Consider the following 57,671-nt stretch of genomic DNA (forward strand, 5'->3'; position numbering starts at 1 on the left):
TTGCTGGAGCGACCTTTTCTCATGTCGGAGATGGGGGGCCCTGTCAACGCATCCGCAAGGGGTTCGGAGGGGCCTTCTGGCTTTGGGCTATCGTCGCCCGCCGCAGGGATTTCCAGGAAGCGCTCCGGGAGTTGGAAGTGGATGCCGACCCCGGCGGGGACGCCGTCCGGCGGGCCTATCTTCGCAAGCTCAAGACGCGCAAACCGGAGACGGACCCGGAGGGCTTCGCCCGCCTGCGCGAGGCCTACGAGACGGTCCTGGCGGCCCGCGAGGGACGCGAGGGTCCGCGCACCCAGGCGGCAACGCGCGAGGAGCCCGCGGAGCGCGCCCCCGAGCCCGGGCCGGCCCCCGCGTCCGCGCCGCCTCAGGAGGTGCTGGAGCGCTTCCGGGCGGAGTTCCGCGCGCTGCCTCCGGACGCGCCCCTGGACGCGCCGGTGGAGGTGGCGCGGCGTGCCGTGGAGGCCCTTCAGGACGCGGTGGAGCCTCGGCAGTGGCTGGTGAAGGCGCTGCTCGCCGCCAACCGGAGCCAGGAGGCCCTGGCCGCGTACCGCGACGCCTACCGGCAGGGCCATGTCGGCTTCCTGGCGGAGCTCTCGCAGTGGTTTCCGCGGGCGCTGGACGACACGGAGATCGAACTGCTGGGGAAGGCGGCGCCACATCGGTTCCTCTGGATGCTGGCGGATGATCTGCTCGAACTGGAGGAGGTGGAGCGCGCCTCGAAGGTGGCTCGGGTCGCCTTCGACAAGATGGGGACGGGCCCGGAGGAGCCGCCTCCGCCTCCCCGCTGGTTCGTGCAGTTCGTGTTGCTGTTGCACCTGAATGGCCACCCCGGCACGGGCCGGGAGCTGGCGCGGCGCTACGGGGCCTGGATGCAGGGCGAGGGCTTGCTCGGCGCCTTCGAGAGCGACGAAGAGTTGGCGCGCTTCTGGCCGCTGGTGCTGGAGCTGGGGGCGCTGCCGGACTCCTTCAGCGGCACGCTGCGAGGGATCCTCGCGCGGGTCGTGCTCGAGGGGCAGGTGCACGGCGCGCGGTCCGCGTTCCAGGCGCTGGCGAAGGCCCAGCCTCAGGAGGCCGCGGAGGCGGTCCACCTGCTGCGCGAGCACGCTCCGCTCCTGTACCGGGTGCTGGACAGACCCGCTCCGCCCGGGCCGAGGCAGGAGCCGCGCGGGCCCCGCGGCGCGACGGAGCCGGGCCCCGCGCCCCGGCCCCCCGCCGCGCAGGGCCCTGCTCCCGCGCCCGAACCCGAAGGGGGCCGTCCCGTGCTGGATGCCGCACCTGTGCCCACGCTGGACGGGGGGGCTCTGGGACCCGCTCGCGCGCCGGATGCGGGGGTGCCCTCGCGAGCGGGCGCGACGATGCCCCTGGCTGGGCGTCCGGGCTTCTCCCGTGTCTTGACGCTGGCGCTGGGCGGGCTGTTGGCGCTGCTGGTGGTGGCCCTGGCTGTCCACGTCGTTGTCTCCTGGCGACAATGGGGGACCCGCGTGCCGAGGCCGGAGCAGGTGGAGAACGCCCGGCGTCACGCGGAGGGGCTCTGCAGGAGCTTCACGGGGGTGGATGGCCAGAAGGGCTGCAACCACCTCCACGCGCTGGTGGCGCTGGGCGATGAGGGAGACTGCGGGAGGCTGCTCGCGGAGCGCATCGCCTTGAGGACCCGGCTGAGCGATCAGCTCGCCGTCGTCGGGGCGAAGGGCGATTCCTCGCGGCAGGCCCGGCAGGAGGAGATGGATGAGGCCTTCAGGGCCTTCGAGGACGCTTTGGGGCACATCTGCCAGAGGTGAGACAATGAGCGGTGGTCCGGGCCACAAGCCCATCCTGGGCATCGACCTGGGGACGACGTACTCGCTGGTGGCGGTGCTGCGCGACGGTCGCCCGACGGTGCTGCCCAACGCGCTGGGGGAGGTGCTGACGCCCAGCGCGGTGAGCTTCACGGGGGCGGGGGAGGTGCTGGTGGGCGCGGCGGCGAAGGCCCAGGCGGTGTTGGATCCCACGTCGGGCGCGGTGGCCTTCAAGCGCGACATGGGAACGGACCGCCAGCGCATCCTGAGCGGCCGGGGCTTCACGCCGCAGGAGCTGTCCGCGCTGGTGCTCGGCTCGCTGAAGCGGGACGCGGAAGCCGCCCTGGGCATGCCCATCGAGGAGGCGGTGGTCACGGTGCCCGCGTACTTCGGGGACCTCCAGCGGCAGGCCACCCGGGACGCGGGCGCCATCGCCGGGCTGAAGGTGGAGCGCATCATCAACGAGCCCACCGCGGCGGCGCTGGCCTACGGGCTGCACGAGCGCGGCCGGGAGCTGCGCGTGGCGGTGCTGGACCTGGGCGGTGGCACCTTCGACGTGACGGTGCTGGAGATCATCGAGGGCGTCATCGAGATCCAGTCCTCCGCCGGAGACGCGCGGCTGGGCGGCGAGGACTTCGACACCGCGCTGGCGCGGCACGTGGCGCGGGCGTTCCGGGAGAAGCAGGGCGTGAACCTGGAGGAGCACGCCGCCGCGTGGTCCCGGCTGCGCGAGGCCTGCGAGGGCGTCAAGCGCCGGCTGTCCGCGTCCGAGCGCACGCGGCTGGTGCTCCCCGAGCTCCCGCTGGAGACGGGGCGCCGGCTGACGCTGGACCTGGAGCTGAGCCGCGACGAGGCGGAGCAGGCCTGGTCCTCCGTGCTGGAGCGCGTGCGCGGGCCCATCCGTCAGGCGCTGAAGGACGCGTCGCTCCAGTCCAAGGACATCGACGAGGTGCTGCTCGTGGGTGGGTCCACGCGCATGCCGTGCGTCGCCGCGATGAGCGCGGAGCTGTTCGGGCGCCTGCCCCTGCGCAAGCTGCCGCCGGACGAGGCCGTGGCGCTGGGGGCCGCCGTGCAGGGCGCGATGAAGGGCGGGGACCGGGCCGTGGAGGACCTCATCGTCACCGACGTGGCCCCCTTCACGCTGGGCGTGGCCACCATGGCGCAGGCGGGCCGGCAGCACGTCACCGGCGTCTTCAGCCCCATCCTGGAGCGAGGCACGGTCATCCCCACCAGCCGGGTGGAGCGCTACGCCACCAGCAGCGACTTCCAGCGGGAGATCCGCCTGGAGGTCTACCAGGGCGAACACGCCCGCTGCGAGGACAACGTCAAGCTGGGCGAGTACCGCTTCCAGGGGCTGCCGCCCGCGCCCGCGAGCGAGCAGGCCGTGGACGTGCGCTTCACCTACGACCTCAACGGCATCCTGGAGGTGGAGGTGACGGTGGTGGCCACCGGCCGCAAGGAGGCCTTCGTCATCGAGCAGCGGCCCGGCCGCCTCACGCCGGCGCAGATTGAAGACGCGCGCCAGCGGATGGCCGCGCTCAAGCTGCACCCGCGCGACGCCCTGCCCAACACCACCGCGCTGGCGCGCGCGGACGCGCTGTTCGTCGAGCTCACCGGGGCGCCGCGAGAAGAACTCGCGGCGGCCATCGCGGGCTTCCGCCTGGCGCTGGAGGCCCAGGAGCCCGGGCGCATCGCGGAGGTCCGCGAGCGCCTCAACGCGCTGGTGCGCGCCTTCCGCGACCGCTGACGCGACGGCTACACGCGCTCCAGGATGGTGGCGATGCCCTGGCCGCCACCGATGCACATGGTGATGAGCGCCGTCTGCTTACCCGTGCGCTCCAGCTCGTCCAGGGCGGTGCCCAGGAGCATCGCCCCGGTGGCGCCCAGCGGGTGGCCCAGCGCGATGGAGCCGCCGTTGACGTTGACCCGGTCCGGGTCGATGCCCAGCGCGCGCGTGGTCTGGATGACCACGGCCGCGAAGGCCTCGTTGATCTCCCACAGGTCGATGTCGCCGGCCTTCATGCCCGCCATGCGCAGGGCCTTCTCGCTGACCGGCGCGGGAGCGGTGAGCATGATGAGCGGCTCGGTGCCCAGCGTCGCCATGGCGCGGATGCGGGCGCGGGGCTTGAGGCCCTGCTGCTTCACGTAGCGCTCCGACGCCAGCGCCACCACCGCGGCCCCGTCCACGATGCCGCTGGAGTTGCCGGCGGTGTGCACGTGCTGGATGCGCTGGGCCTGGGGGTAGGCGCTGAGCGCGATGCCGTCCAGCGTCTCGCCGTTCGGGCCCACGGCCATCTCGCCCATCGCCACGAACGCGGGCTTGAGCGCGGCCAGGCCCTCCGCGGTGGTGTCCGGGCGGGGATATTCGTCGCGCTCCAGCAGCACGGCGCCGGTGGCCGGGTCCTTCACCGCGAAGAGGGATGGGGCGAAGCGGTTCTCCTCGATGGCGCGGGCCGCGCTCTTCTGCGAGCGCAGCGCCAGCGCGTCCACGTCCGCGCGACGGATACCCTCCAGCGTGGCGATGAGGTCCGCGCTGATGCCCTGGGGCACCTGATACACGCGCTCGCGCAGTCGCACGTTGCCGCCGTCCTGGCCGCCGCCGTCCGCGCCCAGCGACAGGTGCGACATGCTCTCCACGCCGCCCGCCACCACGAAGTCCATGGCGCCGGAGGCCACGCCCATCGCGCCGAAGTTCACCGCCTGGAGCCCGGAGCCGCAGAAGCGGTTGAGCGACACGGCGGACACGTCCTGCGGCCACCCCGCCGCCAGCACCGCGTTGCGCGCGATGTTCGCCCCCTGCTCGTTCACCTGGGACACGCACCCCGCGATGACGTCGCCCACCTGCCGCGCGTCCCAGCCCCCGCGCCGCTGGAGCGCGTTGAGCGTCTGCGCGAGCAGCTCCTGCGGGTGCAGTCCCGTGAGGGCACCCTTGCCCATCTTCCCGCGCCCACGCGGGGTCCGGATGGCGTCGATGATGTAGCTGGCGGTCATGTGCGGCTCCTTTGATTTCGACCGTAATATTATCTGCGTAATTTGTATGTCAAGGCGGCCTGGGGTGGGGGCGGATGACAGGCTTGGCGCCTGTCGTGGCTTTGGGGGCCGGCGTGGGGGGAGGTCGCGTTGGCGCGCGGCCCTGGGGCCGCGCGCCAGGTCCTCCCGCGATGGGGTGGACCGGTCCGGTGTCCAGCGCCTGTGCGATGACGGCGGCCTCCTGCATCGCGGGTGGAGGCAGGGGGCTCGCCGGATCATCGCGTTCGCATCAGCCGTGGGGTTCCAGGTCCAGGTCCAGGTCGCGCAGCAGCGCGGTGAGGTGGTCGCGGAGCGTGCGCACCTGGGGCGGTTGCAGGAGGCTCCGGTGGTCTCCGGGGAGCGGCTGGACCGTGACGCCACCGGTCACCCAGCGGCCCCAGCCCGCGTCCGGGCCCGCAGCCGGGTCTTCCGGGCGCGACGCCGCGGGGAAGAACGCGGCCCGGCCGGGGTACGTGCTCGCCGGGATGTAGCAGCGCATCGCCTGGGCCAGCCGTTCGTGGATGGCGAAGAGGCGCTGGAGGACGGCGGACTCCAGTCCCTCGCCGCCGCGCAGCCGCGCCAGCGTCTCCACCACCTGCTCCAGCCACCCGGGGCCTTCGGACGAGGACAGCAGCCGCTCCAGCTCCGGCCCCGGAATGTCCTGGGGCGTGAGGCCGACCATCTGGGCGAGGCGGGCCAGCCGCGTGAGCGCGGGTGGCTCCGCCTCCGCTTGTCCGGTGGGCGCGTACGCGTCGATGAGGGCGAGCAGCTCCACCGGTTCGCCCTGGTCCTGGAGCTGCCGCGCCATCTCGTAGGCGACCACGCCGCCCAGCGACCACCCCGCGAGCCGGTAGGGCCCGCGCGGTTGCTGACCGCGCACCTCCTCCACGTAGCGCCGCGCCAGGGCTTCGAGCGAGTCGGGCGGCAGCGCGCCGCCGTCCATGCCGGGCGCGGAGAGTCCGTAGAGCGGGTGCGCGTCGCCCAGGTGTCGCACCAGCTCCGCGTAGCTCAGCACCTCGCCGCCTCCGCCGTGGACGAAGTACAGCGGGCGCCGTTGGGATCGTCCGGTGTCCAGCCTCGTGAGCAGCGAGCGGGCGTCGTCGGGCCGCAGCCTCGCCGCGAGCCTGCGCACCGTGGGCCCCTGGAAGAGCGCGGAGAGCGGCACTGTCATTCCCGTCCTCGCGCGGAGGTCCGCCATCAGGCGCACCGCCAGCAGCGAGTGGCCACCCCGCTCGAAGAAGTCATCGTCGATGCCCACGCTCGGGAGCCCCAGCACGCGCGCGAAGGCCTGGGCGAGCTGTTCCTCCAGCGGCGTGGTGGGCTCGGCGAACGCGGGCCCGGTGTCGGACTCCCACCGGGGAACGGGCAGGGCCCGGCGGTCCACCTTGCCGTTGGGCGTGAGGGGCAGGGCCTCCAGGAGCACGACGGCGGCGGGCACCATGTGGCCGGGTACCTGGTCCTTGAGTGCCTCGCGCAGGGCCTGGGCGGTGATGGTGGCACCCGGGGAGGTGACGACGTACGCCACGAGGCGCGGGTCGCCGGGGAGCTCCTCGCGGGCGACCACGATGGCTTCATGCACGGAGGGCAGGGCGCGCAGGGCGGTGGCGACCTCGCCGGGCTCCACGCGGAAGCCGCGCACCTTCACCTGGAAGTCGGCGCGCCCCAGGAACTCGATGCGGCCGTCGTCCCTCCAGCGGGCCCGGTCGCCAGTGCGATACATGCGCGCGCCGGGCGTGGGGCTGAAGGCGTCCGGCAGGAAGCGCTCCGCCGTGAGGTCGGGCCTGCCCAGGTAGCCGCGCGCCACCTGCGCGCCGCCGATATACAGCTCGCCTGGCACGCCCACGGGAGCGAGTCCCCCCGCCCCATCCAGCACATACACGTGCGAGTGTTCCAGTGGGCGTCCCAGCGGCACGGAGGCGTTGCGTGCGCCGTCCCCCTCCACCCGGCCCGCGAGGACACCCACGGTGGTCTCCGTGGGGCCGTAGTGGTTGTGCACCTCGCAGCCGGGCATGAGCGCGTGCACAGCGTCCACCAGGGCCCACGGTGTGGACTCACCGCCCAGCACCAGCCGCTTGCGCGGCAGGACATCGCGGGGCTCGGCCGCCGCCATCAACGCGGCGAGGTGCGAGGGGACGATCTTCATGCAGTCGATGGGGTGACGTTTGAAGAAGTCGCCCAGCGCGTCCGGCTGGGTGACGCGCTCCTGCGACAGGACGTGCAGCAGGCCGCCGGTGCACAGGGCGGGGAAGAGCACGGTGTTGCCCAGGTCCGCGGCGAACGTGGAGACGAGCGCGAAGCTGTCGCATTCCTCCAGGCCCAGGCGCGCGGTGACGGAGCGGACGTACACGGAGAGCTGCGCGTGCGTGACGCCCACTCCCTTGGGGCGCCCGGTGGATCCAGAGGTGAAGAGGACATAGGCCAGCGCGCCCGCGTCCACTCCGCCCGGTGGCGCATGGAGGGGCTGGTGCTCCAGCAGGTCCGCGTCCGTGTCCAGCCGCACCGCGGTGCAGGCCGTTTCCTCGAAGGCCGCCTCGTGATGCGACGTCGTCACCAGCACGGGCGCGGCGACCTCCGCCACCAACGCCTGGAGGCGGGCGGACGGCTGACCGGGATCCAACGGGACGTACGCGCCGCCCGCCTTCCACACGGCCAGCAGGGCCACCACCGTGTCCACGGAGCGCTCCAGGCACAGCGCGACGCACGTCTCCGGGCCCACGCCCTTCGACTTCAGGTGCCACGCGAGCTGGTTCGCGCGGGCGTCCAGCTGTCCGTACGTGAGCACCACTTCCTCGAACGCGACGGCGGGACGGTCCGGGTGGAGCCTCGCGCGGGCCTCGATGTCCTGGTGCACGGGGCGGGGCGCGGGGGGGACTGGCGCGCGCGGATGAAACGTCTCCAGCAGACGGAGGCGCTCCTCGGTGGGCAGCAGGGACAGGGCCTCCAGCCGCGTGTCCGGCGCTCCGAGCGCCGCGGTGAGCAGCGTCCGCAGGTGCTCCACCATCCGGGACATCGTCGCGGGTTCGAACAGGTCCGCGCGGTAGACGAGCGTGCCCCCCAGGGAGCGCGGCGTCTGGACGAGCGACAGGGTGAGGTCGGCCTTGGTGGCCTCCGTGTCGCGCTCCACCGGAGCGACGGTGAGCCCCGGGAGCGACAGCGGACCCGCGGGCGTGTTCTGGAGCACCAGCACGGCCTGGAACAACGGCGAGTGGCTCAGGCTGCGCTGGGGCTGGAGCTCCTCCACCAGCTTCTCGAAGGGGACGTCCTGGTGCGCGTAGGCCCCCAGCGCGGTCTCCTTCACCCGCGCCAGGAGCTGGCGGAACGACTGTCCTCCATCCACCCGTGAGCGCAGCACCAGGGTGTTGATGAAGAAGCCGATGAGCCCTTCGGTCTCCTGCCGCTGGCGACCCGCGATGGGCGTGCCCACGCTGACGTCGTCCTGTCCGGAGTAGCGCGACAGCAACACCTGCCACGCGGCCAGGAGCACCATGAACGGCGTGACGCCCGCCTCCTGGCAGAACGCGGCCAGGGACTCCGCGAGCGACGCCGGGAACTGGAGGGAGAGCAGCCCGCCCCGCGACGTCTGGAGGGCGGGCCGGGGCCGGTCGGTGGGCAGCGTCAGGAGGGCCGGCGCGCCGGTGAGCTGGTGGCGCCAGTAATCGAGTTGCACGTCCAGGACCTCCCCTTGGAGCCACTGGCGTTGCCAGACGGCGTGGTCCGCGGCCTGGAGGGGCAGGGGCGCGAAGCCGGGGGACCGGGACTCGCGGAAGGCCGCGTAGGCCGTGACCAGCTCTCGCACGAGCACGCCCATGGACCAGCCGTCGGAGACGCCGTGGTGCATGTTCAGCACCAGCACGTGGTCGTCTTGCGAGAGCTTCAGCAGGAGCACGCGCAGCAGCGGGCCCGCGGCGAGGTCGAAGGGCCGCGCGGCTTCTTCCGCCACGAGGCGGCGGGCCTCGTCGAAGGCGGACAGGCCCCGGTCGCCCAGGTCCACCTGGGGCAGCGCGGGTTCGAAGGGCGGGGCGATGTCCTGGACGGGCTGGCCGTCCTGCTCACGGAAGGTGGTGCGCAGGGTTTCGTGGCGGTGCACCAGCGCGGTGAGGGCCTGGTGCAGCGCTCGGGGGTCCAGCGCTCCGCTCAGCCGCACCGCGGAGGTGAGGTTGTAGGAGGGGCTGCCGGGGTCGAGTTGATCGATGAACCACAGGCGCTGCTGCGCGAACGACAGGGGCAGGGGCCGGGTTCGCGGGACCGCGACGAGCGGTGGTGGAGGCGGGAGCGCCACGTCTCCTCGCGCGAGCAGCGTCCGGCGGATGACTCCGGCGCGGCGGTGGGCCTCCGCCCAGGTGAGGGGTTCGCCTTCCCACCGCGCGGCCACCGCGTCGGGGGGGAGGCGCGCCGCCGCGGCGAGGACCCGCTGGACTCCCGCGTCCGCGGGCGTGAGCGTGGACGGTTCACGCCACCCCTGAAGTAGCAGGTGCCGTTCCGCCGCCGTGAGCAGGGGCAGCGTGGAGAGGGGCTGATCCGGTGCTTCGAGCGCGCCCTCCAGCAGCACGCGCAGGTGCTCCACGAGCCGCGCCGCGGTCGACGCGTCGAACAGGTCGGCGTTGTATTCCAGCTGGCCGCGCAGCACGCCCTGGCGGTCCGTCACGGACAGCGCCAGGTCGAACTTCGCGGTGCGCTGGCCCAGGGGCAGGGCGGCCAGGGTGAGGCCGGGACCCATGACGTCGGGCATGGGCGCGTTCTGGTACGCGAGCATCACCTGGAAGAAGGGAGTCCGGCCCGGGAGCCGCTCCGGCCGCAGCGCTTCCACCAGCTTCTCGAAGGGGACGTCCTGGTGCGCGTAGGCGGCCAGCGTTCCCTCCCGCACCCGGCCGAGCAGGGTCCGGAAGCTCGGGTCGCCCCACAGCTTCGTGCGCAGCACCAGCGTGTTGACGAAGAAGCCGATGAGGCCTTCCAGCTCCGTGTGCGTCCTGCCGGCGACGGGGGCGCCGACGCTGACGTCCTCTTGTCCGGACCAGCGCGACAACAGGGCCTGGACGGCGGAGAGCACGACCATGGAGGGGGTGGCGTTCTCCTGGCGGCAGAGCGCGTCCAGCCCGTCCCACAGCGCGCGGGGGAACTCGAAGGGCACCGCTCCACCCCGGAACGTCTGGGTCGCGGGGCGCGGGCGGTCCGTGGGCAGCTCCAGCGAGGGAGGGGCCCCGGCGAGCTGCTGGCGCCACCAGTCCAACTGCGAGTCCAGCACCTCGTCGCGCAGCCAGGAGCGCTGCCAGACGGCGTGGTCGGCGGCCTGCACCGGGAGCGGCGCGAGGCGCGCGGGCTGGCCTTCGACGCACGCGGTGTACAGCGCCGTCAGCTCCTCCAGCAGCACGCCCATGGACCAGCCGTCGGAGATGGCGTGGTGCAAGGTGAGCAGCAGCACGTGCTGACGCGCGTCCATGCGCACGAGCACCGCGCGCCACAGCGGACCCTGCTCCAGGTCGAAGGGCCTCCAGGGCTCATGTCCGATGAGGCGCTGGAGGGTGGCGTCGCGCTCGGCTTCCGGCAGCGCGTGCAGGTCCAGCCAGCGGGCCGGCAGGGGCGGAGCCTCGTGGATGCGCTGCACGGGCTGGTGCGCGTGCTCCTCGAACGTCGTGCGAAGGGACTCGTGACGCTGGTGCAGGGCCCCCAGCGCGCGGGTGAAGGCGGGCACGTCCAGCGGGCCCTCCAAGCGCACCGCCACCGGCAGGTTGTACGTGGCGCCCTCGGGGTCCAGCCGGGTGAGGAACCACAGCCGCTGCTGGGCGAAGGACAGGGGCGGTGGCTCCTGGGGGCTTCGTCGCGGAATGCTCGCGGGCGCGGAGGGCGCCAGGGCCTCGATGACGGGGGGCGCGTCCCACGCACCGGAGGGCTCCGCGGCTTCCCGTGCCGCCGCCTCCCTCAGCGGGAGGAACGGCAGCGCCAGCGTCGCGGAGGCGTCCGGCTTCGGTGCGGCCGTGGGGTCGGAGGCGAGGCGCTCGTCGATGAGGCGCGCCACCTGCTCCAGCGTCGTCGCCTCGAAGAGGCGGCGCAGGGGCAGCTCCACGTCGAAGGCCTGCCGGACGCGACTGGCGGCCTGGGTGGCCAGCAGCGAGTGGCCTCCCAGGTCGAAGAAGTCATCGCTCGCGCCGACGCGCGGCACGCCGAGCAACCGCGACCACAGCTCCGCGAGCCGTGTCTCCGTCGGCGTCCGGGGCGCGACGAAGGGGCGGGCGTCGTTCGTGAAGTCCGGCGCGGGCAGCGCCTTGCGGTCCACCTTGCCGTTGGGCGTGAGTGGCAATGCCTGGAGCACCACCAGCGCGGACGGGACCATGTAGTCGGGCAGGTCCTGCTTCAGCGCCTCGCGCGCCTTCGCGCCATCCACCGAGCGGCCCGGCCTCGCGACGACGTAGCCGACGAGCTGCTTCCCCGCGGGGCCCGCGTCGCGCGCGACCACCACCGCGTCCCTCACGTCCGGCAGCCGCGCGAGCGCCGCTTCCACCTCACCCGGTTCGATGCGGAAGCCCCGCACCTTCACCTGGGCATCGGTGCGCCCGAGGAACTCCAGCGCCCCGGTGTCGCGCCACCGCACGGCATCGCCGGTGCGGTACAGCCGGGCTCCCGGTTCGGAGGAGAAGGGATCCGGCACGAAGCGCTCGGCGGTGAGGGCCGGGCGCCCCTCGTATCCCCGGGCCACGCCCGCGCCTCCCAGGTACAGCTCCCCGCGCACGCCCACGGGCACGGGGCCTCCCCGTGCGTCGAGCACGTAGGCCCGCACGTTCGCCAGGGGGCGTCCGATGGAGGGCGTGCCTTCCTCCGCGACGACGTCGGTGAGCGTCGCGACCACCGTCGCCTCGGTGGGGCCATAGGAGTTGATGAACCGGCGGCCCGGCGCCCAGCGCGCCACGACGTCCGCGGGCAGGGCATCCCCTCCGGAGATGACGGTGCGCAGGTCCGGCAGGTCTTCGGCGGAGGTCGCCGCCAGGGCCGCGGGGGTGAGGCTGATGACGGTGAGGCGCTCCTCGCGCAGGAACGCCCGCAGCGGCTCACCCGGCATCAACCGCTCCAGCGGCGCGAGCACCAGCGTCGCGCCATTGCACAGCGTGGTGAAGATCTCCTCCACCGACAGGTCGAAGCTGGGGCTGGCGAACTGCAACACCCGGCTGCCCGGGCCGATGCCGTACGCCACCGCCTCGTGCGTCACCAGGTTGGCCACGCCGCGATGCACCACGGCGGTGCCCTTGGGCCGTCCGGTGCTGCCCGACGTGTAGAGCAGGTACGCCAGGTTCGCTGGCGTCACTCCCGCGTCTGGTGGCTCGGGCTCCTCGACCGACAGCGACGCGCCGACGGTGTCCAGGCACAGCGCCCGCCGGACCCAGTCAGGGGTGAAGCGCTCCAGGAGGGGCGACTGGGTGACGAGCCGCCGCGCGCCGCTGTCCTCCAACATGAAGGCCACGCGCTCGCGGGGGAGCAGCGGATCCACGGGCACCCAGGCGCCACCGGCCTTGAGGATGCCCAGCATCCCGATCACGAGGTCCGGGGAGCGCTCCACGCTCAGCGCCACCCGCGTCTCCGGCCCCACGCCTCCGCGCCGCAGCATGTGCGCGAGCTGGTTCGCCCGCGTGTCGAGCTGCGCGTAGGTGAGGGACGTGCCCTCGAAGACGACGGCGGTCGCCTCCGGCGTGCGCAGGGCCTGGGCCTGGAAGAGCGCGTGGAGGCAGGCGTCCGGGAAGGGCGCCTGCGTGGCGTTCCAGTCCACCAGCACCCGCTGGCGCTCCTCCGGGCCCAGCAGGTCCACCGCGGACAGGGGCAGCTCCGGGGTGGAGACCATCGCGGTCACCAGCCTTCGCAGATGGCCGAGCATCCGCTTCATGGTGGAGGCGTCGAAGAGGGCGGCGGCGTACTCCAGCTCCTGCGCGAAGCCCTCCGCGGTGCGGGTCACCGACAGGGTCAGGTCGAACTTGGCGGCGTGGCCCTGGCGCTCCTCGAACTGGAACGTCAGCCCCGGCACGGACAGGCGCGAGGGAGGCGTGTTCTGGAGGATGAACATCGCCTGGAACAGGGGGGCCTGATGCAGGTCTCGCATCGGCTGGAGCTGCTCATAGGGGACGTGTTGGTGCTCGAAGACGTCCAGCACGGTGGTGCGCACGCGGCGCAGCAGCGACCGCACCGTGGACTCAAGGTCGAAGCGCGTGCGCAACACCACGGTGTTGGTGAAGAAGCCGACCAGCCCCTCCAGCTCCGGCCGGTCGCGCCCCGCCACCGGAGAGCCGACGCTGATGTCGGACTGCCCCGTGTAGCGCATCAGCAGCCACTGGAAGGCCGCCAGGAGGACCATGAAGGGCGTCAGTCCCTCCGCGAGGCTGAAGGACTCCACCGCCTCGGAGAGCTCCAGCGGAAGCGTGGTGAACAGGTAGCCCGCTTCGGAGCGCAGCGGGTGCTTTCGGGGCCGGTCCGTGGGCAGCTCCAGCGACGACGGGGCTCCCTCCAGGTGTCGCCGCCACCACGCCAGCTGCTTCGCCAGATGGCCGCCATCCAGCCACCGGCGCTGCCAGGCGGCGTGGTCCACGGCCTGGATGGACAGCGGCGCGAGCGGTGACGGCCGGCCCGCGACGAACGCTGGATACAGCTCCGTCACCTCGCGGACCAGCACGCCCATGGACCAGCCGTCGGACACGATGTGGTGCACGTTGAGCAGGAGCAGGTGTTCGTCCACGTCCATCACCAGCAACGTGGTGCGCAGCATGGGGCCGTCCTCCAGCGAGAACGGCCGGCGGGCATCCGCCTCGGCGCGGCGCCGGGCCTCGGCCTCGCGCTCCCGGGGCGGTAGCGCCCGCAGGTCGACCACCTCCAGCGGTCGCTCGGTGGGGGGCGCGATGTGCTGCACGGGGCCGTCCGGATCGTCCCGGAACGTCGTGCGCAGGGGCTCGTGCCAGTGGACCAGCGCCTCCAGCGCCCGGCGCAGCGCCTCCACGTCCAGCGCGCCCGTCAGCCGCAGCGTCGCGGGGAGGTTGTAGGCGGGGCTTCCGGGCGCGAGTTTGTCCAACAGCCACAGCCGCTGCTGCGCGTACGACGTGGGCAACCGGCCGGTGCGCGGGATGCGCTCCAGGGGCTGCGCCTCCACGCGCTGGCCGGACTGGAGCGCGGCGTCGATGCGCCGGGCGAAGGCCGCGACGGTGGGCGCCTCGAACAGCGTCTGGACGGGCAGCTCCACCTGGAGGTTCGCGCGCACGCGGGAGATGAGCCGCGTGGCCAGGAGCGAGTGGCCGCCCAGCTCGAAGAAGTGGTCGGTGGCGCCCACGCGAGGCGCGCCCAGGAGTCCCGCGTACAGCTCCGCGACCTGCTGCTCGCGCGGAGTGGACGGGGCCACGTAGGCCCGCTCCCGCGCCCCCGCTTCCGGCGGCGGCAGGGCCTTGCGGTCCACCTTGCCGTTCGGCGTGAGGGGGAAGGTCTCCAACGCGAGGACGAAGGTGGGGACCATGTGCTCGGGCAGGTGCTTGCGCGCGAAGTCCCGCAGGGCTCCGTCGTCCACCTCGCGCCCGGCCACCGGCACCACCCACGCCACCAGCGTGCTGTCTCCGCCCGCGTCCAGGTGCGCGCCCGCCACGGCCTGGCGCACGTCCGGGTGGCGCGAGAGGACGGCCTCCACCTCTCCCAGTTCGATGCGGAAGCCGCGCACCTTCACCTGGAAGTCCGCGCGGCCGAGGAAGTCCAACGTCCCGTCCTGGCGCCAGCGGGTGAGATCTCCGGTGCGGTACATGCGCGCGCCGGTCCGGGAGGAGAACGGATCCGGAACGAAGCGCTCGGCGGTGAGGTCCGGGCGGTGGTGGTAGCCGCGCACCACGCCGTCGCCCGCGATGAACAGCTCGCCGGAGACGCCCACGGGCACCGGCCGGTGCTGGCCATCCAGCACGTACATCCGCGTGTTGGCGATGGGCGCGCCAATGGAGACGGTGGCGGGCGGCGCGTCCGTGTCCACCGTGTGGGTCGATGACCAGACGGTGGTCTCCGTCGGGCCGTACATGTTGGTGAGGCGGGTGGCGGGCAGGGCTTCGCGAAGCTGGCGGGCCAGCACTCCCGGCAGCGCCTCTCCGCCCACGAGCAGGTGGCGCAGGGCTCCCAGGGCCGCGACGGACTCAGGGGCCAGCACCAGCGTGCGCGCGAACGAGGGCGTGCACTGGAGGTGGGTGATGGCGTGGCGGGCCAGCACCTCCGTCAGCGGCAGGGCCGCGCCCCGGGCCGCGGCCTGCTCGTCGTGCAGCACGACCTGGAAGCCCCGCGACAGCGTCCAGAGGATTTCGAGGACGTGGATGTCGAAGGACACGCTCGTCACCGCGAGCCACGTTCCAGGCACCGCGGCGTCCAGCAGCGGATCCATGGCCGCCAGGAAGTTGGCGACGGTGCCGTGCGGGACGAGCACGCCCTTGGGACGGCCGGTGCTGCCGGACGTGTAGATGATGTACGCGAGGCTGTCCGCCGAAGCGGCCCCGGGCGACGCCGTGGCGGGGGCTCCGTCGTCGGGTGTGTCGAGCCGCAACACGTCCACGCCCCGGGCCGGGACGGCGCCGTCGAGGGCCGTCTCGGTGACGAGGACGCGGGCGCCGGAGTCCTGGAGCATCCACTCCAGGCGGTCCGCGGGGTAGTTCGGATCCAACGGCAGGTAGGCGCCGCCCGCATGGAGGATGGCGAGCATCGCGGCGACGAGGTCGGGCGAGCGCTGCGCGCGCAGGGCCACCGGCGTGTCCCGGGTCACGCCCAGGGCCTGGAGCCGTGAAGAGAGACGCAGCACGCGCTGATGCAGCTCGCGGTAGGTGAGGCGGGTGTCCCCGAAGCTCAGCGCGGGCGCATCCGGCGTGCGGCGGGCCTGGGCCTCGAACTGGAGGTGGACCTCCGTGGCGTCGAAGGCGCGCGCCGTCGCGTTCCAGTCCATCAGCACCTGCTGGCGCTCCTCGGGAGGCAGCAGCGGCAGGTCCCCCAGGCGGGTGTCCGGCGCGCGCGCGGCGCCCTCCAGCAGCACGCGCAGCTGTGCGATGAGCCGGCGGATGGAGTCCTCGCGGAACAGCGCGGTGGCGTAGTTGATGGAGCCCGTGAGCCCCCGGGCGGAGTGGGTGAATGAGAAGGTGAGGTCGAACTTCGCCGCCTCCAGCTCCGCGTCGTACGGCCGCAGGGTGAGCGGCCCCGGCAGCGGCGCGTCCTGCACGGCCGGAGCGTTCTGGAGGATGAGCATCACCTGGAACAGCGGCGAGCGGCTCAGGTCTCGCCGGGGCTGAAGCTCCTCCACCAGCTTCTCGAACGGGACGTCCTGATTCGCGAAGGCCCCCAGCGTGGCTTCGCGTACGCGGTCAAGCAGCTGAAGGAAGGTGGGGTTGTCCTCCAGCCGCGAGCGCAGCGCGAGCGTGTTGACGAAGAAGCCGATGAGGCCCTCCAGCTCCGCGAAGCGCCGCCCGGCGATGGGGGACCCGACGGTGATGTCGTCCTGGCCCGACGTGCGCGACAGCAGCGCCTGGAGCCCGGCCAGCAGCACCATGAAGAGCGTGCTGCCGTGGCGGCGGGTGAGGGCCTGGAGCGAAGCGGAGAGGGCCTCGGGCAGCTCGAACGCGACGGTCCCTCCGTGGAAGGACTGGAGCGCGGGACGTGGGAAGTCGGTGGGCAGCTCCAGCGCCTGCGAGGCGCCGGCCAGGTGCTGTCGCCACCAGTCGCGCTGGCGGTCCAGGCCAGGGCCCTGGATCCACGTGCGCTGCCAGACGGCGAAGTCGGAGTAGCGCAGCGTCGGCTCTGCCAGGGGCGACGGCGCGCCCGTGGCGAACGCCTGATAGAGCGCGCGCATCTCGCGCACCAGCACGCCCATGGACCAGCCGTCGGAGACGATGTGGTGCATCGTCAGCACCAGCACGTGCGCTTCGGCGCCCTGACGCAGGAGGAGCGCGCGCAGCAGGGGGCCGGTGGTGAGCTGGAACGGGCGCAGGGCCTCCTCGCTCGCGAGCCGATGGGCCTCCGCTTCCGAGCTCACGTCGGTGACGGGGAGCTGGAAGGCCTGGGGCGCGACCTCTCGCTGGAGGGGCTCTCCCGCGTCGCCATGGAAGACGGTGCGCAGCGAGGCGTGTCGCTCCACCAGCGCCGTGAAGGCTCGCTCCAGCACGGCGAGGTCGAGCGGGCCTTCCAGCCGCAGCGCATGCGGCATGTTGTACGTGGCCGTGCCCGGCTGGAGCTGATCCAGGAACCAGAGGCGTTGCTGCGCGAAGGACAGCGGGGCCTCGGCGCCAGGGGGACGGCGTCCCGGCGCGGGCAGCGCGCTGCCTCCCCGCGTCTGAAGCTCCGCGTCCACTCGCGCCGCGAGCTTCCCGAGCGTGGGGGTCTCGAAGAGCGCGCGCAGGGGCAGCTCCACGCCGAACGCCGCGCGCACGCGGGCGACGAGCTGCGTGGCCAGCAGCGAGTGGCCGCCCAGCGCGAAGAAGTCATCCTCCACGCCCACGGCTTCGCGGTGCAGCAGGTCCGCCCAGAGCGACGCGAGCAACTGCTCGGTGGGCGTGCGGGGCGTGAGGGCCTCCGTCGTGGCGGAGCGCTCCTCGGGCGCGGGCAGGGCGGCGCGGTCCACCTTCCCGTTGGGGGTGAGCGGCAGCGCCTCCAGCACGACGAAGGCGGACGGCACCATGTAGCCCGGCAGCACGCGCAGGAGCGCGTCGCGCAGCCCCGTGGACGCAGGCGCCGTTTCACCGGGGACCGGGATCACGTAGGCGATGAGCCGCTTGTCGCCGGGGACATCCTCGCGGGCGACCACGATGGCCTCCCGCACGGAGGGCAGGGCGCGCAGGGCGGTGGCGACCTCGCCGGGCTCCACGCGGAAGCCACGCACCTTCACCTGGAAGTCCACGCGCCCCAGGAACTCGATGCGGCCGTCCGCGAGCCACCGCACCCGGTCGCCGGTGCGGTACATGCGCGCGCCGGGCGTGGGGCTGAAGGCATCTGGCAGGAAGCGCTCCGCCGTGAGGTCGGGCCTGCCCAGGTAGCCGCGCGCCACCTGCGCGCCGCCGACGTACAGCTCGCCGGGTACGCCCAGGGGGGCCGGCCGCGCCGCCGCGTCCAGGACGTACAGCCGGGAGCCCGACAGCGGGCGTCCCAGCGGCACGGAGGCGGAGCGTGCGCCGTCCCCCTCCACCCGGCCCGCGAGGACACCCACGGTGGTCTCCGTGGGGCCGTAGTGGTTGTGCACCTCGCAGCCAGGGACGAGCGCGCGCGCCGCGTCCACCAGGGCCCACGAGGAGGATTCGCCACCCAGCACCAGGCGCTTGCGCGGGAGCACGTCGCGGGGCTCGGCCGCCGTCATCAGCGCGGCGAGGTGCGAGGGGACGATCTTCATGCAGTCCACCGGGTCCTGGCGGAACAGGTCGGCGACGGCGGCGGGCGTGCTGGCCGTCTCCTGGGAGAGGACTCGCAGGAGGCCACCGGTGCACAGCGCGGGGAAGAGCACGGTGTTGCCCAGGTCCGCGACGAAGGTGGAGACGAGCGCGAAGCTGTCGCAGGCCTCCAGTCCCAGCCGGTGCGTGGCGGCGTGGACGTACGCGGCCAGCTGCGCGTGCTCCACGCAGACCCCCTTGGGACGGCCCGTGGAGCCGGAGGTGAAGAGGACATAGGCGAGCCGTCCAGCGTCCCGTGAGCCGGGAGGCGCATCCCCGCGCGAGGCCGCGAGCACCCCGGCCTCCGTGTCCAGGCAGACCGTCTGGACCTTCGCGAACGCGGCGGCGTGGGCGGAAGCCGTCACCACCACCGAGGCGCCCACCTCCGACGCCAGCGCCTCCCGCCGGGCCTCGGGCCACTCCGGATCCAGCGGCACGTAGGCGCCGCCGGCCTTCCAGACGCCGAGCAGCGCCAACACCCCGTCCACGGAGCGCTCCAGGCACAGCGCCACGCGGGACTCCAGCCCGACTCCCAGCGAGCGCAGGTGCCACGCGAGCTGGTTGGCGCGCGCGTCCAGCGCTCCATACGTGAGGGACCGCCTGTCCGCTTCGACCGCGACGCGCTCCGGATGGCGGGCGGCTTGCTCTTCGAACCGCGCGAGGACGTCCAGCGTGGCGGCGGACGGCAGCGGCTCCGGCGCGTTGAACGACGAGAGCACCCGGGCGCGCTCCGCGTCACCCAGGAGGGGCAGCGCGTCCAGGCGCGCATCCGGCGCGGCGAGCGCGGCTTCCAGCAGGATGCCCAGGTGTTCTCCCAGGCGCTCCACGGTGGACGCGTCGAACAGGTCGGTCCGCCACGCGAGCGTGCCGGTGAGGCCGCGCACCGTCGCGGTGAGGGACAGCGTGAGGTCCGCCTTGGCCGCGTCGAAGTCCCGCTCCAGGGGCTCGAAGGCGAGGCCCGGCAGCTCCAGGGGCGCTTCGGGCGTGTTCTGGAGCACCAGCATCGCCTGGAAGAGGGGCGAATGGCTCAGGGTGCGTTGGGGCTGGAGCTCCTCCACCAGCTTCTCGAAGGGCACGTCCTGGTGCGCGTAGGCCGCGAGCGTCGTCTCCTTCACCTGCTGGAGCAGCGCGCGGAATGAAGCCGCGCCGTCCAGCCGGGCGCGGAGCACCAGCGTGTTCACGAAGAAGCCGATGAGCCCTTCGGTCCGCGCGTGCGTGCGCCCGGCGATGGGCGTGCCCACGCTGACGTCGTCCTGTCCGGAGTAGCGCGACAGCAGCCACTGGAAGGCGGCCAGCAGCACCATGAAGGGCGTCAGCCCCTCGCGCTGGCTGAAGGAGGCGAGCGCCTCCGAGACGGCGGGAGACAACGCGAAGGGCCGCACCGCCCCGCGCCCGGTCTGCACTGCGGGGCGAGGCCGGTCGGTGGGCAGCTCCAGCAGCGTGGGGGCTCCGGAGAGCTGACGCCGCCAGTAGGCCCGCTGTGCCTCCAGCACCGGGCCCTGGAGCCAGGCGCGCTGCCAGAGGGCGAAGTCCGCGGACTGCACGGCCAGCGGTGCGAGGTGGAGCTCCCGTCCCGAGGCGAAGGCCGCGTAGAACGCGAGCAGCTCGCGCACCAGCACGCCCATGGACCAGCCGTCGGAGACGATGTGGTGCATCGTCACCAGCAGCGCGTGCTCCTCCGCTCCAGACTGGAGGAGCGTGGCCCGCAGCAACGGCCCCTGGGTGAGGTCGAACGGGCGCACCGCCTCCGCGCTCGCCAGCCTCCGGGCCGCGTCGTGCCATGCCTCCGTGCCGGGCCGCGGCGGGACGACGGACAGGTGGAAGTCCGCATGCGCGGCGATGTGCTGGACGGGCTCGGTGCCTTCGAGGCGGAAGGTCGTGCGCAGCGCTTCGTGGCGGGTGATGAGCGCTTGGAACGCCCGCTCCAACGCCGCCACGTCGAGCGCGCCCCGGAGCTTCAGCGCGGAGGCGATGTTGTAGGCGGGGTTGCCGGGGTCCAGTCGATCCAGGACCCACAGCCGCTGCTGCGCGAAGGACAGCGGCGGCGCGGGCGTGCGGGGGCCGGGGACGAGGGGCGGCGCGGCGGGCGTCTCCCAGCGGGGGCTCGCGTCGATGCGGCGCGCGAGCTGCGCCACTGTCGGCGCCTCGAAGAAGGCGCGCAGGGGCAGCGCCACGTCGAACGTGGCGCGCACGCGGGAGGCGAGCTGCGTGGCCAGCAGGGAGTGCCCACCCAGCTCGAAGAAGTTGTCGGTGGTGCCCACCGGGTCGCGCCGCAGCACCTGAGACCAGAGCGCGGCGAGCCGCTCCTCGGTGGGCGTTGCTGGCGCGACGTGCACGGCGCCCGGCGCGGCGTCGTCCGGCGCGGGCAGCGCCTTTCGGTCCACCTTGCCATTGGGCGTGAGGGGCAGGGCCTCCACCAGGATGAACACGGATGGCACCATGTACGCGGGCACCGAGCGCAGCAGGGCTTCGCGCAGCGCGGCGCGGGCGCTGGCATCCCGAGCGCCGTCCCTCGCGACATAGGCGACGAGGCGCCTCTCCGCGGCGCTTCCCCCTTCCTCCACCACCACGAGCGCTTCGCGGACGCCGGGCTGCTGGCGCAGCACGGCCTCCACCTCTCCCGGTTCGATGCGGAAGCCGCGCAGCTTCACCTGGAAGTCGGTGCGGCCCAGGAACTCCAGCGTGCCGTCCGCCCGCCACCGGGCCTTGTCTCCAGTCCGGTAGAGGCGCGCTCCGGGGGTCGTGGAGAAGGGGTGGGGGATGAACCGTTCGGCGGTCAGCTCGGGCCGGTGGAGGTAGCCCCACGCCAGCCCGTCGCCACCGACGTACAGCTCCCCGGGCACGCCGACGGGCGCGGGGTGAAGCGATGCCTCCAGCACGTAGGTGGTGGACGCCGGGATGGGCCGGCCGATGGACACCGTGTGTCCCACGACGGCGTCCGCGCGCATCGGGTGGTGCGTGGAGAAGGTGGTGTTCTCGGTGGGGCCGTAGACGTTGCTCAGCCGGCCATCCGGGCCCCGGCGCGCCAGGAACTCGCGCGCGCGTTGGGGCGGCATCGCCTCTCCACCCACGAGCACATGCGGCACCCGGTCCCAGGGCGCTTCCGGGTGCAGCACCCCCTGCTCGAAGAGGGCGGTGGTGAGGAAGACGACGGTGGGCGCCACCTCGCGCAGGAGCGCGGTCAGCTCCTCCAGCGAGAGCGGATGCGGCGGCGCCAGCACCAGCCGTCCGCCATGCAGCAGCGCACCCCACAGCTCCCACGTGGACGCGTCGAAGGCGAGCGCGGAGGTCTGGAGCAAGACGCTGTCCGGCCCCAGGTCGTAGACCTCCGGCGCGTGCACGAGGCGCACGACGCCCCGATGGGCCACCATCACGCCCTTGGGCCGTCCGGTGGAGCCCGACGTGAACATCACGTACGCCAGACTGTCCGCCGTCGTCCCGGAGGCGGGAGCGTGCGAAGGCTGCCCGTCGAGGGTGTCCGCCTCGGTGTCCACGCAGAGCGTCGGGCCGTCGAACGTGGGCAGCGCGGCCCGGGTCCCGGCGCGGGTGAGCAACACCCGTGGCGCTGTCTCCTCCAACAGCAGGGCGAGCCGCTCCCGGGGATGCGCCAGCTCCAGGGGCACGTACGCGCCCCCCGCCTTGAGGACGGCGAGGACCGCGACGACGAACGCGGGCGAGCGCTCCAACCCCAGCGCCACGAGGCTGCCGGGGGTGACGCCCTTCGCGCGAAGCGCGTGCGCGAGCTGGTTGGCGCGGGTGTCGAGCTGCCGGTAGCTGAGCGTGACGTTGCTTTGGACGAGCGCGATGGCGTCGGGTGAGCGGCGCACCTGGGCTTCGAACAGCTCCGGCAGGGACGCATCGCGGGGATGGGTGGACCGGGTGTCATTCCAGTCGTGCAGCACCTGCCGCCGCTCGTCGTGGGTGAGGAGTGGAAGCGCGGACAGCCGCTGCTCCGGGGCCTGGAGGGCTCCGTCCAGCAGCGCGTGCAGGTGCGTGAGCAGCCGCGCCACGGTGGCCTCGTCGAACAGCTCCGTGCGGTACTCGGCGGTGAGGTCCAGGCCGTGGGCCGTCTCGGTGGCGATGAGGGTGAGGTCGAACTTCGCGACCGGCGCGCCCGCCGGTTCGGCGTCGATGAAGAGGCCGGGCAGCCGCGCCGGGGGGAGGGGCGCGTTCTGGAGCGCGAACATCACCTGGAACAGCGGGGCGAGGTTCAGGCGGCGCACGGGCTGGAGGACCTCCACCAGCTTCTCGAAGGGCACGTCCTGGTGGGCGAAGCCCCCCAGCGCGACCTCATGCACGCGGGTGACGAGCTGGCGGAAGGACGGGTCGCCGGACAGGCCGACACGCAGGGGCAGCGTGTTGACGAAGAGCCCGATGAGCGCTTCGAGCTCCGGGCGCGAGCGGCCCGCGACCGGAGTGCCGACGGTCAGGTCGTCCTGGCCGGAGTAGCGGTGCAGCAGCGCGTCGAACGCGGCCAGCAGCACGGAGAACACCGTGCGGCCCTCGCTCACGGCCCACCGCTTGAGCTCCCCGGTGAGGGCAGGGGAGAGCCGGAGCGAGCGGCGGGCACCCACGGAGGACAGGACCGGAGGCCGGGGCCGGTCGAGCGGCAGCTCCAGCACGGCGTGCGGATCCACCTGCCCGCGCCAGTACGCCAGCTGTCCCTCCAGCACGTCTCCCTGGAGCCACCGCCGCTGCCAGACCGCGTGGTCGGCGGGTTGGAGCGGCAGCGCGGGCAGGGATGGTGTGACCCCCGAGGCCCGGGCGCGGTACAGCTCCGTCAGCTCGCGCACGAGCAGGCCCAGCGACCACCCGTCGAACACGATGTGATGCACGGTGAGCAGCAGCACGAACGCGGCGTCATCGAGCCGCAGCACCGTGGCGCGCAGCAGCGGACCGGTGTCCAGCGCGAAGGGCCTCATCGCCTCGGCGCTGGCGCGCTGACGGGCCTCCGCCTGCCGCGCGGCGATGGGCAACGAGCGCAGGTCGATGACGTCCAACGGGAACGGGCCCGGCGCGGCGATGATCTGCCAGGGGCCCGGCGCGCCGGCGCGGAAGGTGGTGCGCAGCGCTTCGTGCCGGTGCACCAGCGCCTCCAGCGCGCGGCGAAGGGACTCCAGGTCCAGGGCGCCGGTGAGCCGCAGGACGAGGGGCATGTTGAAGGCCGCGCTCCCAGGCTCCATCGCGTCGATGAACCACATCCGCTCCTGGGCGAAGGACAGGGGCAGCGGCTCCTCCCGCGCGACGGGGAGCAGCGGCGGCGTCGCTGGCGCCGACGCGTGCGTCCCGCCATCGATGCGCCGCGCGAGCGCCTCCAGCGTGGGGGACTCGAAGAGGCCGCGCAGGGGCAGCTCCACGCCGAAGGACGCGCGGACGCGGGAGAGCAGCTGCGTGGCCAGGAGCGAGTGGCCCCCCGCCTCGAAGAAGTGCTCGGTCGCGCCCACGCGCGGCACGCGCAGGACCTCTTGCCACAGCTCCGCCAGCCGGGCCTCCGTGGGCGTGCGGGGCGCGACGTACTCCCCGGCGGTGACGGTGGTGTCGGGAGCGGGGAGCCGCTTGCGGTCCACCTTGCCGCTGGGCGTGAGCGGCAGCGCGTCCAGGACGACGAAGGCCGCTGGCACCATGTACCCGGGCAGCCGCTCCTGGAGGCGCGAGCGCAGGCCGCCCACGTCCCTGTCTTCGCCCCGGACCATGACGTACGCGACGAGGCGCGGATCCCCGCCTCCATCCCGCCGGGCCAGCACCACGGCCTGCCGTACGGTGGGCAGTTGCTCCAGCGCCGCCTCGATTTCACCCAGCTCGATGCGCAGGCCGCGCACCTTCACCTGGAAGTCGGCGCGCCCCAGGTACTCGATGGAGCCATCCGGGAGCCACCGCGCCACGTCGCCCGTGCGGTACAGCCGTGCGCCGGGCCGCGCGCTGAACGCGTCCGGCACGAAGCGCTCCGCGGTGAGCGCGGGCTGGTGCAGGTAGCCCCGGCCCACCTGCACCCCGCCGATGTGCAGCTCGCCTCGCACGCCCACGGGGACCGGGCCGCCCTGCGCGTCCAGCAGCAGGATGCGTGTGTTCGCGATGGGCCGGCCAATGGGGACCGAGCGCCCGCGCTCACCCGCGACACACGCGTGCCAGGTGACGTCGACGGCGGCCTCGGTGGGGCCGTAGAGGTTGTGCAGGCCCGCGGACGGCAGCCGGCGCAGGCACCGTTCGGCCAGCTCCAGCGGCAGGGCCTCGCCGCTGCACACCACGCGCTGGAGGGTGGCGCAGGCCGTCGCCTCGGGCTCCTCCAGGAACACCTGGAGCATGGACGGCACGAAGTGGATCGTGGTGACGCCCGCTCGCGCGACGAGCCTCGCCAGGTACACCGGCTCCTGGTGTCCGCCCGGCCGCGCCACCACCAGCCGCGCGCCCGTCATCAACGGCCAGAAGAACTCCCACACGGACACGTCGAAGCTGAACGGCGTCTTCTGGAGCACGACGTCGTCCGGGCGCAGGTCGAACGCGTCCTGCATCCACCGCAGACGGTTGACCACCGCGCGGTGCGTGTTCATGGCCCCCTTGGGCCGCCCGGTGGAGCCGGAGGTGAAGATGACGTAGGCCAGCGCGTCAGGCACGGCCACGGGAGGCGGCGCGTACCGGGGCTGTGCCGCGACGGCCTCCCACTGCGTGTCCAGGCAGAGCACGGCCGCATGCGTCCCGTCCGGGGGAAGGCGCGCGAGCAGGTGCCGCTGGGCCAGCAGCACCTGGGGCCGCGCGTCCTCCAGCATCCACGCGAGCCGCCGCGGCGGATGGTCCGGATCCAGGGGCACATAGGCGCCCCCGGCCTTGAGCGTGGCGAGCAGGGCCACGACCAGCTCCACGGAGCGCTCCAGGAGCAGGCCGACGCGCGTCTCCGCCCCCACGCCCAGGGAGCGCAGGTGCCACGCGAGCTGGTTGGCGCGCGCGTCCAGCTCGCGGTAGGTCAGCGCCGCGTCCTCGAACACCAGCGCCACCGCGTCGGGAGTCCGCTCCACCTGGGCCTCGATGAGCGAGTGGAGGCACGCCTCGGGCATGTCCACCCGCGGTCCGCTCCAGTCCTCCAGCAGGCGCAGGCGCTCGCGCGCGTCCAGCAACGGCAGCCTGGACAGGGGCTGCTCTGGATCGCGCACGGCGCCTTCGAGCAGCGTGCGCAGGTGCGCGAGCATCCGCTCCACGGTGGCCACGTCGAAGAGCGCGGTGCGGTACTCGGCGGTGAGTCGCAGGCCGTGGGCCATCTCCGCGGCGATGAGGGTGAGGTCGAACTTGGCCGAGCCGCTGTCCACCGGCTGCGTCTCCATGCGCAGGCCGGACACGTCCACGGTGGGCAGGGGCGCGTTCTGCAGCACGAACATCACCTGGAAGAAGGGCGTGAGGTTCAGCCGGCGCGCGGGCTGGAGGACCTCCACCAGCTTCTCGAAGGGCACGTCCTGGTGGGCGAAGGCCCCCAGCGCCACGTCATGGACGCGGCCGGTGAGCTGGCGGAAGGACGGATCTCCAGACAGGTCCACGCGAAGGGGCAGCGTATTGACGAAGAGGCCGATGAGCCCTTCGAGCTCCGCGCGGGAGCGGCCGGCCACGGGCGTGCCGACGGTGAGGTCGTCCTGTCCGGAGTAGCGGTGCAGCAGCGCGTTGAACGCGGCCAGCAGCACGGAGAACAGCGTCCGGCCTTCTTGGATGGACAGCTCCCGCAGGGCCTGCGTGAGCGCCGCGGGCAGGGTGATGCCAAGGCGTGCCCCCTCTTCGCCGAGGACGGCCGGACGCGGACGGTCCCCGGGCAGGTCCAGGACGGCATGCGGATCCAACCGCTCGCGCCAGTACGCCAGGGGCTCTTCGAGCACGGCGCCCTGGAGCCATTGCCGCTGCCACGCGGCGAACTCCGTGTACTGCATGGCGAGCGGCGGCAGCGCGGGGACGCCACCGGAGGCGAACACGGGGTAGAGCGCGGACACCTCGCCCACGAGCACGCCCATGGACCAGCCGTCGGTGATGAGGTGGTGCAGCTTGAGCAGCAGCAGGTGCGCGTCGTCCGCGAGCCGGTAGAGCACCGCGTGCAGCAAGGGACCGGCCTCCAGATGGAACGGTCGCCGCGCCTCCTCATGCAGCCGCCGCCACGCCTCGGGGGCGCGTTGGGGCGCGGGGAGCTCCCGCAGGTCCACCGCCTCCAGCGGGAAGGGCAGGTCCGGCGCGATCCGCTGCACCGGCCGTCCATCCTGCTCCATGAAGGTCGTGCGCAGCGTGTCGTGGCGGCGCAGCACCGCGTGGAGGCTCTCGCGCAAGGCACTCACGTCGAGCACCCCGTCCAGCTTCACCGCCACGGGCATGTGGAGCGCGGCGCTCGTGGGCGAAAGCCGCTGCTGGAGCCACATCCGCTCCTGAGCGAAGGACGCGGGCGCCCGCCGGGGCTGCCGCTGCTGCTCCTTCAACAATGCCGCCAGCCGGGCGCGCTTCTGTTCCGGGGAGAGAGCCATGGTGGAGTGCCCCATTCGCACCGCTCGGCGTTCTGAGGCGCCATGACCGGCCGCCCGGGTGCGACCTTGTTTGTATTGAGCAACTACACCCGTAGGCCCTATCTGTCCTGTTCACGTGTGTTTCATGTTTTTTCGATAAATTATTGATTTCATGAAAAATGAAGTCAGCAGGGCCTCTGTCACTCCTCGGTAGAAGTGGCGTGCAGGAAAAAGCGCGCGCCGTGCCCAGGCCCCCATGCAACCACCCTGGGCTCCGGCGAGGTGGAGGGCCGCTCAGGGCTGCTTCTTCTCTCGCGCCTGACGTGACGTGTAGAGGCGATGGAGGAAGTCGTAGAGGACCAGCTCCTGCGCCCGGGCCGCGGTGCGCAGGGCTCGGTTGGTGTGCATGTGGACGAGGCTCGCGGCCACGCGCTCCAGGGGCTGGGTGAGCAGTCCCTGGTCCGCGCACGCGCGCAGCCGGGCCAGCACCGGTGCCTGCCGTTCGGAGCGGCGGCGCAGCGCCGCGAGTCCCGTCGCCAAGGGGCCTTCGGCGGGCCACGGCCGCCACAGCAGGGCCTCCAGCTCCTGGCGGTGCGCGCGGAACCGTTCGCCCAACCGCCGCTCGAAGGCGCCGTCCACGCTGAACTCCTGGCCGTAACCCTGGCGAAGGGAGGCGAGCAGCTGGCGGCGGCCCTCCAGGTCGAGGCCCAGGTCGGTCAGCACCGTGTCGATGCCACACAGCGTGAGCCGCCAGCGCGCGTCCGCGCCGTCGTCGCCCACGACGGTGTCGAGCAGCTCCAGCACCGCGTCGCTGTCCGCGTGGAACCACTGCTCCACCAGGGGCATGCCCGCGTCGCCGCCGTAGCGTTCGACCTCGCGCTCGTAGGTGTCCACCTGGACGCGGTGCACGAGCCCGTCCCGCCGCAGCGGGTGCAGCAAGGCGTGGAGCCGCTCCAGCACCTCCGTGCGCAGCCGCCGGGGGTCGCCCTGGAGGCGCACGCGCAGGTGCCAGTCCGGGTCGCCGTAGCGCAGGAAGAACCACTGGTTCGCGGCGCCGGAGGCCAGGGCCTCGCGGACGAGGGGCGCCACGGCCTCCGCCAGCACGCGGTCCGCGAGCGCAGTGCCGGTGTAGAGCTTGACGTAGAGCCACTCGGAGCCTGGCGGGAAGGAGCGCTCCACCCGCGGCGGCTTCGGCAGGGCCACGGCCGGCGCGGCCGGCGCGTCGCGCACGAAGGGCACGACCACCTCGTGGACGAAGCGCCCTTCGGGGCCCTGGACGCACAGGCCCTCGTCCATGAGCAGCTCCACCAGCACCACCTCCGGCCGCTGGCGCACCAGGTGGACGAACGTGTCGAGGCTCAGCACGTTGTCCAGGTCCACCGGCAGCACGTTGTCGTGGTCCTCCAGTCCGACGTAGCGAGGCAGCCCCAGCCGCGCGCGCAGCCGCTGCGCCTCGTGGAAGCGCCGCGCTCCTTCATGTTCTCCGAGCCCCCGGAGCGTGGGGGCCTGGAGCCGCCAGCGCGCGCGGTGGAGGATGAGCCTGCCCGCCGTCACGCGCGGCAGGAACGCGCTGCTCGCCAGCGGACCCCACTGCCAGCGCAGGCCGGGCGTGGCGCCCTGCTGCTGGAGCGTGCCCAGGAAGGTGTAGGGGCGCAGGTGCGCGTGACCGAAGTTGTGGACGTGGGTGACGCGGGGGAGGACCTCGCGCCCCAGGCGCTGGGAGCGCAGGACGATGCGCGTGCCCTGGACGGAGAGGAAGAGGTCGGTGAGCGGGAGCTGCTGCTCCGGCGGTGCTCCCGAACGCCCCAGGTACACCAGCTCATGCGCGCGCAGCACCGGGCGGCAGAGGATGTTGCCCACGCGCCCCTCCGGCAGGTGCACCACCTCCGCGAAGGCGGCCTCCGGACGCAGCGCCTCCTCCGCGCGCAGGTGCGCGGTCACCTGGCGCAGCAGCTCCGGGTCTCCGTGGCAGAAGCGGCCCAGCAGCGCCGCGCCGGAGGGGCCCATCATCGACTCGAAGACGAACCGGAACCGCCCCGCGTCCACGTCCTCCCGCGACGCCGCCAGCACGGAGCCCATCACGGAGAAGGCATCCGGCAGGGGGCCCGGCCGCGGGTTCGCGAGCGCCTCCAGGTCCGCGGCGTCCAGCTCCAGCGGGCCGCCCGTGCGCAGCACCTCCGACAGCCGGAAGTGCAGGTGGGCCTGCGCCTTCCCCCACGCGACGCGCTCCTCGCTCCGGGACGCGGCGAAGGGCAGGTCGCGCAGCAGGGGCGAGTCCTCCGCGGACTCCGGGCTCGCACGCTCGAAGCCGACGCCCACGTCCTCATCCAGGGCCTCCAGCAGGGGCACCTCGCGCGCCTCGTAGCGCTGGACGAAGGCCTCGCGGAAGCGCCGCAGGGTCGCGGGCTCGCTGGACGCGCTCAGGCGATGGAGCAGGGTCACGCCCTGGCGCATCGCCTCCACCACGGCGGGGCCCAGCGTCAGCGCGTCCGCGGGTTTGCGCAGGTCCACCTGGAAGAGGCGGCCTGGATCGACCGGCGAAGGGAGGGCCTCCAGCCCGTGCGCGAGCGAGCGGTAGCGTGAAGGCTCCGCGCCCGGGGGCGTGCCATCCAGCTCCGCGAGCGCGCCCTGCACGTGCTGGAGGACGCGGTGGGGGCCGGCCATCGCCGGCACGGACTCCAGGTGCGCGAGCAGCTCGCGCACCGGCTCCGGGCCCGTGACGAGCGGCGCCAGCTCCGGCACGAGGAGCTGGCTCGCCACGAGCATGTCCACGTACTCCACGGCCTCGTCGCGGGACACGTCGGGGTCGGCGTCCACCAGCGCCTGCGCGAGCGCGGCGAGCGAGGCTCCCCCTCGCGCCCGCTCCAGGGTCGCCTCCAGGTACGGGGTGGGCTCCACGCCGACGAGCTGGTGGCTCCGCGTGCCGCCGTCGCGCCGCGACTCGGCGTAGCGCAGCCGTCCCGCGACCCGGTACAGGCTGGAGTTGGGGCGGTAGTCCAGGGCCTCGCGCAGCGCGGGCAGCCGGCCGAGCGCGTCCGTCAGCGCATCCACGTAGTCCATGTCCAGCCGCGTGTGGCGGCGGTAGCTCTCACGGGCCGGCAGGCCCAGGTGGGTCGCCGGTGCGAGCATGCCCAGGCTGTTGCCGGCGAAGAGGCCGAAGGGCGTGGCCCGCGACGTCATGCGCTGCCAGTAGCGCACCAGCGTGCGCTCCAGCTTCTCTCCGTGCGGACCTCCCGGCGCGGCCGTCCACGCGGGCAGCTGCTCCTCGAGCGAGGGCGACGCGAGGAACAGCGCCTCCCGCACCTCCGGCCGCGCCACCACCGCCGAAAGCCTCTCGCGCAACAGGTCCCGGTCGCGGGCGAGCGCCGCTTCCAGCTCCGCGCCGGAAGCCTCCAGCGCGGTGGGCGCGAGCAGGCCCTGGCTCCAGGCACGCAGCTCGTCGAAGGGCAACAGCGGGGTGCGGAGGACGAAGAACCCGGAAGGGGAGAAGCCCGTCGGCGTCATGGAGAATCCAGAGGAGAGGGGCGCAGGGACATGAGCAGCAGGCGATCCCAGGTGGGCTCCACGGAGGAGGTCGCCGCCAGGAGCGCCAGCGCGATGCCGGTGGCCCCCGAGAGCAGGCCTGGGTTGTCGGTCCAGCCCTCGCCGCCGCCGTCGAAGCGCTCCAGCACGCGGAAGCCCGCCACGCCCAGCCCCGGCTGTCGGTGGACGGAGAGCAGGTGCCGGAACCAATGGCGGGCGGCGGCCTCGAAGGCGGGCTCGCCCGTCGTCTGGAACAGGCGGTTGTAGAGGTGCCCGAGCCCGGCGGATCCATGACAGAGCCCGCCGTCATGCACGAAGGCGGCGTCCCGCCAGCGCCCGGCGGCTTCGAGGCAGAGCGTGAGCGCCCGCGCCTCCCACTCCGGGTTCCCCACGGCCCGCGCCACCGTGTGCAGCCCGAACGCCACGCCGGGATCGCCGTAGCACCATGCCGGACGGCGAGGCCACGTCAGGGGCTCATCCCGAGCCCCCACGCGCGTGGGAAAGAGCGCTGGCGCGGAGTCCGCTGCGCGTCTGGCCATGAACCACGTCCAGCCGCCCTGGAGCCATTCGCGAGCGCTCTCCGCCGCGACGCCCGCCGCCACCGCGCCGCCGAGCACGAGGAGCACCCCCGCCACCCCGTGCGCGACGCCCAGGTTGAATTCTCCGTCGAGGTGTTCACCCTGGAGCCGTGCCGCGACGTGCGCGGCTTGCGTCTTCCACCGAAAGCCCTCCGGTGTCCGCTCGGCCAGCTCTCCCAGCCGGGCCACCACCGCCTCCAGGCAGCGCCGGGCGCCCTCGCGAGGAAGGCGCTCCAGGGCATGGACACCCATGCCCACCAGTCCACTCACCAGGTCGTAGCGATGCGGCCAGGGCCGCGTCTGGAGGAAGTCCTCGAGCGCGGCGTCGATCTCCGTGAGCGGATCCTCGTCGGGTGACTCGGAGGGGCGGCGCACGTGCTGCACCGCCCATGCGACGCCCGTGAAGCCATCATAGAGGTCCGGCCCCAGCGTCTCCTCCGCGAGCGCATCCGAGGCGCGCTCCAGCAGCGCCTCCGACGTCGCGCGCCACCGCGCGTCATCGTGGACCCGCGCGAGCGAGTCGAACAACACCGCACGCCCTGGATCTCCGCGAGCCAGCGAGGTCCGCGAGGACGCATGGGCGGGAAGGTGCGAGAGCGCATCGGCGAGCATCGCGAGCACTTCCACGGCCATGTCGTGCTCGACGCCATGCAGCAAGGGCTTCCACGGCGGTGTGCGTCGCATGTCGTTGACCTTGGCAGTCATGAGAGGAAATGAAAATTATCGTCTCACGGTTCTGGCGTGGAGTGCTTGTTTGGTTGGGATGCAGGTGTTTGACTTGCAGTTGCAGTTAACGCCGTCAAGGAACGCAACGAAAGGGCGATGTCATGGACAAGCAGGACACCCAGAAGCCCAAGAAGCTGAACCTGAAGCGCGAGACTGTCCGCCTGCTTTCGGGCGGAGCCGAGCCGCAGCAGCGCAAGGACCTCACCACGCCGTTCTGCACGGAGTCCGGTCCGAAGTGTGACCTCTGAAGCGTTTCACGGACGCTCGCGTCCGTGAATCCAGATTCACCGCCGACATCCACAAGCGCTGCACTGCGAGGACGATGCCATGGACAAGCAGGACACCCAGAAGCCCAAGAAGCTGAGCCTGAAGCGCGAGACGGTCCGCCTTCTGTCCGGAGCGGGAGGAGAGTTGAGGGAGCGCAAGGAGCTCACGACTCCGCTTTGTACGGATCGCGGCTCGAAGTGCGAGCTCTGACGGGCTCATCGGGGCTGTAGCTCCGTGAGGAGCCTCGGGAGGGGAGCGAGCGGCTCCCCTCCCCATTCGCGAGGTCCGTCGTCTGCCCAACGTCCTGGAGAGCGCCGGGGTGCGTGCGAGGGCTTCCTCCGGGAGAGTCCCGGTACCTTGACCCCTCCACAGCGGCTCGTCCTGGGAATCGCGGTGCTTGCGTCGCTCGTCACGTTCCTGGACGGGGCGATCATCAACGTCGCGTTGCCCGCGATGGTGCGGGACCTGGGGGGAGGTCTCACCCTGCAACAGTGGGTGGTGGATGCCTACCTCATCACCCTGGGCTCGCTGATGCTGGTCGCGGGCTCGCTGTCCGATGCGTTTGGACGCAAGTGCATCCTACGGCTGGGATTGTGGGGGTTCGGCGCGACGTCCCTGCTGTGCGCGCTGGCCCCCACCGGAGCCGTGCTCATCCTCGCGCGAGGGCTCCAGGGCGCCACGGGCGCGCTGCTCGTGCCGGGCTCGCTGGCGCTCATCCTGGCCACCTTCTCCGGTCCCGAGCAGGCGAAAGCGATTGGTTCGTGGACGGGGTGGACGGGGGGCGCGTTCATCGCGGGCCCGCTGGTGGGCGGGTTGCTGGTGGACACCGTGGGGTGGCGGTGGATCTTCGCCATCAACGTCCTGCCCATCGCGCTGACGCTCGCGCTGCTCGCGCGGATGGAGGAGCCTCCGCGTCCGGCGGGTGCTCGCATCGACATCCTGGGCGCGGTCCTGGCGTGTCTGGGATTGGGCGGGCCGGTCTATGCGCTCATCGAGCAGGCCAAGGTGGGCTGGACGCACCCGACGGTGCTGCTGGCGCTGGGCCTTGGCGTGCCGGCGTTCATCGCGTTCCTGTTGCAGGAGCGGCGCTCCCCGCACCCGATGATGCCGCTGGGGCTCTTCCGGGAGCGCAACTTCTGGGTGGGCAACCTCGCCACCACGTCCATCTATGGCGCGCTGTCGCTGGGGATGTTCGTCATCACGCTCTTTCTTCAGGAGGTGGGCGGCTTCCGCGCGACGGCCGCGGGGCTGGCGTTGATGCCCACCACGCTCATCATGCTGCTGCTGTCCTCCGTGTTCGGCGGGCTGGCGGGCCGCTACGGGTCGCGCCTGTTCATGGCGGTGGGGCCGTGCCTGGCGAGCGTGGGGTTCCTGCTGATGCTCCGCGTGGGCACGCCGTTGCACTTCTGGACCCAGATGCTGCCGGGGGTGCTGGTGTTCGGGCTGGGGCTGACGGTGACGGTGGCGCCGCTGACGGCCGCGGTGCTCGGGTCCGTCCATCCCGAGCAGGCGGGCATCGGCTCTGCCATCAACAACGCCATCTCCCGGGTCGCGGGGCTCATCTCCATCGCGTTCACGGGGCTCATCGTGGGGCCGCGACTGGACGTCGCGGGCTTTCACCGGGCGATGATGGCCACCGCCGTCCTGCTCGTTTTGGGCGGGGTCATCTCCGCGGTGGGCATCCGCAACCCACCGCGGAAGGCCTGAGCGCGTCAGTCCTCGGGCGGCCCCATGGCGAAGTACACGGCTTCGGTGCCCAGGTTGAAGGTGTCCCCGTCCGCGATCTTCTGGCGCTTGATGCGCTGGTGGTTGATCCAGGTCCCGTTGGATGAGCCCAGGTCCTCGATGAAGTAGTCGTTGCCGTCGCGCACGATGACCGCGTGCTCGCGGGAGACCCTTCCGGACTTCACGACGAGGCTGCACTGCGGGCCCCGTCCCAAGGTGAAGCGCTCCACGTCCACCATGACCGAGGGCCCATCCGGGCTCAGCCGCACGAACAGCTCTCGCCGCGCGGAGGCCCTGGCCGCCGGGGTGGGCTTCGCGCTCTTGCCGGAGTCCACGGTGGGCGCGGGCGTCTCTTCGTCGCGCGGGCCGGGCCGGATGCGCGAGGACTTCCGGGCGCTGGCGGGCTTCGCGGGGCGGGGGACTTCGAAGGGGACGTCTTGTCCCTCGGACTCGTGGGAGGGGGCGGGGGGGACGTCCGCTTCGGAGGCCGCTGCCTGTTCTTCGGCGTCGTCGGAGCCCATGGCTTCCTCGCCGGTCTTGGCCTCTTCGGGTCCGGAGTCGACGGCCGCGCTCGACGCGAATTCGGAGCCGATCGCCGCTTCGATATCGGCGGCGGAACCGTCGTCCTCTTCCTCGGGGACCTTCGCGGCTACTCCGTCCGCTTCGTCGGAGTCCTCATCGTCGGTGTCATCCGTAGCCCCAGCGGCGGACGAGGCCGCGACTTGCTCAGCCGCGTCATCGTCGTCCGATGCATCCGCGTCGTCGTCCGCCGCAGCATCTTCGTCCGCCGCCTCGTCGTCCGATGCGTTCTCGCCCGAGGCGTGCGCATGGTCTTCATCGTCGCCCGCCGCGTTGTCGTCCGAGGCGTCGTCGTCCGAGGCGTCGTCGTCCGAGGCGTCGTCGTCCGAGGCGTCGTCGTCCGAGGCGTCGTCGTCCGAGGCGTCGTCGTCCGAGGCGTCGTCGTCCGAGGCGTCGTCGTCCGAGGCGTCGTCGTCGGCTGCGGCCTCGTCCGCGTCGTCGCTGTCGTCCGCTTCATCATCCTCGGACGAGTCGTCATCCTCGGACGAGTCATCATCCCCGGACGAATCATCATCCTCGGACGAATCGTCATCCTCGGACGAGTCATCATCCTCGGACGAATCATCATCCTCGGACGAATCATCATCCTCGGACGCCGCGGCGGACGCGTCCTCCTCGGCGGAGGTCTCATCGTCGGACTCCTCTTCGTCCGATTCCTCCTCATCGGAGGGGACCGGCACATCGCGGGGCTGCACGACGGCATCCACGGCCGCGAGCACCTCCTGCATCCGGGCCCGCGCGAGAGCGGCCTCGTCCTCCGCGGGCCTGTCCTTCAGCGGCCCGGGAGCGCCCGGGGCCGGCGCGGACACGGGCGCCTTCACGGGAGGAACCGTGGCGGCATCCGCCGGGCGGGTCGTGGCGTCGGTAGGCCGGAGCGCTGGGGACCGGACCTCCGCGACGGTCATCGGCGCCGGTTCGGCCGCGCTCCCGAGCACCACGGGTGTCGGCGCCACATAACCGTTCTGTCGTGCGAACAGGAACAGCGCCTGGGCCACCAGGGCGTTCCGATCCACGCCCAGGTCGTGGCTCATCTGCTCCAGCGCCCGCCACAGGGGCTCGGCGACCTCGATGGTTTCACGAATCCGATTCATGACTAGCTGCCCCTCAGATTGCTCTGCCACGGAGAGACATGGTCCGGGTCATTGAGCCAATAGAACATCGCTTGCGTCTCCGCGTACTGCCGCTCCGCGATGGACACCAGGCTGGGGTGCAGGTCGCCCAGCGCCACGCCTTCGAACAGGAAGCCGTCGCCGGCCTTCGTCGGACTGGCCCCGCCGCGGATGCGCCGGTCCCGGCTCTGCCACAGGCGCTGCGAGGCCTGCCCCGCCGCTTGTCCGTAGTCCGCCGGGGGCGCGATGCGCGACGGCATCCGGAGCGCCGTCTCCCCGCACGACCACAACAGCCAGGTCAGCGCGCTCCAGTCGCCACGCAGCATCTGCGCGAGGTCCGCGAGCCCCAGCTCCAGGTCGAGCGTCTCGTCGACCTCCACCTGCTCATCCCCCAGCTCCCGCTCGAACTGCTCCAGCTTCACCGGCCCCTTGTCCAACAACCCCGACAGGTCCGGCGGAAGCCAGGACACTGCGGCCCCAGGCTTGAACCGCTGGAGCAGCGCGGTGCGCATCGCCTGGAGGCGCGTGGCGTACTTGCGCACCAGGTCCTGGATGGCCTCCAGGGACTGTCCGGGCTTCTCCGGCAGGCCGTCGTAGGTGCAGCGCGGAGGTTCCTGCCCCGCCCAGAAGTCGAACCGCGGAAACAATGCCCGCGCGTACGTGCCCAGGAACCGGGCGGTGTCCGGCTCCACCGTCGCGAGCCCCTCGGCGTCCTGGCGCACCTGCTCCGCCAACCCCAGGTTCAACAGGATGAGGCCGCGCGTGAACAGATACGCCTTGCGCTCCGGAGCGAGCAGCATCGCCGCGTGCACGAAGTCCAGCGCCGCGCGCGGCCGGTTGCTCTGGTCCAGGAGGACGGCGTAGGCGCGCAGGATCGTGGCGGCCTCACCGCCCCGCATGAGCGCATCCGCCATGGGGGCCCAGGCCTGACCCTCGTCCTCCACGACGTCGTCCGCCAGCTCCGACGCCGAGTCCCGCGTGCGGGGCAGGGTGAGCTCCTCCAGGCCTTCCTTCAGCGGCTGCGCGTCCAGGGACGTGGCGCACGCGCGCGCCGTGGCCAGCAGGGCCTCCCGATAGCGCCGGTCCGCCCGGGCCTCTTTCGCGACCTCTCGCCAGCCCTCCGCCGTGCGCGCCAGGTTGGAGAACACCGGCGAGCGCTCCAGTGTCCGCTCATCCTGCGCCCGGCCCAGGTCGCGCGTGAGCACGACCTCGCGCTGCGAATCCCTGAGCGACCACTCGCCGCAGACGAGGTCGCCTTCCATTCGGCCTTCGTCGAAGTGGACGCGGAAGTCCGCGTACTCGTCCTCGGCGCGAGACCGGTAGCGCCCGTGGCGCTCGCCGTCCACGAACTCGGCCTCCCAGAGGAACTGCCCCTGCGAGTCCCAGAAGCGCGCGAGGCCGTGGCGCTCGCCGTCGGCGTTGAGCGTCACCTTCGCCCACTGGCCCAGGTCCTCGCGCAGCTCCGTGTCCTCGGGCAGGTGCGGCGGACGGGTGGGGTAGGGCTCGCCGGTGGTGGGGAGCACGCGCTGGCCGGCGCCGTCGAAGTGGAGCACCTGCCGGACGGTGCCATGGTCGTACTGCATCACGGTCTTGCGCACGCGCTCGCTCACGCCGTTCTCGTGCATGCGCTCGGTGGTGAAGTGCTCGGACGCGAGCCAGGTGCGCGGGCCGTGGAGCTGGCCCTGTTCGAAGGCCCCCTCCTGCGACACCGCGCCGTCCTCGTGGAAGCGCTTGAAGGGGCCGTGCGGCGCGCCCTGCTTCATGATGCACTCGTTGCAGAGCGTGCCGTCCGCGCGCCAGTAGCGCCATGGTCCGTGCGGCCGGCCCTTGGAGTCCGTGGGGCCGAAGGACCACTCCCCGTCGCCGTCGTCCCACGTCGCGCCCTCGGGGATGCCAGAAGGCAGCTTGCCGGCTTCGGTGCGCTCGCGGTTCGCGGCGCGGCGCTTCTCCTCCGCGACGTCCACCGCCCGCAGCCGGGTGAGCAGCAGGTCCAGCGCCTCGGCGGACAGCGCGCCGGAGACGCGGTGCACTTCCAGGCCGTCCTTGTACGCGACGAGCGTGGGCATGGACTCGATGCCCAGCGATTCGGACAGCTCCTCGTGCGCCTCCGTATCGAGCCGGGCGAGGGCGATGTCCGCGAAGCGCGGCGCCGCGGCCTCGAAGATCGGGGCGAACTCCTGGCAGGGTTCACACCACGAGGCCCAGAAGTCCACGACGCACATGCCGGGCCGCTGGGTGACTTGCTTGTAATCCTCCGGGCTCAGTTCAACCGGTGCGCCTGCCAACGTGGACTCCTGCTCAAGGTGAGGGGCAGATAAGAGGGGCGCCGGGGACGCACGTCAACCGGCGCGTCATGGAGGACAGGAGCTTGCGTGCGGCACGGCCTGCCCCCAGGCGCCAGAGGGAAGGGGCCCGCGTCCATCCACGGGCCCAGGAGCGGCCTGCCGGGCTGGAGGTTCCCCTCCCGGCGCCCCCAGGCACCGAAGGGGCGCCGCGCGGAGGGCTCGCGCCGGAGTGGGTCGATGCCTGGGACCGCTTGGAGCAGGTGTCCGACTGGCGCGAGTTGGGAGGCCAGCCCTTCGTGTCCGAGGACGCCCTCCGGGTCTTCACCCGCGAGCACGGGCTGGAGACGACCCCTCGCATCCTCGAGCTGGACGGCGCGGACCTGCCCCGGAACCTGGACTGCGCCTTCGGGTTCCCGCGCACGCACGCGCCCGCGAGCCGGTGCGCGCTGGATGCGGGGGCCGGGCGGCACCCCGAGGGCCTCCTGGATGCGGGGGCCAGGCGGCACCCCGAGGGCCTCCTGGATGCGGGGGCCGGGCGGCACCCCGAGGGCATCGGGGGCCGCACCTGCGACTGGCGCACCCTCGTGAAGCCGCGCGACGAGGACTCCGAGCGCCCCCTGCGCGTGACGCGCTGAAGCGCGCTCCCGGAGGCGGAGGTGTCCCCCCGCCTCCCGGGGACGCGGCGCGGCTTCAGTCGATCTGGAGCTCCGCGATCTTGTGCGGCTTGTCGCTGATGGCGTCCATGATCTTCCCGACGCCGAAGGTCAGCAGGCCGATGCCCGCGCCCACCGCCATGCCCAACGGTCCGCCAATCGCACCCACCGCGACCGCGCCGCCGATGCTGCCCGCGATGCCGATGGCGCCCTTGGCGATCTGCGCCCCGTCGTTCACCTTCGCGCCGTTGACGATGTCGAACACGCCGCCCACCGTGCCGCCCACCGCGCCCAGCACGTTGGCCGCGCCGCCCGCCGCCTTGAGCGCGGAGAGCGCCTTGCTCCCGACGCTCGCCGCCGCGCCGGCCACCTTGCCGATGCCGCCCATGCCCTTCACCGAGTCCAGCACCGCGCTCGTCACCGCGCCGCCCACCTTCGGGTTCGCCAGCGTCTTCGCCCAGGGGATGCTCTTCGACGCGTTGGCGGTCGTGGTGGTGAGCGCGCCCGCGTTCTTGAAGCCCTTGATGGCCTCCGTGAACGCCTTGCCGCCGCTGTAGATGTTCAGCGCGCCGTTGGCCGTGTCCGACACGCCCTTCACGATGTCCGGCATGTTGTTCTCGCGGATGCCCCGCGCCAGCGACATGCCGCCCGCCACCACGCCCGCCACGCCGCCCAGCGCGCTCGCGCCGCCCTGCGCCGCGTTCAGGCCCTTGGAGAGGGTGTCCTTGCCCAGGACCTCCGTCGCCTTGGCCGGCAGCCGGCCCGCGTCCTGGCTCAGGCCCTTGAGGATGTTCAGGGACTGCGCGCCGCCGCTGTTGGCGTACTGGTTCACCGTGCTCGCGGTGGAGATGGACGCCTGCTCCAGCAGCACCTTGCCGAACGCGTCGTCCTTGAAGGCCTCCGCGTCGGTGACTTCGCGCATGTCCGCGCCGCCCTTGCCGGACAGCCGCAGCTTCTCCCCGTCCTTGCCCACTTCGTGGATGCCCTTGCGGCCGTCCGCGTCCGTCACCGTGGTGCGGGAGCCGACCAGCTGCGCGCCCTGGTCGGACAGCAGCGACGTGTCCTCCTTGAGGGAGCTCTCCGTCTTGTTGTCCTTCGTGCGCTTCGTCTCCAGCGACTCCTGGAGCTCCAGGCCCTGGTCGGTGGCCTGGCGGCTGCTGTTGTAGTGCTGCTCCAGGTCGGCGCCGTCCGGCTCGCGGCTCTTGGCGTCCATCTTCTCGATGGAGCCGTCCTGGCCGTAGGTGGTGGACGACTCGCCGCTCACGGGCACGCGCTTGGAGGAGTCCTCCTTCTCGAAGGTCTTGCCCTCGTACTTCTCCTTCACGGTGCTGCCCTCGCGCGTCCGCTCCGTCTTGATGGTCGCGTCCGGGTAGCCCTCGATGAAGGTCTGCGAGTCCAGCCGGTTCTCGTCCTTCTGCAGGTCCACGGTCCAGCGCTTCGGGGGGCGGCCTTCGCCCGCCTTGTCCGCGTCCCAGTCCTCACCGCCGTGCTTGGAGTACTCGTCGCGGACCCGGGCCATGTCCTCGAACGTGTGCGGCCCTTCGCCAGCGAACTGGGTGTGGCCGTCCAGCGTGCGGTCCACGTAGGACGTCGCCTTCACGTTGTCCTGGGAGAAGTTCTGCACGCGGCTGTACTGCGGGTCGCCCTGCTTGCCGTCCGCGCCCGGGGCGGGGATGGAGTAGCTGTACGTGTCCGAGCGGTCCACCGGCTTCTTGAAGTCGAACGGGCCCTTGAGCTTGTTGTCGATGCTGCCGCCGCCCTTCTGTTGGTAGAAGGAGGTGCGGCTGCCCTCGGCGTTGCCGTTCACCTGCGAGTATTCGTCGGTGTGGAGCCGGTCCCCGTCCTTGTGCTTCTCGATGGAGACTTCGTTGCGCGTGTAGGTCAGGTTCGTGTCGCGGCTCTTGGAGATGTCGCCGAAGGACTTGAGGTCGGCGGTCTCGTTCTTGTCGCCCTTCCACTCCGCGCGCTCTACCAGCGTGGCGCCGTCGCCCTTCATCTCCAGCCGGTCGCGCTTGTTGGTGCCGTCCTCATAGGAGGCGGTGTCCATCACCACCGCGCCGTCCTTCTTCGTCGCGACGGAGCGCTCCACCACCTCCTTCTCGCCGTTGACGCGGGTGAGCTCCACCTCGGAGTCGGACACGCGCTTGACGCTGGCGCCTTCGGGCACCTGCTCCTTGCCGTCCGCCATGGCGAAGAGCTTGTCGGCTTGCTGGGTGGTCTTCTCCCGCAGCGACTTCTGCGCGTCCTCCGTCTCCTTGCGCTGGTCGCCCACCGTCTTCAAGTCCACCGCCTGCTTCGCCTTGTCCTCGCCGGACACCGTCTGCCGCTCCGCCGGGGGCGCGTCCACCGCCGGGGCCGCCTTCGCCCTCGCGGCGGCGGTGCTCACGGCATTCACCGCGGCGCCCACGCCGCTCAGCTCCGGGCCCGCGGCGGGCTTCTTCACATCGAAGCCATCCGCCACGACCGCCGGCTGCCGGGGCTCGGCCTTGGGCTCCACGGGCGCGGCCTTCGGCGCGGTGGCCGCCGCCTTCTCGGTGACGGCGGGAGGGCTGACCAGGGACAGCGGCTTCCGGGAGACAGGGGCGAGAGCCATGGGGGACTCCAGAGGGGGGATGGAGGGCGGACCGCGATGTCCGGACCCACTGCGGCTGGCATGCCAGCGTCGGGAGTCCTCCCACTGTTCCTGATTCCAGGGGTTTGTCTCCCACACGCGGCGCGGGGCCTGATGACAGTCGTTGGGGACCTGGTGACGGCTGTCACCAGGCAGGCGGCCGGTGCTCACGCGTCGAGGAAGAGAATGCGGAGCGGGCGAGGGCCAGCGCTACACTCGCCGCACCAGGTGCGCCGCCCATGACGAAGAGAGACACCGGAAGGGGAAGCTCAGGCACGGGCCCGTCGGACTCGGCGCGTTCGGGGGCAGGCACGGGCCGTGGCACGGGGCGGGGGAGTGGCTCCGGGCCCCGTCGCGCCGAGGACGTCCCGCCCGTTCCGCAGGTGGGCCGCTACCTGCTGCTGCGGCGGCTGGGGCAGGGCGGCATGGGCGTGGTGTACGCCGCGTATGATCCGGATCTGGATCGCAAGGTCGCGCTCAAGCTGCTGCACCCGAACGCCCAGAAGGACAGCGAGGAGGCGCGGGCCCGGCTGTTGCGCGAGGCGCAGGCCATGGCGCGCGTCTCCCATCCCAACGTCATCCCCGTCTTCGACGTGGGCATGTGGGGCGACCAGGTCTTCGTCGCCATGGAGCTGGTGGACGGCGGCACGTTGGGCTCGTGGCTGAAGGAGGCGAAGCCCTCCTGGCGCGAGGTGTTGGAGCGCTACCTCCAGGCGGGGCGCGGGCTGCAGGCCGCGCACGACGCGGGGCTGGTGCACCGCGACTTCAAGCCCGCCAACGTGCTGGTGAGCCGCGCGGGGCGCGTCTACGTGACGGACTTCGGTCTGGCGCGGCAGGTGGGGGACGGGCCAGAGGCCGCGGCGTCGCCGGAGGAGGCCCTGCTGCTGGAGTCCTCGGACCGGCGGATGTTGGAGACCACGCTCACGGAGGCGGGCCTGCTGGTGGGCACGCCCAACTACATGTCCCCGGAGCAGTTCCGCGGCACGCAGCTGGACGCGCGCACGGACCAGTTCAGCTTCTGCGCGGCGCTGTACGGGGCGCTCTACGGCACGCGCCCCTTCGACCCGGGCAGCATCAAGGCGTACGCCTCCGCCAGCCGCGAACCGGGCGTGGAAGCGGAGGGCACGCAGTCGCTGGGCGGCACGCAGTCCCTGGCCCCGGCCCCCGCCCGCGCGCCCCTCGCGCCGCCCCCCGCGCTCATCCGCGAGCCGCCGCGCGAGGCGAAGGTGCCCGGCTGGGTGCGGCAGGCGGTGCTGCGCGGCCTGTCGTTGGACGCGGACGCGCGCTTCGCCTCCATGCAGGCCTTGCTGGACGCGCTCTCCCAGGAGCAGCGCCATGGACGTCGCCGCCGCTGGGTGGGCGCGTCCGGCGCGATGGCCGCCACGCTGGCGGTGGCCTCGGGCGTGGTCTGGCAGCAGTCCCATGTCTGCGCGGACGCGGGCTCGCTGATGGATGCCGTCTGGACGCCGGACGCGAAGGCGCGACTGGCGTCCGCGTTCCACGCCACCGGCAGGCCCTACGCCGAAGCCATGGCGCTGCGCACCGCGCAGGTGCTGGAGCAGTACGCGGGCGCGTGGAAGCACCAGCGTGTCCAGGCGTGCGAGGACGCGCGCGTGAGCGGCGTGAAGCCGGAGGAGCAGCTCGACCGGCAGGTGGTGTGCCTGGAGCGCCGCCGCAAGGACCTGCGGGCCACGGTGGACCTGCTCGCGGGCGCGGACGCCGCCATGGTGGACAAGGCCGTGGACATGGCGCACGCGCTGCCCGCGCTGCACGAGTGCGAGGACGTGGAGTCGCTGGCCGAACAGCAGCGCCGTCCCTCCGACCCCGCGCTCCGAGAGACGATTGAAGGGCTGGAGGACCAGCTGTCGGAGGTGCGCGCGCAGGTGGACGCGGGCCGCTTCCCGGCGGCGCTCGCGGCGGTGAAGGCCCTGGAGGCGCCCGTGGAGAAGACGGGCTACCTGCCGCTGAAGGCGGAGATGCGCTTCCACCTGGGCTGGCTCCAGGAACAGACGGGGCAGTCCCCCGAAGCCGCCAGGCTCCTGTCGCGCGCGGTCTTCGACGCGGAGGCGGGCCGGGCGGACCGGCTGAAGGTCGCCATCCTCAACAAGCTGCTCTTCGTGGAGGACGGCCAGAAGCACTTCGACCCGGCGGCCAACTGGGGCCAGCTGGCGGAGGCCACCCTCCAGCGCGTGGGCGGCGAGCCCGTGCTCGAAGCCGACGTGAAGGTGAACCAGGCCAACCTCGCCATCTCCCAGGGCCACGTCGACGAGGCCCGGGCTCGGCTGGAGGAGGCGCGGGCCCTCTATGAGAAGGCGCTGCCGTCGCCGCACCCCAAGCGCGCGCGGGCGCTCTTCCTCCTGGGGCGGCTGCTGCTGGGCAACGGCGACGCGAAGCAGGCGCTGCCGCTGCTGGAGGCGTCGCTCGCGCAGACCGAGGCGTCGGTGGGCGCGGTGCACCCGGACATGGCGCGCCGCCACGGCCTCTTGTCCCTGGCCCTGCGCGAGGCCGGGGCGCCGGACCGCGCGCTGCCGCACGCGCGGGCGGTGGCGGACATCTCCCAGGCACTCCACGGCGGGAAGAGCCCGCAGACCGCGGAGGCCCTGGACGAGGTGGGCATGTGCCAGCTGGGGATGAAGCGCTACGACGACGCGCTGAAGACCTATGAGCAGGCGCTCGCGCTCAAGCGCGAGCTGCTCCCCGAAGGCGACGAGGGCCTGCAACCCTCCTATGACGGGGTGGGACAGGCCCTGCTGGGCCTGGGGCGGGCGCGCGACTCCGTGGAGCCCCTGCGACTGGCGGTGTCCTTCGCGTCCGCGCCCGCGGATGCGCTGGCGGAGTCGGGCTTCGCGCTGGCGCGCGCGCTGTACCAGACGGGGCAGTCCCCCCAGGCTCTCGGAGAGGCCACCCGGGCCCGGGGGCGCTTCAGCGAGGCGGGGATGGATGAGCGCGTGGGCGAGGTGGACACGTGGCTCCAGTCCCTTCCGAAGGAGGCTCCGCGCCCGCCTGCTCGCAAGCCTCCGCGTGCCCGGCGTCAGTAGCTCCCGCGAGCGGCCTGCTGGCGGCGATGGCGAGGCGTGCTAGCGTCCCGCCGCGTGTCGCTGCCGCCAGACGAGGATGAGGCGCTCCTGGACGCCACGGCCACCCTGAACCGGGGTCGCATGGGTCCGGTGCGGATGCTGCTCCGGGTGCTCTCGGGCGCGGAGGCCGGCAAGGCCCACGCGCTCAAGCAGGGCACGTACGTGCTGGGCAAGGCCCCCACGTGCGACATCGTCCTCACCGACAAGGCCGTCTCGCGCCAGCACCTGCGGCTGGAGGTGCACGACGAGCACGTGCTCGCGACCGACCTGGGCTCCCACAACGGCTCCTTCGTGGAGGGCCTGCGCTTCAGCGCGATGGAGCTGCGCCCCGGCAGCGTCGTCACCGTGGGCTCCACCGAGCTGAAGCTGGTGCCGGAGGACACGCGCGAGCGCACCCTGACGCTCTCCTCGCGGGACCGCTTTGGCGCGCTGGTGGGCCAGAGCCGCAAGATGCGCGAGGCCTTCACGCTCCTGGAGCGGCTGGCCCCCGGCGGCGCGGACGTGCTCATCCACGGCGAGACGGGCACCGGCAAGGACCTGTGCGCGGAGGCCATCCACCAGCAGAGCCCGCGCGCCAAGGGGCCCTTCGTCATCGTGGACCTGGCGGGCGTGCCCTCCACGCTCATCGAATCCGAACTCTTCGGCCACGTGAAGGGCTCCTTCACCGGAGCCCAGGCGGACCGCGCCGGCGCCTTCGAGCGCGCCCAGAACGGCACCGTCTTCCTGGATGAGATTGGCGAGCTGCCGCTGGAGTTGCAGCCGCGCCTGTTGCGCGTGCTGGAGCGCCGGCAGGTGAAGCGCGTGGGCGGCAATGACTACTTCACGGTGAACGTGCGCGTGGTGGCCGCCTCCCACGTGAACCTGGAGCAGGCCGTCCAGCAGGGGAAGTTCCGCCGGGACCTCTTCCACCGGCTCGCCGTGCTGCGCGTCACGCTGCCGTCGCTGCGCGAGCGCCCGGAGGACATCCCGCTGCTCATCGACACCATGCTCAAGCAGATGGGCCGGCCGCCCAGCGCCCTGTCGGACCAGACGCGCGCCCTGCTCATGCAGTACCCCTGGCCGGGCAACGTGCGCGAACTGCGCAACGTGGTGGAGCAGGTGGTGAACCTGGGCGAGGAGGCGCTGCCGGACCTGGAGCCGCCCCCGGACGCGGCCGGCCGCCGGGGCCCGGAGCTGGACCTGCCCTTCAAGGAGGCCAAGGAACAGCTCATCGAGGGCTTCGAGCGCGACTACCTGAAGAACCTCATCGAGCGTTGCGAAGGCAACATCTCCCGGGCGTCCCGCGAGGCGGACATCGACCGTGTCTACCTTCGGAAACTCCTGCGCAAGCACGGGCTGGATCCGTCCGGGGACCCTTAACACGGGGCGGCAACCCGGGTAGGATGGCATCCCCCATCCCCCCCCTCCGGAGCCTCCCGTGAGCGTGAGCCTTCCCTCCAACCTCCTCCGTTCCATCCTGTCCCGCGTGGAAGTGACACCTCCCGGTCAGCCGTCACCGGAGGCCGCCGCGCAGCAGGTGGGGTTGTCCCAGGATCAGGTCGTCGCTGGAGTGGAGTCCACGGCCACGCCCGTGCAGGCGGAGCAGGCCACGGACGCGTTCGCGGCGGAGGCGCTCACGCAGACGTGGGCGAACCGCTTCCAGCCGGCCGCGGGTGCGCCGCTGGATGACTCCAGCTTCCGCGTGGGCCTGGCGGGTGCGCCCCAGGCACCGGAGATTGGCGGCTGGGACGACGTGGGCAAGGACCCGGACGTCATCCAGCAGACCAAGGAGAACAACTGTGGCTCCGCGGTGGCGGTGATGCTGGGCAACGAGCTGGGCACCAGCAAGACGCAGCCCGAGTCGAACACGCAGAAGATGGACGCGTTGGAGTCTCGCTTCACCGACGGCAAGGGCACGACGCCGCATGAGCTGTCCAACATGCTGGCCAACCAGGGCGCGAAGGTGACGCAGACGTCGTCCACGCTCGACAAGGGCGTGCTGGACCAGGCCCTGAGCGGCGGCGGCAAGGCCGCGGTGATGGTGGACTCGTCCGTGGTGGACCCCACGGCGAAGGGCGGGGAAACGGGCCGTGCACACTGGGTCACGGTGGAGGGCAAGGACGACCAGGGCCGCTACCTGGTCAAGGACCCCAGCACGGGCAAGAACGTCGCGGTGGACGCCGACAAGCTGGCGAACGCGGTCGACAAGAGCTGGGAGCAGCACCAGGGCGGCGGGATGATGATCGTCGAGAGCGCCCAGGGCGCCTCCGAGGCCCAGGCCGCGCAGGAGGGCGGGGAGAAGGCGGTCGCGCTCGGCAACACCGACGGCGGTGGCTCCCGCGCGATGGGCAACTTCGGCCGCGAATCCTCCTAAAGGCTTCCACCTCCCATGTCCGCCCCCAGGACCATCCGCCACGGGCCCTTGCGCGTCTCATTGCCTGATGGCTGGTTCGACGCCAGCCAGGTCGTGGCGGTGGGGCCGGAGGAGGACGGCTTCCGCGCGAACCTCGTCGTGTCGCTGGAGCCCGCGGTCCCGGGTGAGACGTTGGAGCGGTTCGCCGCGCGCATGCTGGAAGGCGTGCGCGGGGCGCAGGACTTCCTCCAGCTGTCGGAGCGTCACGCCACCTTCGGCGCCAACTCCGGCGTGGTGCGCGAGTACACCTTCCAGATGCACTCGCTCGAGCTCGCGCAGCTCCAGTTCTACGTGCTGCGCGACGACGTGGCCTTCACCTTCACGTACACCCAGCGCGCGCACCGGCTGGCCGCGACGCGGTCCGTGGCGGAGTCGCTGCTCGCGTCCGTGACGTTGGATCCGACGGTGGCGCTGGCGCTGCGGCCCACCGTCTTCCGCGCCTGAGCCCGGCCCCGGGCTTCAGACGACCAGGTGCTCCACGGCGCGCAGCCGCAGCAGCTGGCGGGCCAGCTCCTGCACCTGCTCCACCTCCTGCTGGCCCAGCGCCTTGCGCAGCGCGAGCTTCAGGTCCGTGGAGGCGCGCAGCAGCAGCGTGCGCAGCTGGGCGTTGCTGAGGATGGGGTTGAGCCGCCGCAGGTGGCCCACCAGCGCGCCCAGCTGGGGCAGCGTCAGGCCGGCGACCATCACCTGCGTGGAGGAGCCCTCGTCCGGGCTCTGGCTGATGGCGAGCATCCACGGGGACAGGAGCAGGGAGCGGGTGAAGTCCCGCTCGCACGTCAGGCCCAGCCGCGCGCACTCCTCCACCAGCGGGCCGGTGTCGTGGCCGGAGATGACGGGCTGGATGCGGGCGGCCTCGTACTTCTGGAGGACGGCGTCGTACTGCTTCCGGGCCTCGATGCCCGGCGCCGTGCGCTGGAACTCTCCGAAGGCCTGGTGGATCTCCTCGCGCAGCGTGCGCAGGAGCGTGGCGTCGTCCACGGTGTTGGGTTCGCCCAGCGCCTGGGCCAGGTAGGCCCGGTCGTCGGGAACGGCGTTCGCCGTCTTCCACCACTCGTAGGTGACGGAGCTCTCGCTCAGGACCACCGGAAGGGTGACGACGCCCTGGCGGCCCGGGTTGGCGAGGAACGCGGACAGCTTCTTCTCCACCTCGGTGAGTCCCCGGTGGAGCCGGTTGAGGAGGGCCACGCGCAGCTTCGCGCGGCTCTCCGCCGCCTGCTTCGCGGTGTCCGGAGACCGGCCCTCCGTGGCGGTGCGCTCCCGAGGGGCTTCGGAGGTGGGTGCCTGACGCGTCAGGAGCGGGGCCACCTCCACCTGCGGCGCCAGCGCCTGGGGCTGAGGCGCGGACGGGAGCGTCTGGGCGGAGGGCGGAGGCGGCTGCTCCAGGCCTCCGAAGCCCGCCGCGCCGGCGCCGCGCTGGGTGCTGGGCGCCATCCCGTCCTGCTGCTTCGCGGCCTGCGCGCCACCACCACTACCGCGCTCCGTTTCGGCGGAGCGCGCGGATCCGCCCTCCGTGCCAGAGGACTGCGCCGCGCCGCCCTTCGCGGAGGCGCCTCCCTTGAGGGCGACGCCCTTGCCGGCGGCGCCCTTCCCGGTGGCCTTGCCCGGCGTCCTGCTTTCGCCCGCCGGGGCCTTCTCGCCCTTTTCGTCCTTGGGGCCCTGGAGGGGCAGACCCGGACGGGGAAGGCTGGGCGGAAGGCGGATGCTCATGGGCGGGGGCCTCGGGTGGGGGGAATCAGGCCAGGTTCTTCATGTGGACGACGAGGTTGCTGTCGCTGCTGCCCAGCGTGCTCGCGTCGTCGGTGGGGATGACGTAGCCCTGATCCGCGCCGACGTGCTTGCGGAAGAAGTCTACCACCTCCGGATCCTGCACGTTGGAGGTGGTGCTCTTCTTGATGCCGTACGCCTCGCCGTTCGCTCCCTTGGCCTTCACGGAGTCAGGCGCGGAGGCGAGCAGGTCCTCCATCGTTCCCGACTTCCGGCCACCGGCCTCCGGCTGCATGGTCATCGCGGCGTTGTGGCCCTCGATGTAGCTGACGTCGTAGTACGTCTGCCCGAACCCGCCGCCGAACTTCACTTCACCGAGCGTCGCGTTCTTGCCGTCACCGGAGTCGCTGCGGAAGTTGCCGGACCAGCCCTCCGGGAACTGCACCGTCTTGCTCTCACCGGGCTTCAGCGTGACGGAGTCGACGGCCTTCTCGCCCGCGTTGGGGGTGAAGTTCACCGTCATCGGCTTGTCGCCGTCGTTGTTGAGGGTGAGGGTGTTCTTGCCGTTGGAGGCGCCCGCGGCCGGAGCCGCGCCCTGGGCACCGGAAGCGGCAGGCTGCTTCTGGGCGGCCGGCGGAGCCGACTGCGCGGGGGCCGGGGCCGCCTCCGCCGCGGCGGCCTGCTGCGCGCCACCGAAGTCCGCGCCCTCGCCGCCCAGGTCCGGCGCGCCACCGAAGTCCGCGCCCTCGCCGCCCAGGTCCGGCACGCCGCCGAAGTCCGCGCCCTCGCCGCCCAGGTCCGGCGCGCCGCCGAAGTCCGCGCCCTCGCCGCCACCTTGACCGACGCCCGCCGCACCCTCCGTGCCCGGGACGCCACCCTGCTGCGCGCCGCCGAGCCCCTGCAGGCTGCCGAGCATCTGCACCAACTGGGTCAGCGCCTGGACCACCTCGCTCAGCTGCTCCAGGGGGCTGCCCTGAAGGGCGCCCTTCTTGCCCGCGCCCGCCGCGCCGTCGAAGCCGTCCGCCTGGAACAGGCCCTGGAGTGAACCCGGGCCGCCCTTGCCCTTCACCGCGTCCGCCGTCACCGCCGGGGTGCGCGCCACGGGGCTCGACAGCTGGGCGGCGGAGGTGCGGGGGGAGAAGGAGGAGCTGGCAACGGAGGACTTGGACAGAGGGGAGAGCGCCATGGCGGTGTTCCTCGAGATTGGATGGGTCGGCGGGGGCGCCGGCCGGTTCGGCTGATGTGGGGGGCTAGAGCAGGACGCGTGCCAGCGAGTTCACGTGCTCTGGTGTCGGGCAACCCCTTGGAATGACAGGGAGTTGCAGCAGGCCGGTGGGGGCTGGCGGCCCTGTCCCTGGTGACTGCCGTCAGGCCGCTGATGTCTGCCGTCATCAGGCCCGGGCCCACGAACAAACCCGGGCCTCCACCTGGGGGAAGGTGGAAGTCCGGGTCGTTTGAACAGCGGGAGCGAGGGGCGCCGCGAGGGGGGCGCTCAGGCCACGGCTTCGTGGGTCTCCGTGACGCCCTGGTAGTGGTAGGGGCCGCCGTCGTACGGGGTGATGGCGTCGTCGGCCTTCTTGGTGCAGGCCGCGGCGGTGGGGTCGAAGGCCTGCCAGCCGCCCTGGTCGTCCTTGAACTCGACCCAGGCGTGGTCGCCCTCGGCCGTCTTGCCGAAGACGACGTGCGCGTCCACGCCCTGCGCTTCGAACCGCTGCTCGGCCTCGATGGCCATGTCCACGCAGACGCCTGCCTTCGACGTGTCGAAGTTCTGGGCGTTGTTCATCGCGGCGTCCCACGTCTTGCCGCCCGTGTAGTCGTACTTCCACGTCGTGGCTTCCTTCGCGATGTCCTGCGCCACCTGATCCGTGCTCTTGCCGGAGGAGGGGCCCTTGGCTCCCTGGGCGGGTGCGGCGGCGTTCTGGGGCTGCGCGGGCGCGGGGGTGTTCTGGGCCTGGGCGGGCGGAGGCGTGGGCGACGGCTTCTGGCTCTTGGCCGGCTCGAAGCTGTCGCGCTGGTAGGCCTGCTGGAACTGCTGGTGCGCGGCCTGCTTCTGACACGCGCCGCCAGTGCCCTGCGCGGTCTTCTGGAGGGACTGGGGCGACAGGCCCAACTGCTTCAGCAGGGCCGCCAGCTCCCGGGGCTGCTTCTGCGCATCCAGCGTCTTCAGGGGCGAGCCGTCCGCGTTGACGACCTTCACCACGACGCGCTGGCCGGCCTGCGCGGCTTCGGGCGAGCGCTGCGCGCACGGGCTGGCGACGGACGAACGGGAGAGGGGAGCGAGCGCCATGGTGGGGTCCTCGGAGGCAGCAGCGCCGGCCGGAGCCGACAGGGATGCCGGGACCCATGAGCAGGACGCGTGCCAGCCTCACGCCCGGGTGGCGTGAAAGGCAAACCCGCGAGATTCCATCACGCGACGCTGGGTGCTCACCGGTGACAGGCCGCGTCCCGCCGTGTCGCCTGATGACAGCCGTTCGGTGTCCGATGTCTGGCGTCATCACCCCCTGAAACACTTCTCGCGCGGGCCCGTGAGCCCGCGCGAGAAGGGACGCCACGACTCATCCGGTCCGGAGGGGTCAGACCCTTCGGACCGTGGCGGACCGGATGACCCGGAGTATCAACAGCAGCGCCACCGCTCCAATGAACGCCACGAAGATGGTTCCGGCCAGACCGCCAAACGGGGCCCCGGTGCCGAGCGCGCGGAAGATGAAGCCGCCCAGGAACGCGCCCACCACGCCCACCACGATGTCGCCGACGACGCCGTAACCGCCGCCCACCACCGCGGAGGCGAGCCACCCCGCGATGAGGCCGATGACCGCCCACAACAGGATTGCTTCCAACGCCATTGTCATTCCTCCCATCGAGGTGATGAGACACAACCTGTGCACGATTCCCGGCGACGCTCGCCCCTCCCTGGAGGGCGTCGCCTTGGAGAGCAGGCGGCCAGGCTCCCTCGCGCATGCCCTCTCAAGACAGGCGGTCGCGCAGGCGTCGTGGGGCAGAACGCCCCACGGAAACGCGGGGCAAAACGCCCCATTTTGACGAGGTGTTCACGCTCTGCTGGCATCGAGTGAACACCGCGTCGTCACGCGGCCAGGAGTTCATCTTGGTGAAGCACATCTTTGATTCCGCCGGGTCGCCGTTGTTGTTCGACCGTGAGTCCTTCCGGTGCCGCCACACGCTGCTGGGACACCCCGCGCTGGAGCTGGAGAACCTGGCGGGCGTGGTGCAACGGCTGCCTTCAGAAAACGTGTTCTTCAGCTCGGGCCTGTTGCCCAAGGACGCGGACTTCGACCGCGCGCACGTGGACTACCGCACCGGTCTGTCGTTGAAGGACACCGTGGAGAACATGATGACGAGCCACTCGTACATCATGCTTCGCGCGCCGGAGCAGGACCCCAGCTTCCACGAGCTGTTTCGCGCGATGCTCGCGGAGGTGGAGGACCTGATGCGGGAGCAGGGCGTGGGGACCACCGCCGTGGATCCGATGCTCTACCTCTTCATCGCGTCCCCCGGCAGCGTCACGCCGTTCCACCTGGATCGCTACTCCACGCTCCTCCTCCAGTTCCGGGGCAGCAAGGCGGTGCATGTCTCGAAGGCCTGGGATGAGCAGGTGGTGCCCGCGGCGGAGCTGGAGGCCTTCGTCGCGCGCTCGGGTTCGAAGGTGAGCTACCGGGAGACCTTCGACCAGACGGCGACGCGCTACGCGTTCGGTCCCGGGGACGCGCTGCACATCCCCTTCGTGGCGCCGCACTACGTGAAGAACGGGATGGAGGACGTCTCCATCTCGCTGTCCATCATCTTCAACACCCGGGAGACGGCGCGGCACCTGCGCGCGCTGCGCGCCAACCATGCGTTGCGCAAGCGCCTGGGGCCGCTGGGCTATCAGCCGGTGCCCGTGAACCGCTTCCTGCCGCTGGACCACGTGAAGAGCGGCATGGAGCGCGTGGTGCGAAGGGCGCGCGGTCTGCTGCCGGGTTGAGTCACGGCATGTCCGCTCGCCGCGGGGCTTCAAGGGGCTCCCGTGGAGGCCTGTTCGCAGGGGTCCACGGGAGGAGGCTTGGCGGGGTCCCAGGTTTCGGAGGCCCTCGGCACGGTGACGCCCAGGGTCCCCACGCTGTCAGGAGCGCCGAGCTTCTTCCCCGGCTCATACTGGACGAAGCCGTCGCGGTAGCGGCGCAGCAGAGGGACGCTGTGGGTATAGACCATAGGCCCCACGTGCCGCATGGGAATGCCCTCGACGTCATAGAGCCGGGGCGACCCCCTGGGGCAGCACGAGAAGCCCGACGGCCGCTGGCAGATTCGCGGCGTCCCGGCGCTGGCCAGCACCAGCGCGGCATCGACGGCGACAATCATGCCTTCGGGCATCGCCAGGGCCTCGGCGACGGACAGGCGGTGGAGGCGTACCCAGGACGGCTCCGCGGACCATGAGGGGCGGGGCTTCTGGGGAATCTCCCGCCACGAGCCCGGGACTGGGCGGCCCACGCGGATCCGTTCAGGCGCTGCCTGGATGCGCTCGACCTGGAAGGAGTCCATGTCCCTTGCCTCGTCGGGCATGTCCTTGTCCTCGGGGCATGGACCGATGCACATATCCCAGCCATGGTTGCCGACGACCCTGCCGTGGTCGTCCCAGACGTAGGTGCCGCTGAAGCGCCGCATGGTGGGAATCCAGGCAATCGTCCCCGCGTAGGCCACGGCATGTGCCGTTGGGATGAGGGCGGAGAAGACGGAGACGGTGCCATCCTCACGGTGGACCAGCCACAGCGGGGTGCCGTCCCCGAGCGAGGCGGAGACGACGGAGCCTCGGGGCGGCAGCTCCAGCTCCACGGAGGGCTCCAGGCGTGGAAGCTGGATGGCGTCGCGGGGAATGGCGCGCACCCTCCAGGCGGGCTTCGCGCAGCTCGCCAGGAGGAGCAGGGCCACGACAGGGATGAGGCGGGGGACCATGGGGGGACGCTAGCGCGAAGCCAGGGTCGCCCGCCGCACCTGCGGGTGCTCAGCGCCCGTACGTTCCGACGAGCGTGGCGCGCGCGAGCGTATGGGTGAAGAGATTGAAGCCCAGCAGGGCGGGCGACGCGTCCTTCGGGATGTCGAGCGACGGCACGTCCACGGCATGAACGACGATGAAGTAGCGGTGCGCGCCATGGCCCGGCGGTGGCGCGGCGCCGATGTACCCGGCGAGTCCGCCGTCGTTGCGCAGTTGGAAGGCGCCGGCCGGCAGCTTCTTGCCGTCCTGTGCGCCCGCGCCGGAGGGGAGGCTGGTGGTGGAGGGGGGGAGGTTGACCACGGCCCAGTGCCAGAAGCCGCTGCCGGTGGGCGCGTCCGGGTCGTAGACGGTGACGACAAAGCCCTTCGTGGCCTCCGGGAAGCCGCTCCACGCCAGTTGAGGAGACACGTCCTGGCCGCCCGCGCCGAAGATGCCGCTGAGCTGCGGGGTGGCCAGCGCTTGCCCGTCGCGCACGTCGGTGCTCGTGACCGTGAAGGAGGGCACCTGGGGCAGGGCGTCGTAGGGATTGGTCTTCATGGGGTGGGCTCCGGTGAGAGGGGAGGACGGGAGACTACCCTCCGCGCACCCGAAGGCGCGCGGCCCGGGCGCGGACTGTCACACGGTGGAGGGAACGCGCCACCTGCCAATCCGAGTCATCGGGACTTCACGGCGGGCCGCGTGCACCGGGCCCGCCGTGAAGGTCGTCAACTCAGCGCCAGGTGTCGTTCACGGTCGCGGTGCCCGTGGCCGGCGTCGTCAGGGTGCGGTTGGCGCCGCTCTCCCAGGTGACGTTATTGGCGGCGTCCTTCTTGATGTACTTGTACTCCACCGCCGTGGACCCCGGCAGCGAGACGGCCGCGCCCCACGTCGGGTAGTTGGCCGGTGAGAGCAGGATGGCGCCCGCCGGGCTCCAGCTTCCCAGCGCGGCGATGCTGCCCACCACGTACACGTTCTGTCCCACCACGGTGCTCGCCGTCACGTTGAAGGTGACGGTGGCCCCGCTGGTGGACGTGGTGACGGACAGCGCCGTGCTCTGCGCGGACGCATTGCCCGCCGTGTCCCGGGCCCGCACGGTGTAGCTGTACGTCGTGCCCGCCGTCAGCCCCGTGTCCGTGTAGCTGGCCGTCGTGGGCGAACCCACCAGCGAACCGTCGCGGTAGACGTCATAGCCCGCGATGCCGCTCGCGTCGGTGGACGCCGTCCACGTCAGCGACACGGTGGTCGCCGTCTTCGACGCCGCCGTCACGCCCGACGGCACCGTGGGCGCCGTGGTGTCCGTGGACGGCGCGCCCGCGGAGATGACGCCCGCGTTGAACGTGGAGGTCCCCGCGGGGAAGAAGTAGTTGAGCCCCCCGTTGTTGTCCCACGTGCCACTGCCGTTGTTGAAGTCCGCCTCCAGCTGCGTGGCCGACCCCAGGTCCACCGTGTGCTTCGCGTACCCGGAGACCTCCGCCGCCGCCATGGCCACGCCCGGCGCCGTCGTCCACGTGCCCCCCGCGGGGCGGTAGTGGATGTACGGCGTGGCATAGCCCTTCTTGTAATAGACGGTCGCCGTGTTGCCCGCGCTGGTGGTGACGGAGAGCGCCGTGCTCGCCGCGGACGTGTTGCCCGCCGCGTCGCGCGCCTTCACCGTATAGACATACGCCGTGTTCGACGACAGGCCGCTGTCCGTGTAGCCCGTCGTGGTGGGCGCGCCGACCTGGGCGCCATCGCGGAACACCAGATAGCCCGTCACGCCGACGTTGTCCGTGGAGGCCGTCCACGACAGCGTCACCGTCGTCGCGGACTTCGAGGGCGACGCAAGCCCCGACGGCGCCGACGGCGCCACCGTGTCGTTCACCGGGCCGCCCGCCGTGATGACGCCCGCGTTGAACGTGGAGGTGCCCGTGGGGAACAGGTAGTTGCTCCCGTTGTTGTTGTCCCACGTGCCACTGCCGTTGTTGAACACCGCCTCCAGCTGTTGGACGGAGCCCAGGTTCACCGTGTACTTCGAGTACCCCGCCACCTCCGCGTCCGGCATCAGGACCCCGGGCGGGGTCGTCCACGTGCCCCCCGCGGGGCGGTAGTGGATGTACGGCGTGCTGAAGCCCTTCTTGTAATAGACCGTCGTCGTGTACCCGAGCCCCGTGGTGACGGAGAGGGTCGCGCTGGCCACGGACGTGTTGCCCGCCGCGTCGCGCGCCTTCACGGTGTAGCTGTACGTCGTGCTCGAGGACAGGCCCGTGTCCGTGTACGTCGTGCCCGTGGGCGTGGCCACCTGCGTGCCATCGCGGAACACCAGGTAGTGGCTGACGCCGTAGTTGTCCGTGGCCGCCGTCCAGCTCAGCACCACCGACGAGCTGGTGATCCCCGAAGCGCCCAGCCCCGTGGGCGCGGACGGCGGCGTGGTGTCCGGGGGCAGGGTGGTGACGGAGAGCGGCGTGCTCGCCGCGGACGTGTTGCCCGCCGCGTCGCGCGCCTTCACGGTGTAGCTGTACGTCGTGCCCGCGCTCAGCCCGCTGTCCGTGTACGTCGTGCCCGTGGGCGTGCCCACCTGCGTCCCGTCGCGGAAGACGGCGTAGCCCGTCACCCCGACGTTGTCCGTGGAGGCCGTCCACGACAGCGTCACCGAGCGGTCCGTCCGCGTCGCCGACAGCCCCGTGGGCGTGGAGGGCGCGGTGGTGTCCACGCGGAGGAACGGGTAGGTGCCCGCCACCGCGCCGTTGAGGTCCTCGATGTACTTGCCCGCCTCCTGGCGGTACCGGCCCGCGCCCACGTAGACGGATTGGATCTCGCTCCGGGTGACGTTGCCGCGCGCGTCGGTGGCCTCGATGTAGAAGTCCACCAGCTGGTCGCGGTAGGCGCTCAGGTAGACGTAGTAGAGGTCGCCGATCTCCTGCGCGGCCACCTTCTGCATCACCGGCAGGTACGCCGGCTGCCAGGACACGCCGTTCATCACCGGCCGCAGCTCGCGGCGCTGGAGCGGGTAGTCCACCCACGCGCCCACGCGCGCCGGGTCGATGTTGGCCACGCCCGCGGCCTTGAGCGCCACCGGGTCATAGACGCGCGGCGTGTTGTCCAGCGGGTCGATGCTCTTCGCGGTGTGCACGCGCACGCGCGCCTTGATGCTGGCGATGCCGCTGACGTCGAACGCGTAGGTGTAGAGCGCGAAGGTGTTGTCGAAGTGGTGGAGCGTCCAGCCCTCGGACTTGTCCGTGTTGGCGCTGCCCGGGTTGTACGGCCAGCGCTGCGGCGCCCAGATGGATGGACCCGTGCGGTCCTGCGCCAGCCGGTCCTGCACGTAAGGTTTGGAGAAGTAGAGCGACTGGTTGAAGGACAGCGTCGGCTTCACGTTGTCGTCCGTGTTCTCGTCGTAGTACCCGAAGCCGGAGTCCATGGCCGGCAGCAGGAAGTACCAGGCCAGCTCCGCGGGGTTCGCGCCGCCCGCCCAGTCGTTGGCGGCGTCGCCCTTGACGGGGAAGGACAGCATCCACGGGTTGAGCTGGTTGCCCGCGTAGGTCACCTGCGAGTCCAGCGCCGTCGTGGGCTTCCAGTGGTTGGGGTGCGCGTCCAGCCAGATCTGCTCGGACGTCTTCGCGTAGTTGAGCGCGGCCTGGAGCAGCGCGAAGTTGCGCTCCAGGTAGTGCCAGCCGTGCTCCAGCGACACTGTCATCCCTTCCTGGAGCCCGCTCAGGTTCGTCTTCGGCGCCAGGTTGAGCCCGGTGGCGGTGTTGAACGCGGGGAACTGCCCCTTCCAGATGCCGAAGGGCAGCCGCCAGTGGTGCCACTGCGGGTCGGACGACGAGTCGCGCGTGTCCACCCAGGAGCCGTCCTGCACGTGCACCACGTCCGTGGCGACCGGCGTGTTCGTGGCCAGATACTCGTCGATGCCCAGGCACTGCACCCCGCCCGAACAGGTGACGGCGCGGCCGTTCATCCACGTGTCCAGCGACCCCGCCCGCCCGCCGGAGTTGTCGCCGTCATGCGCGAGCACGAAGAACTGCTTCTGCGGCACCAGGCCCTCGAAGTTGCGCAGGCCCACCACGTCCACGGTGGCCTGTCCCTCCCACCCCTCCAGCCAGGAGCCGTTCTGGTTGACGGGGATGCCCACGACGCGCGACTCGGCGCCCGTGGTCGCGTCCACGTAGCGCACCCAGTGCGGCGTGGAGGCGAAGGGGTACTTGTTGCGGATGACCTGCTGCTCGTGCGCCATGCCCTCGCTCACCCAGGCGCCCACCGTGCTGGTGTTCTGCAGGTCCGCGCGGTTGGGCGGCGACACCAGCGTGTCGGCGCCCGGGTCGTTCAGGAACGGGTAGTCCTTCAGCGTGCGGGAGAAGTGGTTGTCGCCAATCACGGACCACTTCACGCCCAGCTTCGCCAGCGTGGGGATGAGCCGCTCGGAGAAGCCCAGCTCCGTGGGGAAGAAGCCCTTGGAGGACGTGAAGCCGCTGCCCAGGAAGTACGACTGGGACAGGGTGGCGTTCTGGTGGATGAGGTCCTTGAGGAAGTAGTCCGGCCCCACCAGCGGCCCCATGGAGTGGTGGCCCGTGAAGTGGATGAGGTCCAACGTGCGGTTGCCCGCGGGCGTGCGCAGGTTGGTGTAGCGGTCCCGCCACGTCGCGCCCCAGCTCGCGTTGTCATAGCCGGACACGTTGCGGCGGGTGACCAGGTCGTTGACGTTGTTCACCACCGCGCCCGACATGGTGACGTGCACCTGCCCGGTGGAGGCGTTGGCCTTCATGTCCGCCGCCACGTCCGGCGGCCAGAACTGATACGCGCCCACCTTCGCGTGGTGCGAGTAATACGTCACCAGGTCGTCGTGCGGCATGGGCGCGCCCGATGGCAG

25 protein-coding genes (1 of these 25 only partly in view) are annotated in these 57,671 nt (G+C 72.1%); 11 read left to right on the forward strand and 14 right to left on the reverse strand.

Going from position 1 to position 57,671, the window contains the following annotated elements; all coding sequences use genetic code 11:
• Positions 1-137 precede the first annotated feature (137 nt).
• A complete protein-coding gene (locus FOF48_RS03610) occupies positions 138-1,778 on the forward strand; it encodes a hypothetical protein (RefSeq protein WP_143898706.1) in 1,641 nt (546 codons plus the stop codon).
• A 4-nt stretch (positions 1,779-1,782) separates the two neighbouring features.
• Positions 1,783-3,522, forward strand: a complete 1,740-nt coding sequence (locus tag FOF48_RS03615; RefSeq protein ID WP_143898707.1) for an Hsp70 family protein — start codon at positions 1,783-1,785, stop codon at positions 3,520-3,522.
• Positions 3,523-3,530: 8 nt separating this feature from the next.
• Here FOF48_RS03615 and FOF48_RS03620 read toward each other — a convergent pair whose 3' ends face one another.
• The 4 genes from FOF48_RS03620 to FOF48_RS03635 form a co-directional block, all read right to left on the reverse strand.
• Positions 3,531-4,766, reverse strand: coding sequence for an acetyl-CoA C-acetyltransferase (locus FOF48_RS03620; protein WP_143898708.1), 1,236 nt, complete (start codon positions 4,764-4,766; stop codon positions 3,531-3,533).
• Between the two features lie 268 nt (positions 4,767-5,034).
• Positions 5,035-26,655, reverse strand: a complete 21,621-nt coding sequence (locus tag FOF48_RS03625) for a non-ribosomal peptide synthetase (protein WP_186001748.1) — start codon at positions 26,653-26,655, stop codon at positions 5,035-5,037.
• A gap of 273 nt (positions 26,656-26,928) precedes the next feature.
• Positions 26,929-30,138 carry a lantibiotic dehydratase gene (locus tag FOF48_RS03630; protein WP_143898710.1) on the reverse strand — a complete coding sequence of 1,070 codons (3,210 nt, stop codon included), beginning with the start codon at positions 30,136-30,138 and terminating at the stop codon, positions 26,929-26,931.
• Positions 30,135-31,418, reverse strand: a complete 1,284-nt coding sequence (locus FOF48_RS03635) for a lanthionine synthetase C family protein (RefSeq protein ID WP_186001749.1) — start codon at positions 31,416-31,418, stop codon at positions 30,135-30,137. Before FOF48_RS03635 ends, FOF48_RS03630 begins: the two co-directional genes overlap by 4 nt.
• 143 nt (positions 31,419-31,561) lie before the next feature.
• On the opposite strand from FOF48_RS03635, the gene FOF48_RS36300 reads away from it, so the two are divergent.
• From FOF48_RS36300 to FOF48_RS03640, 3 genes are all read left to right on the forward strand, one after another.
• Positions 31,562-31,708, forward strand: a complete 147-nt coding sequence (locus FOF48_RS36300; RefSeq protein ID WP_161663910.1) for a hypothetical protein — start codon at positions 31,562-31,564, stop codon at positions 31,706-31,708.
• A gap of 79 nt (positions 31,709-31,787) precedes the next feature.
• Positions 31,788-31,937: a hypothetical protein gene (locus tag FOF48_RS36305; protein ID WP_161663911.1), complete on the forward strand. Its 150-nt coding sequence runs from the start codon at positions 31,788-31,790 to the stop codon at positions 31,935-31,937.
• Between the two features lie 147 nt (positions 31,938-32,084).
• Entirely contained in the window at positions 32,085-33,434 is a 1,350-nt protein-coding gene (locus FOF48_RS03640; protein WP_186001750.1) for an MFS transporter, read from the forward strand.
• 5 nt (positions 33,435-33,439) lie between these two features.
• Here FOF48_RS03640 and FOF48_RS36850 read toward each other — a convergent pair whose 3' ends face one another.
• Together FOF48_RS36850 and FOF48_RS03655 are read right to left on the reverse strand one after the other, a co-directional pair.
• Positions 33,440-35,122: an FHA domain-containing protein gene (locus tag FOF48_RS36850; protein WP_255441850.1), complete on the reverse strand. Its 1,683-nt coding sequence runs from the start codon at positions 35,120-35,122 to the stop codon at positions 33,440-33,442.
• Positions 35,123-35,124: 2 nt separating this feature from the next.
• On the reverse strand, positions 35,125-37,425 hold the full coding sequence (locus FOF48_RS03655; protein WP_143898714.1) for a thioredoxin family protein: 2,301 nt from the start codon (positions 37,423-37,425) through the stop codon (positions 35,125-35,127).
• 260 nt (positions 37,426-37,685) lie between these two features.
• Here FOF48_RS03655 and FOF48_RS03660 point away from each other — a divergent pair, with 260 nt between their 5' ends.
• A complete protein-coding gene (locus FOF48_RS03660) occupies positions 37,686-38,060 on the forward strand; it encodes a hypothetical protein (RefSeq protein ID WP_143898715.1) in 375 nt (124 codons plus the stop codon).
• Between the two features lie 55 nt (positions 38,061-38,115).
• On the opposite strand, the gene FOF48_RS03665 is transcribed toward FOF48_RS03660, so the two are convergent.
• Positions 38,116-40,671 carry a hypothetical protein gene (locus tag FOF48_RS03665; RefSeq protein ID WP_143898716.1) on the reverse strand — a complete coding sequence of 852 codons (2,556 nt, stop codon included), beginning with the start codon at positions 40,669-40,671 and terminating at the stop codon, positions 38,116-38,118.
• Positions 40,672-40,928: 257 nt separating this feature from the next.
• On the opposite strand from FOF48_RS03665, the gene FOF48_RS03670 reads away from it, so the two are divergent.
• The 4 genes from FOF48_RS03670 (at position 40,929) to FOF48_RS03685 (ending at position 46,602) form a co-directional block, all read left to right on the forward strand.
• A complete protein-coding gene (locus FOF48_RS03670) occupies positions 40,929-43,727 on the forward strand; it encodes a serine/threonine-protein kinase (protein ID WP_143898717.1) in 2,799 nt (932 codons plus the stop codon).
• Between the two features lie 120 nt (positions 43,728-43,847).
• Positions 43,848-45,125 (forward strand): sigma 54-interacting transcriptional regulator, encoded by a 1,278-nt coding sequence (locus FOF48_RS03675; protein ID WP_255441929.1) that lies wholly within the window; start codon positions 43,848-43,850, stop codon positions 45,123-45,125.
• A gap of 58 nt (positions 45,126-45,183) precedes the next feature.
• Positions 45,184-46,119 carry a hypothetical protein gene (locus FOF48_RS03680; RefSeq protein WP_143898718.1) on the forward strand — a complete coding sequence of 312 codons (936 nt, stop codon included), beginning with the start codon at positions 45,184-45,186 and terminating at the stop codon, positions 46,117-46,119.
• 15 nt (positions 46,120-46,134) lie between these two features.
• On the forward strand, positions 46,135-46,602 hold the full coding sequence (locus FOF48_RS03685) for a DcrB-related protein (protein ID WP_143898719.1): 468 nt from the start codon (positions 46,135-46,137) through the stop codon (positions 46,600-46,602).
• Between the two features lie 15 nt (positions 46,603-46,617).
• On the opposite strand, the gene FOF48_RS03690 is transcribed toward FOF48_RS03685, so the two are convergent.
• From FOF48_RS03690 to FOF48_RS03705, 4 genes are all read right to left on the reverse strand, one after another.
• The gene (locus FOF48_RS03690) at positions 46,618-47,865 is read right to left on the reverse strand and encodes a hypothetical protein (protein WP_143898720.1); all 1,248 of its coding nucleotides are present in this window, start codon (positions 47,863-47,865) and stop codon (positions 46,618-46,620) included.
• A gap of 25 nt (positions 47,866-47,890) precedes the next feature.
• Positions 47,891-49,048 carry a thaumatin family protein gene (locus FOF48_RS03695; protein ID WP_143898721.1) on the reverse strand — a complete coding sequence of 386 codons (1,158 nt, stop codon included), beginning with the start codon at positions 49,046-49,048 and terminating at the stop codon, positions 47,891-47,893.
• Between the two features lie 306 nt (positions 49,049-49,354).
• Complete coding sequence (locus tag FOF48_RS03700) at positions 49,355-50,149, reverse strand: transglutaminase-like domain-containing protein (RefSeq protein ID WP_143898722.1); 795 nt, start codon at positions 50,147-50,149, stop codon at positions 49,355-49,357.
• 286 nt (positions 50,150-50,435) lie between these two features.
• Entirely contained in the window at positions 50,436-50,705 is a 270-nt protein-coding gene (locus tag FOF48_RS03705; RefSeq protein ID WP_143898723.1) for a GlsB/YeaQ/YmgE family stress response membrane protein, read from the reverse strand.
• A gap of 263 nt (positions 50,706-50,968) precedes the next feature.
• On the opposite strand from FOF48_RS03705, the gene FOF48_RS03710 reads away from it, so the two are divergent.
• Positions 50,969-51,841, forward strand: a complete 873-nt coding sequence (locus FOF48_RS03710; RefSeq protein WP_370456549.1) for a JmjC domain-containing protein — start codon at positions 50,969-50,971, stop codon at positions 51,839-51,841.
• Between the two features lie 29 nt (positions 51,842-51,870).
• Here the strand turns inward: FOF48_RS03710 and FOF48_RS03715 are convergent, their stop codons facing one another.
• From FOF48_RS03715 to FOF48_RS03725, 3 genes are all read right to left on the reverse strand, one after another.
• Positions 51,871-52,806 (reverse strand): hypothetical protein, encoded by a 936-nt coding sequence (locus tag FOF48_RS03715; RefSeq protein WP_143898725.1) that lies wholly within the window; start codon positions 52,804-52,806, stop codon positions 51,871-51,873.
• 49 nt (positions 52,807-52,855) lie between these two features.
• On the reverse strand, positions 52,856-53,383 hold the full coding sequence (locus FOF48_RS03720; protein ID WP_143898726.1) for a YbhB/YbcL family Raf kinase inhibitor-like protein: 528 nt from the start codon (positions 53,381-53,383) through the stop codon (positions 52,856-52,858).
• A gap of 172 nt (positions 53,384-53,555) precedes the next feature.
• On the reverse strand, positions 53,556-57,671 hold the 3' portion of the coding sequence (locus FOF48_RS03725; RefSeq protein WP_143898727.1) for a carbohydrate binding domain-containing protein. Its footprint extends 240 nt past the window's final position; only the last 4,116 of its 4,356 coding nucleotides appear in the window; its start codon lies off the right edge, out of view — the gene reads right to left on this strand; it ends in the stop codon at positions 53,556-53,558.

The sequence above is a fragment of the Corallococcus sp. Z5C101001 genome (genome assembly GCF_007352635.1).
GTDB classification, from domain to species: Bacteria; Myxococcota; Myxococcia; order Myxococcales; family Myxococcaceae; genus Corallococcus; species Corallococcus silvisoli.

Bases quoted from the DNA above. Each gene is read 5' to 3' on its own strand.
- FOF48_RS03700 (WP_143898722.1), bottom strand. From the start codon at position 50,149: ATGGCGCTCGCTCCCCTCTCCCGTTCGTCCGTCGCCAGCCCGTGCGCG.
- FOF48_RS03720 (WP_143898726.1), bottom strand. From the start codon at position 53,383: ATGAAGACCAATCCCTACGACGCCCTGCCCCAGGTGCCCTCCTTCACG.
- FOF48_RS03715 (WP_143898725.1), bottom strand. From the start codon at position 52,806: ATGGTCCCCCGCCTCATCCCTGTCGTGGCCCTGCTCCTCCTGGCGAGC.
- FOF48_RS03685 (WP_143898719.1), top strand. From the start codon at position 46,135: ATGTCCGCCCCCAGGACCATCCGCCACGGGCCCTTGCGCGTCTCATTG.
- FOF48_RS03620 (WP_143898708.1), bottom strand. From the start codon at position 4,766: ATGACCGCCAGCTACATCATCGACGCCATCCGGACCCCGCGTGGGCGC.
- FOF48_RS36300 (WP_161663910.1), top strand. From the start codon at position 31,562: ATGGACAAGCAGGACACCCAGAAGCCCAAGAAGCTGAACCTGAAGCGC.
- FOF48_RS36305 (WP_161663911.1), top strand. From the start codon at position 31,788: ATGGACAAGCAGGACACCCAGAAGCCCAAGAAGCTGAGCCTGAAGCGC.
- FOF48_RS03615 (WP_143898707.1), top strand. From the start codon at position 1,783: ATGAGCGGTGGTCCGGGCCACAAGCCCATCCTGGGCATCGACCTGGGG.
- FOF48_RS03670 (WP_143898717.1), top strand. From the start codon at position 40,929: ATGACGAAGAGAGACACCGGAAGGGGAAGCTCAGGCACGGGCCCGTCG.
- FOF48_RS03695 (WP_143898721.1), bottom strand. From the start codon at position 49,048: ATGGCGCTCTCCCCTCTGTCCAAGTCCTCCGTTGCCAGCTCCTCCTTC.
- FOF48_RS03665 (WP_143898716.1), bottom strand. From the start codon at position 40,671: ATGGCTCTCGCCCCTGTCTCCCGGAAGCCGCTGTCCCTGGTCAGCCCT.
- FOF48_RS03630 (WP_143898710.1), bottom strand. From the start codon at position 30,138: ATGACGCCGACGGGCTTCTCCCCTTCCGGGTTCTTCGTCCTCCGCACC.
- FOF48_RS03705 (WP_143898723.1), bottom strand. From the start codon at position 50,705: ATGGCGTTGGAAGCAATCCTGTTGTGGGCGGTCATCGGCCTCATCGCG.
- FOF48_RS03625 (WP_186001748.1), bottom strand. From the start codon at position 26,655: ATGGCTCTCTCCCCGGAACAGAAGCGCGCCCGGCTGGCGGCATTGTTG.
- FOF48_RS03675 (WP_255441929.1), top strand. From the start codon at position 43,848: ATGGGTCCGGTGCGGATGCTGCTCCGGGTGCTCTCGGGCGCGGAGGCC.
- FOF48_RS03690 (WP_143898720.1), bottom strand. From the start codon at position 47,865: ATGAGCATCCGCCTTCCGCCCAGCCTTCCCCGTCCGGGTCTGCCCCTC.
- FOF48_RS36850 (WP_255441850.1), bottom strand. From the start codon at position 35,122: ATGAATCGGATTCGTGAAACCATCGAGGTCGCCGAGCCCCTGTGGCGG.
- FOF48_RS03635 (WP_186001749.1), bottom strand. From the start codon at position 31,418: ATGCGACGCACACCGCCGTGGAAGCCCTTGCTGCATGGCGTCGAGCAC.